This window comes from Bradyrhizobium sp. BR2003 (assembly GCF_009720285.1).
GTDB lineage: Bacteria > Pseudomonadota > Alphaproteobacteria > Rhizobiales > Xanthobacteraceae > Bradyrhizobium > Bradyrhizobium elkanii.
Map to the genome: position 1 here is coordinate 1 of NZ_SMYJ01000019.1, position 56,660 is coordinate 56,660.

General features: G+C 65.0%; 51 protein-coding genes and 1 pseudogene (1 of these 52 running past the window's edge). 23 read left to right on the top strand and 29 right to left on the bottom strand.

From position 1 onward, the window contains the following. The 3 genes from E2I15_RS13170 to E2I15_RS13180 all read right to left on the bottom strand — a co-directional run. A partial coding sequence (locus E2I15_RS13170; RefSeq protein WP_155262364.1) for an ABC transporter permease occupies positions 1–1,927 on the bottom strand: 1,927 nt, incomplete at its 3' end. Positions 1,928–2,024: 97 nt separating this feature from the next. After that, positions 2,025–3,050, bottom strand: a complete 1,026-nt coding sequence (locus E2I15_RS13175) for a sugar ABC transporter substrate-binding protein (RefSeq protein ID WP_038379599.1) — start codon at positions 3,048–3,050, stop codon at positions 2,025–2,027. Positions 3,051–3,120: 70 nt separating this feature from the next. Then, positions 3,121–4,053: an ABC transporter permease gene (locus E2I15_RS13180; protein ID WP_349629380.1), complete on the bottom strand. Its 933-nt coding sequence runs from the start codon at positions 4,051–4,053 to the stop codon at positions 3,121–3,123. 184 nt (positions 4,054–4,237) lie between these two features. Between E2I15_RS13180 and E2I15_RS13185 the strand changes: the two genes are divergently transcribed. After that, positions 4,238–5,230, top strand: coding sequence for a LysR family transcriptional regulator (locus E2I15_RS13185; protein WP_137476328.1), 993 nt, complete (start codon positions 4,238–4,240; stop codon positions 5,228–5,230). 5 nt (positions 5,231–5,235) lie between these two features. On the opposite strand, the gene E2I15_RS13190 is transcribed toward E2I15_RS13185, so the two are convergent. The 3 genes from E2I15_RS13190 to E2I15_RS13200 are packed head-to-tail and all read right to left on the bottom strand — an operon-like array spanning position 5,236 to position 6,497. Further along, a complete protein-coding gene (locus tag E2I15_RS13190) occupies positions 5,236–5,763 on the bottom strand; it encodes a VOC family protein (protein WP_137476329.1) in 528 nt (175 codons plus the stop codon). Positions 5,764–5,779: 16 nt separating this feature from the next. Next, positions 5,780–5,935 (bottom strand): SDR family oxidoreductase, encoded by a 156-nt coding sequence (locus E2I15_RS13195; RefSeq protein ID WP_137476330.1) that lies wholly within the window; start codon positions 5,933–5,935, stop codon positions 5,780–5,782. 4 nt (positions 5,936–5,939) lie between these two features. Continuing rightward, positions 5,940–6,497: a carboxymuconolactone decarboxylase family protein gene (locus tag E2I15_RS13200; protein ID WP_137476331.1), complete on the bottom strand. Its 558-nt coding sequence runs from the start codon at positions 6,495–6,497 to the stop codon at positions 5,940–5,942. Between the two features lie 228 nt (positions 6,498–6,725). Between E2I15_RS13200 and ilvD the strand changes: the two genes are divergently transcribed. Next, a complete protein-coding gene (ilvD, locus tag E2I15_RS13205; protein WP_137476332.1) occupies positions 6,726–8,570 on the top strand; it encodes a dihydroxy-acid dehydratase in 1,845 nt (614 codons plus the stop codon). Positions 8,571–8,583: 13 nt separating this feature from the next. Here the strand turns inward: ilvD and E2I15_RS13210 are convergent, their stop codons facing one another. The 4 genes from E2I15_RS13210 to E2I15_RS13225 form a co-directional block, all read right to left on the bottom strand. Beyond that, on the bottom strand, positions 8,584–8,799 hold the full coding sequence (locus E2I15_RS13210) for a hypothetical protein (protein ID WP_137476333.1): 216 nt from the start codon (positions 8,797–8,799) through the stop codon (positions 8,584–8,586). Between the two features lie 666 nt (positions 8,800–9,465). Beyond that, entirely contained in the window at positions 9,466–10,515 is a 1,050-nt protein-coding gene (locus E2I15_RS13215) for a hydroxyacid dehydrogenase (protein ID WP_137476334.1), read from the bottom strand. A 15-nt stretch (positions 10,516–10,530) separates the two neighbouring features. Beyond that, a complete protein-coding gene (locus E2I15_RS13220) occupies positions 10,531–11,427 on the bottom strand; it encodes an amidohydrolase family protein (protein WP_137476335.1) in 897 nt (298 codons plus the stop codon). Positions 11,428–11,430: 3 nt separating this feature from the next. Next, positions 11,431–12,396 carry a Bug family tripartite tricarboxylate transporter substrate binding protein gene (locus E2I15_RS13225; RefSeq protein ID WP_137476336.1) on the bottom strand — a complete coding sequence of 322 codons (966 nt, stop codon included), beginning with the start codon at positions 12,394–12,396 and terminating at the stop codon, positions 11,431–11,433. A 187-nt stretch (positions 12,397–12,583) separates the two neighbouring features. Between E2I15_RS13225 and E2I15_RS13230 the strand changes: the two genes are divergently transcribed. Continuing rightward, on the top strand, positions 12,584–13,159 hold the full coding sequence (locus E2I15_RS13230) for a thiamine pyrophosphate-binding protein (protein WP_137476337.1): 576 nt from the start codon (positions 12,584–12,586) through the stop codon (positions 13,157–13,159). 8 nt (positions 13,160–13,167) lie between these two features. Then, positions 13,168–13,770, top strand: coding sequence for a thiamine pyrophosphate-dependent enzyme (locus tag E2I15_RS13235; RefSeq protein WP_137476338.1), 603 nt, complete (start codon positions 13,168–13,170; stop codon positions 13,768–13,770). A 139-nt stretch (positions 13,771–13,909) separates the two neighbouring features. Here the strand turns inward: E2I15_RS13235 and E2I15_RS13240 are convergent, their stop codons facing one another. The 4 genes from E2I15_RS13240 to E2I15_RS13255 all read right to left on the bottom strand — a co-directional run bounded on the left by E2I15_RS13240 (position 13,910) and on the right by E2I15_RS13255 (position 17,115). Next, positions 13,910–14,971 carry a ketopantoate reductase family protein gene (locus E2I15_RS13240; RefSeq protein ID WP_137476339.1) on the bottom strand — a complete coding sequence of 354 codons (1,062 nt, stop codon included), beginning with the start codon at positions 14,969–14,971 and terminating at the stop codon, positions 13,910–13,912. A 201-nt stretch (positions 14,972–15,172) separates the two neighbouring features. Then, a complete protein-coding gene (locus E2I15_RS13245) occupies positions 15,173–15,562 on the bottom strand; it encodes a DUF1236 domain-containing protein (protein WP_137476340.1) in 390 nt (129 codons plus the stop codon). 214 nt (positions 15,563–15,776) lie between these two features. Further along, on the bottom strand, positions 15,777–16,556 hold the full coding sequence (locus E2I15_RS13250) for an NYN domain-containing protein (RefSeq protein ID WP_137476341.1): 780 nt from the start codon (positions 16,554–16,556) through the stop codon (positions 15,777–15,779). Positions 16,557–16,707: 151 nt separating this feature from the next. Then, positions 16,708–17,115 (bottom strand): hypothetical protein, encoded by a 408-nt coding sequence (locus tag E2I15_RS13255; RefSeq protein WP_016842371.1) that lies wholly within the window; start codon positions 17,113–17,115, stop codon positions 16,708–16,710. Between the two features lie 364 nt (positions 17,116–17,479). Here E2I15_RS13255 and E2I15_RS13260 point away from each other — a divergent pair, with 364 nt between their 5' ends. Both E2I15_RS13260 and E2I15_RS13265 read left to right on the top strand, forming a co-directional pair. Next, a complete protein-coding gene (locus E2I15_RS13260; protein ID WP_137476342.1) occupies positions 17,480–18,889 on the top strand; it encodes an MFS transporter in 1,410 nt (469 codons plus the stop codon). Between the two features lie 105 nt (positions 18,890–18,994). Beyond that, the gene (locus tag E2I15_RS13265) at positions 18,995–19,753 is read left to right on the top strand and encodes a GntR family transcriptional regulator (protein ID WP_137476343.1); all 759 of its coding nucleotides are present in this window, start codon (positions 18,995–18,997) and stop codon (positions 19,751–19,753) included. Between the two features lie 6 nt (positions 19,754–19,759). Here E2I15_RS13265 and E2I15_RS13270 read toward each other — a convergent pair whose 3' ends face one another. From E2I15_RS13270 to E2I15_RS13295, 6 genes are all read right to left on the bottom strand, one after another. Next, complete coding sequence (locus E2I15_RS13270; RefSeq protein WP_137476344.1) at positions 19,760–20,869, bottom strand: Zn-dependent alcohol dehydrogenase; 1,110 nt, start codon at positions 20,867–20,869, stop codon at positions 19,760–19,762. A gap of 35 nt (positions 20,870–20,904) precedes the next feature. After that, positions 20,905–21,213, bottom strand: coding sequence for a DUF6166 domain-containing protein (locus E2I15_RS13275; protein WP_246667876.1), 309 nt, complete (start codon positions 21,211–21,213; stop codon positions 20,905–20,907). A 40-nt stretch (positions 21,214–21,253) separates the two neighbouring features. Further along, complete coding sequence (locus tag E2I15_RS13280; protein ID WP_024579640.1) at positions 21,254–21,451, bottom strand: hypothetical protein; 198 nt, start codon at positions 21,449–21,451, stop codon at positions 21,254–21,256. Positions 21,452–21,463: 12 nt separating this feature from the next. Next, positions 21,464–21,841, bottom strand: a complete 378-nt coding sequence (locus E2I15_RS13285; protein ID WP_137476346.1) for a hypothetical protein — start codon at positions 21,839–21,841, stop codon at positions 21,464–21,466. After that, on the bottom strand, positions 21,828–22,625 hold the full coding sequence (locus E2I15_RS13290) for a sterol desaturase family protein (protein ID WP_137476347.1): 798 nt from the start codon (positions 22,623–22,625) through the stop codon (positions 21,828–21,830). The genes E2I15_RS13285 and E2I15_RS13290 overlap by 14 nt, the downstream gene beginning before the upstream one ends. Positions 22,626–22,898: 273 nt before the next feature. Next, the gene (locus tag E2I15_RS13295) at positions 22,899–25,028 is read right to left on the bottom strand and encodes an acetate--CoA ligase family protein (RefSeq protein ID WP_137476348.1); all 2,130 of its coding nucleotides are present in this window, start codon (positions 25,026–25,028) and stop codon (positions 22,899–22,901) included. Positions 25,029–25,245: 217 nt separating this feature from the next. Between E2I15_RS13295 and E2I15_RS13300 the strand changes: the two genes are divergently transcribed. The 3 genes from E2I15_RS13300 to frc all read left to right on the top strand — a co-directional run bounded on the left by E2I15_RS13300 (position 25,246) and on the right by frc (position 29,100). Further along, positions 25,246–25,941 carry a GntR family transcriptional regulator gene (locus E2I15_RS13300; RefSeq protein WP_050387017.1) on the top strand — a complete coding sequence of 232 codons (696 nt, stop codon included), beginning with the start codon at positions 25,246–25,248 and terminating at the stop codon, positions 25,939–25,941. Between the two features lie 89 nt (positions 25,942–26,030). Then, entirely contained in the window at positions 26,031–27,764 is a 1,734-nt protein-coding gene (gene oxc, locus E2I15_RS13305) for an oxalyl-CoA decarboxylase (protein WP_137476349.1), read from the top strand. Between the two features lie 58 nt (positions 27,765–27,822). After that, positions 27,823–29,100, top strand: coding sequence for a formyl-CoA transferase (gene frc, locus E2I15_RS13310; RefSeq protein ID WP_137476350.1), 1,278 nt, complete (start codon positions 27,823–27,825; stop codon positions 29,098–29,100). Positions 29,101–29,201: 101 nt separating this feature from the next. Here the strand turns inward: frc and E2I15_RS13315 are convergent, their stop codons facing one another. Then, positions 29,202–29,444, bottom strand: a complete 243-nt coding sequence (locus E2I15_RS13315) for a helix-turn-helix domain-containing protein (RefSeq protein WP_170991383.1) — start codon at positions 29,442–29,444, stop codon at positions 29,202–29,204. An 11-nt stretch (positions 29,445–29,455) separates the two neighbouring features. After that, positions 29,456–29,830 carry a DUF2975 domain-containing protein gene (locus E2I15_RS13320; RefSeq protein ID WP_349629381.1) on the bottom strand — a complete coding sequence of 125 codons (375 nt, stop codon included), beginning with the start codon at positions 29,828–29,830 and terminating at the stop codon, positions 29,456–29,458. A 1-nt stretch (position 29,831) separates the two neighbouring features. Between E2I15_RS13320 and E2I15_RS13325 the strand changes: the two are divergent. From E2I15_RS13325 to E2I15_RS13350, 7 genes and pseudogenes are all read left to right on the top strand, one after another. Next, a pseudogene (locus tag E2I15_RS13325) lies at positions 29,832–30,617 on the top strand (autotransporter outer membrane beta-barrel domain-containing protein); the annotation flags it as partial. A 227-nt stretch (positions 30,618–30,844) separates the two neighbouring features. Continuing rightward, positions 30,845–30,982, top strand: a complete 138-nt coding sequence (locus tag E2I15_RS38725; protein ID WP_016848357.1) for a hypothetical protein — start codon at positions 30,845–30,847, stop codon at positions 30,980–30,982. Positions 30,983–31,240: 258 nt separating this feature from the next. Next, a complete protein-coding gene (oxlT, locus tag E2I15_RS13330; protein WP_137476354.1) occupies positions 31,241–32,533 on the top strand; it encodes an oxalate/formate MFS antiporter in 1,293 nt (430 codons plus the stop codon). A gap of 232 nt (positions 32,534–32,765) precedes the next feature. Next, a complete protein-coding gene (gene oxlT, locus E2I15_RS13335) occupies positions 32,766–34,082 on the top strand; it encodes an oxalate/formate MFS antiporter (protein WP_137476355.1) in 1,317 nt (438 codons plus the stop codon). A 286-nt stretch (positions 34,083–34,368) separates the two neighbouring features. Beyond that, on the top strand, positions 34,369–34,803 hold the full coding sequence (locus E2I15_RS13340) for a CBS domain-containing protein (RefSeq protein ID WP_028331534.1): 435 nt from the start codon (positions 34,369–34,371) through the stop codon (positions 34,801–34,803). 244 nt (positions 34,804–35,047) lie between these two features. Continuing rightward, positions 35,048–36,043, top strand: coding sequence for an NAD(P)H-dependent flavin oxidoreductase (locus E2I15_RS13345; protein WP_137476356.1), 996 nt, complete (start codon positions 35,048–35,050; stop codon positions 36,041–36,043). Between the two features lie 150 nt (positions 36,044–36,193). Beyond that, positions 36,194–37,162 carry a zinc-binding dehydrogenase gene (locus tag E2I15_RS13350; RefSeq protein ID WP_137476357.1) on the top strand — a complete coding sequence of 323 codons (969 nt, stop codon included), beginning with the start codon at positions 36,194–36,196 and terminating at the stop codon, positions 37,160–37,162. Between the two features lie 21 nt (positions 37,163–37,183). Here E2I15_RS13350 and E2I15_RS13355 read toward each other — a convergent pair whose 3' ends face one another. The 3 genes from E2I15_RS13355 to E2I15_RS13365 all read right to left on the bottom strand — a co-directional run bounded on the left by E2I15_RS13355 (position 37,184) and on the right by E2I15_RS13365 (position 39,608). Next, positions 37,184–37,678, bottom strand: coding sequence for an RlpA-like double-psi beta-barrel domain-containing protein (locus E2I15_RS13355; RefSeq protein WP_170991377.1), 495 nt, complete (start codon positions 37,676–37,678; stop codon positions 37,184–37,186). 388 nt (positions 37,679–38,066) lie between these two features. Next, the gene (locus E2I15_RS13360) at positions 38,067–38,924 is read right to left on the bottom strand and encodes a DMT family transporter (protein WP_137476359.1); all 858 of its coding nucleotides are present in this window, start codon (positions 38,922–38,924) and stop codon (positions 38,067–38,069) included. A 69-nt stretch (positions 38,925–38,993) separates the two neighbouring features. After that, positions 38,994–39,608 carry a TetR/AcrR family transcriptional regulator gene (locus tag E2I15_RS13365; protein ID WP_155262365.1) on the bottom strand — a complete coding sequence of 205 codons (615 nt, stop codon included), beginning with the start codon at positions 39,606–39,608 and terminating at the stop codon, positions 38,994–38,996. Positions 39,609–40,114: 506 nt separating this feature from the next. Here E2I15_RS13365 and E2I15_RS13370 point away from each other — a divergent pair. Then, on the top strand, positions 40,115–41,503 hold the full coding sequence (locus E2I15_RS13370) for a cation-efflux pump (protein WP_137476360.1): 1,389 nt from the start codon (positions 40,115–40,117) through the stop codon (positions 41,501–41,503). A 193-nt stretch (positions 41,504–41,696) separates the two neighbouring features. Then, positions 41,697–44,018 (top strand): sensor histidine kinase, encoded by a 2,322-nt coding sequence (locus tag E2I15_RS13375; protein ID WP_137476361.1) that lies wholly within the window; start codon positions 41,697–41,699, stop codon positions 44,016–44,018. 9 nt (positions 44,019–44,027) lie between these two features. Here E2I15_RS13375 and mdoH read toward each other — a convergent pair whose 3' ends face one another. The 3 genes from mdoH to E2I15_RS13390 all read right to left on the bottom strand — a co-directional run bounded on the left by mdoH (position 44,028) and on the right by E2I15_RS13390 (position 48,739). Then, on the bottom strand, positions 44,028–46,148 hold the full coding sequence (mdoH, locus tag E2I15_RS13380; RefSeq protein WP_137476362.1) for a glucans biosynthesis glucosyltransferase MdoH: 2,121 nt from the start codon (positions 46,146–46,148) through the stop codon (positions 44,028–44,030). Beyond that, a complete protein-coding gene (locus tag E2I15_RS13385) occupies positions 46,136–47,602 on the bottom strand; it encodes a glucan biosynthesis protein G (protein ID WP_137476363.1) in 1,467 nt (488 codons plus the stop codon). The genes mdoH and E2I15_RS13385 overlap by 13 nt, the downstream gene beginning before the upstream one ends. 240 nt (positions 47,603–47,842) lie before the next feature. Beyond that, positions 47,843–48,739 carry a LysR family transcriptional regulator gene (locus tag E2I15_RS13390; protein ID WP_137476364.1) on the bottom strand — a complete coding sequence of 299 codons (897 nt, stop codon included), beginning with the start codon at positions 48,737–48,739 and terminating at the stop codon, positions 47,843–47,845. A gap of 256 nt (positions 48,740–48,995) precedes the next feature. Here E2I15_RS13390 and E2I15_RS13395 point away from each other — a divergent pair, with 256 nt between their 5' ends. From E2I15_RS13395 to E2I15_RS13415, 5 genes are read left to right on the top strand one after another with little or no spacing between them, the layout of a single operon-like run. Next, positions 48,996–49,472, top strand: a complete 477-nt coding sequence (locus E2I15_RS13395) for a formate dehydrogenase subunit gamma (RefSeq protein ID WP_137476365.1) — start codon at positions 48,996–48,998, stop codon at positions 49,470–49,472. Further along, positions 49,469–51,037, top strand: coding sequence for a formate dehydrogenase beta subunit (locus tag E2I15_RS13400; RefSeq protein ID WP_137476366.1), 1,569 nt, complete (start codon positions 49,469–49,471; stop codon positions 51,035–51,037). The genes E2I15_RS13395 and E2I15_RS13400 overlap by 4 nt, the downstream gene beginning before the upstream one ends. 13 nt (positions 51,038–51,050) lie before the next feature. Further along, positions 51,051–53,927 carry a formate dehydrogenase subunit alpha gene (fdhF, locus tag E2I15_RS13405; RefSeq protein WP_137476367.1) on the top strand — a complete coding sequence of 959 codons (2,877 nt, stop codon included), beginning with the start codon at positions 51,051–51,053 and terminating at the stop codon, positions 53,925–53,927. Positions 53,928–53,929: 2 nt separating this feature from the next. Then, positions 53,930–54,763, top strand: a complete 834-nt coding sequence (gene fdhD / locus E2I15_RS13410) for a formate dehydrogenase accessory sulfurtransferase FdhD (RefSeq protein ID WP_137476368.1) — start codon at positions 53,930–53,932, stop codon at positions 54,761–54,763. Next, positions 54,750–54,968: a formate dehydrogenase subunit delta gene (locus E2I15_RS13415; protein WP_137476369.1), complete on the top strand. Its 219-nt coding sequence runs from the start codon at positions 54,750–54,752 to the stop codon at positions 54,966–54,968. Before fdhD ends, E2I15_RS13415 begins: the two co-directional genes overlap by 14 nt. A gap of 109 nt (positions 54,969–55,077) precedes the next feature. Here E2I15_RS13415 and E2I15_RS13420 read toward each other — a convergent pair whose 3' ends face one another. Further along, on the bottom strand, positions 55,078–56,660 hold the 3' portion of the coding sequence (locus E2I15_RS13420) for a bifunctional [glutamine synthetase] adenylyltransferase/[glutamine synthetase]-adenylyl-L-tyrosine phosphorylase (RefSeq protein ID WP_137476370.1). Its footprint extends 1,381 nt past the window's final position; 1,583 of the gene's 2,964 nt are visible here — the last part of the coding sequence; its start codon lies off the right edge, out of view; its stop codon occupies positions 55,078–55,080.

Consider the following 56,660-nt stretch of genomic DNA (forward strand, 5'->3'; position numbering starts at 1 on the left):
TCAGCACGCAGCCATGGTTGAGCGCCGGCGCCAGCCACTCGTCGGTCGGCACCTGCTTCACCATGCGCAGGCGGAAGCCTGGCTTTCGCGCCGCAAGGTCGAATGTCGGGGTGCGGATGCCGACCAGCGCCAGCCAGTAGGTGCCGTCGGAGGCGCGGTTGATGTTGTCCGGATTGCCCGGCAGCTCGTCCATCAGCACTTCGGTCTTGCCCTTGTTCGGCCCGTCGATCCAGTGGCGGAACACCTTGCACAGCGAGGTCGACGCGATCAGGATCGATTTGCCGTCATGCGAGACGCAGATCCCGTTCGGGAAATAGAAGTGGTTGATCACCGTGCGCGTGGTCCTGGTCGCCGGGTCGTAGCAGACCACACGGCCGTTCGGCCGGCCCTCGAGGATGTCGAGGGTGTTGGTGGTCATCTCGTAGCGCGTGGTGCAGTCGCTGAAATAGATCTTGCCGTCGGGCGCGATGTCGAGGTCGTCGGCCATGCGCAGGCGGGAATCGTCGTTCAGCTTGTACCAGGTGCGGTTGGTCTCGTCGGTGACCTTGAAGATGCGGCCATCGGGGGCGACGCCGTAGACGCCCATGCCGGCGACCGCGACGATCAGATTCTCGTCGCGATCGAACTGCATGCCGAGCGGCCGGCCGCCGATATGGGCGAACACCTCGCGGGTCTTGAAGTCAGGCCCGGAGAAACGGATCACATTGCCGTCGCGGGTCGAGCCGTAGAGCCGGCCCTGGCGGTCGAGGATGACGTCCTCGGGCCCCTCGACCTGATCGACGCCGATCGCCTGAGCGTTGATCAGCCGGTCGTTCTGCGCGTAGGGCGAGGCCGCGCCGGGCTGCACCGCAGGCGCCGAGGCGAGCGGCACGAAGGCCGGATTGACATAGATCTTCTGGATCGCCTTGCCGCGATTCTTCGACCATTTGACGTCGATGCCGACGGCGGCGAGCAGGATCATGCCGGTCACCGCCGAGGTGACGTAACCCGGGATGCCCATCCGCACGAGGCCGTTGATCAGGAGGAAGATGATCAGCGCGCCGATCATCGCCCGCCACACCGTGCCCTTGCCGCCGGCGAGCGACACGCCGCCGAGCACGACGGCGGTCAACGCCTGGAATTCCCACCCCACGCCGGTGGTGGAATCCGTCGAAGCTTGCCGTGCGGCGTAGAAGATGCCGCTCGCCGCACACAGCGTCCCCGACAGCACATAGGTCATGAACAGCATCACCCGGACGCGGATGCCGGCGTGACGCGCCGCCTTGCGGCTGGCGCCGATCGCGGTGAGATGCCAGCCGTAGCGCGAGCGCGACAGGAAGATGTGGCAGATCAACAGCACCACGAACAGCGTCGCCGCATTGACGGGGATGCCGAGCACGCTGCCGCCGCCGATGAAATCCCAGGCGTCGCTCTCGACCGAGTTGGTGGCGAACACCTGGGCGTAGCTGGTGTTGAGCAGGTTGACCGAGGCGCGCAGGATGATCAGCGTCACCAGCGTGGTCAGGAACGGCCGTGTCTTCAGGAAGCCGATCAAGAAGCCGTTGATGCTGCCGAGCAGCGCGCCGACCAGAAGCGTCGCCGGCACGGCGAGGCCGACCGGCCATTCGCGCACCAAGAGGAAGTACAGCGCCGCGAAATTGCACAGCGCGAAGATCGCGCCGACCGACAGGTCGATGCCGCCGGTGACGAGGCAGAAGCCCATCGCCAGCGCGACGAAACCGAATTCGGCGAACAGCCGCAGCAGCGACACCGAGTTCTGCACCGAGGCGTAGTCGGGAATGGTGAGCGCGAAATAGCCCCACAGCCCGATCATCACGGTGAAGGGCACCACCGGCTCGAACCACTGTTTCAGCAACAGCTCCGACAGCAGGAGCCGGGGTGAGAACCGCCGCACCGATGCGGAAAAGGAATCAACTGCCATCGACATCGCCAAAGCACTCCTGATCCGGTTTCAACGTTTCCGGATTCTGACCCGTGATACAGCCGGCGCGGGAATGCCCCCCGCGCCGGCTGTCCGCGCCTTGTTAATTTTTCTTGGGTAGCGCGAAGCAGTTGGCGCCCGAGGCGTTGGACTTATCGAGCCAGATCGGCCGCGTGTAATAGACGAGATTGCGGCCGCCCGGCTTCTCGCCCGATACCAGCAGGGTTTCGGCCGCGAACATCAGGTCGTGGCCCTGCTCGGTCGCCTTGTAGCTCAGGAACTTGTAGAAATTGCCCGAATTGACCTGGTCGCAATCGAGCTGCGAGCCTTCACCGGAGGCGAACACCTTCACATCGTCGATCTTGCCGGCATTGCGGATCGCCTGCGCCGCGCCCGACTCCATGATGCCCCAGAAGCCGATCGAGGCGCAGAGGTCGGGATGCTGCTGGATCACCGTCGCGGTGACGTTGAGCGCGGTGTTGGCGTCCCAGTTCGCGGCCTGGTTCGAGACCACCTTGATGTTCGGATCCTTGTTCAACACCTCCATGATGCCGCCGACCTGGTCGACGCTGGCGGCCGCGGTCAGTTCGCCCTGCACGATCTGGACCTTGCCCGACTTGCCGGAGCCGGTGCCGCAGGCCTTGACGGCTTCGTTCGCCAGCATCTTGCCGATCTCGCGCCAGTCGGCGCCGACAAAGGCGCCGGACTTGTAGTTCGAGGACATGTTGATCTGGATCACATGCGTGCCCTGGCTTTCGGCGCGCTTCAGATCCTTCATCAGCAGCGTGACGCTCGGGTTCTGCACCACAAGCACGTCGGGCTTCTGATCGACCAGCGCGGTCAAGGCCTGCTGCATCGCCGACGGATTGTTGTTGGGATCGCGCACGACATATTTCATGCCGCGCCATTCGGCCTCCTCCTGCAGCACCCGGCCCCATTCGTCGGACAGCGGCACGCCGAGCGCGATCGGCAGATAGGCGATCGTCTTGCCCTGCAGCGCCTTGTCGTAGACGGCACGCAGCTCGCGCGCGGTCTTGGTGCCTTCCTCCTGCGCCGATGCCGCAAACGGCATCGCGGCCAGCGTCACGCCGGCCAGCAGGATCGTCCAGAATTTTGTCGTCGTCTTCATCGTCTCCCTCCACAAAGCAATTTCTTTTGATTGATTCATTTGGCGCGGCGGCCGGCTCAGTCGCCCTGTTTCAGTCCCCTTGCCGCGCAGTCTCCTCGTCGCGGGGATGCAGCCAGTTGTCGAGCACGATGGCGGCCAGCAGCACCACGCCCTTGATGATGTTCTGCACCTCGCTGTTGACGTCCATGATGGTGAAGGCGTTGAGCAGCGTGCCGATCAGGATGCAGCCGACCACGACGCTGAACACGCTGCCGCGGCCGCCGATCAGGCTGATGCCGCCGATCACGACGACGAGCACGACGTCGAAGATCATGGTGCCCTGGGTGATCGCCATCTGCATGCTGCCCGTGGTGCCGACCCAGACCAGGCCCGCAATCCAGGCGAGCACTGCAACCAGCACGTGCTCGAGCACGATCAGCGGCCGCAGCGCGACGCCGGTCAGCCGCGCGGCCTCCGGATTGTCGCCCTGCGAATAGATGAAGCGGCCGATCGAGGTGCGCGACAGGAACAAATGCATCGCGATTGCACAGGCCGCGAACACCAGGATCGGAACCGGGATGCCGAACAGCCGTCCGGCGCCGAGATACATCAGGCTAGGTGCATCCTTCGGCGCATAGACCACCCAGGCCGGCGCGATCCAGAAGGCGAGGCCATAGATGACGAAGCCGGCAGCCAGCGTCACGAACAGCGCGGGCGCCTCGACGAAAGCGACCATCACGCCGTTGATGACGCCGATCAGCACCGCGATCGCCAGCGCCAGCAGCACCGCCGTGAAAACGGGCATGCCGTTCTGCATGTAGATCAGCGCGATCGCCCAGGAACCCGCCATGATCGCGACCTCGGAGAGGTCGATGCCGCGGCTGATCACGATCAGCCCCATGCCGAGGCCGAGCACGCCGAGGATGGAAATACTCCGCAACAGATTCAGGAGATTGGAGACGGTGGCAAAGCCGTTCAGCGTCAGGCCGAACACGATCAGGAGCGCGATGGTGATCAGGAGCACGATCTGCTCCTGGCTCGGCTTTGCAAACATTGCGCCCAGGCGAGATGATGCCGCAGGGACAGCAACGCCGCGCGATGGCGATTGCACGCTCATCGTTTCCTCCAGGTATTATTTTGCTTGAGACTTTAAGAGTGCCGACTAGTATTCGTCAAATGCATTCGGCGGATACGGATTGATCATTTCCATGCATGTACGCGACGTCGATCTGAACCTGTTCGTCGTGTTCGACGCGATCTATTCCGAGGGCGGCGTCAGCCGCGCCTGCTTCCGCCTCAACCTGACGCAGCCCGCGGTCAGCCATGCGCTGAGCCGGCTGCGCGCGATGTTCAACGATCCGCTGTTCGTGCGCCGCAACCACGTGATGACGCCGACCCCGCTGGCCCGGCAGATCATCACCACGGTGCGCCAGGCGCTCAACGGCCTCGAGACGACGCTGACCCACACCCACCGGTTCGATCCGGCGAAGACGCCGAAGCGGTTCGTGATCGGGCTGCGCAACAATCTGGAAGCACCGATGCTGAGCGCGCTGGTCAACCGGATCAGCATGGTGGCGCCGCTGGTCGAGATCGCCACCGTGCGCAGCGAGCGCAACAATCTCGAGCGCGAGCTTGCCGCCGGCACCCTCGACGTCGCGATCGATACGCTGTTGCCGCTCTCGGCGGAGGTGCGGCGCGAGCAGATCCTGACCGAGCATATCGCGGTGTTCGCGCGGCGCGGCCATCCCGAGCTCGGCACCCGGCTCGACAAGAAGGCTTATTTGCGCATGGAGCATGTCTGCGTGACGTCGCGGCGCAGCGGCCTGTCGTTCGAGGATTTTCAGCTCCAGCGCCTCGGCCTGACCCGCACTGTTCGCCTGACCTGTCAGAATTTCGCAACCGCCTGCCACGTCGTGAGCCGCAGCAACATGCTGCTGACCGCCTCGGAGAGCGCCGCCTCCGTGCTGGAAGACCCCGGGCTGCTGCAGTGCTTCCCCTGCCCGTTCCCGATCAGCCCGCACGTCAATTATCTCTACTGGCACGCCACCGCCGAGGACGACACCACCAATCAATGGCTGCGCGAGCAGCTGCGCGCCGCCGCGGCGCTGCTGGCCGGCAGCCAGTTCGGCCGCAAGAACGGGCGCGCGAAGATGCGCCCCAGCGTGGGATATCCGGCGCCGGCCAGCATCGCCGCCGAATAGCCGCGTCAGCCCACCACGCGGATCGGGTCCGAGCCGTCCCAAGTCGCGGCCACGATCCTGATCTTCTCGAAGAACCGCCCCTTCGATCCCGAGATGTCCGAGATCTCGATCACGGTGCCGGCATGGCCGGCGGTGTCGAAATAGGCGAAGCGTCCCTTGGGGCCGCCGATCTGGCCTTCATGACCGACCGTGAAGCCTGCCGCGATGGCGCGGTCGTAGAGCGACTGGTAGTCCGTGCTCCAGTACGACATGTGCTGCAGGCCTTCGCCGTGGCGCGCCAGAAAATCCAGATACATCGACGGCGCGTTGTTGCGCTGTTGGATCAGCTCGATCTGCAGATCGCCGGAATTGGCCAGCGCGATCGACATCTCGACCGCGGAGTCCACGCCGCGATAGCGGAACCAATCGACCTTGACCGAGGGGATCAGGAAGAATGGCCCGACCCGCAGTGTCTCGGTCCAGAACTTCAGTGCCGCATCGATGTCACGAACGACGTAGCCGTTCTGACAGACCTTGCCGAACAATGCACTCATGCGCCCTCCCCGCCGCTCACAAACCGCTGGGCCCACTGTCGACCGCCAGCGTCCGCGCGGTGACATAGACGCTTTCGTCCGACATGAAGAACACGGCATAGGCCGCGCTCAGCGGACGCACATGGCGCTCCGGCTTCGCGTCTTGCTTGGCCTCTTGCGAAATCTCCGACATCCCGTCAGCTCCGCTTCCTGCCGCCCTCGTAGACGGCCATGCCGGCGGCCGGATCGAGATCGGTCTCGGTCGCCTCCGTCAGCCGCGCCATCATCATGTAGAAGCCAAGCGCGACGATCGCCTCGACGATCTCCTGATCGCTGAAATGCTGGCGCACGCCGGCGAAGACGGCGTCGCCGACGCGCACCTTCTCGACCACCTCGCGGCCGAAGCCGAGCAGCGCACGCTCGGCGGCGTTGAGCGCGGCATCGTCGTAATTGCCGCGCTCGACGGCATCGATCTGGGCCTGCGTCACGCCTACGCCGAGCGCGATCGGCACATGCTGGCGCCATTCATAGGCACCGCCCTCGAGCTGCGCGGCCTGCAGGATCAGGAGCTCGCGGTTGACCGCGGACAGCTTCTGCTTGTGCAGGATCGAATTGGCGAGCCGCATCGCCGGGATCATGTTGGCCTCGGCATGGGCCATCATACGGAAGATGTTGAGCTTGACCGGCATGCGGTCGAACGCGGCGCGGATGTCGCCGCTCGTCGTCTCCGGATCAATCAGGGGCAGCCTTGCCACGCGTTTCTCCCGTCTGTTTGTTTGTTGTTCGTTGTCTTTGGTCCGGCTTCCCGGTCCGTCCACCTAATGCACCCCGCCGACCGAGATCAAGCCGCGCACCCGGCATTGGCCGAATAGCGGGGTTCTGCCATGCGGTTCCGCGCTTGAATCCGTATCCACGGGCAGGCATAAGGAGCGCCAACTCCCTTAAAAAATGGCCTTAGCCCAAGGATTTGAGAAGGATTTACGATGCCCGCCTATCGCTCCCGCACCACCACCCACGGCCGCAACATGGCGGGTGCACGCGGCCTCTGGCGCGCCACCGGCATGAAGAACGAGGATTTCGGCAAGCCGATCATCGCGGTGGTCAATTCCTTCACCCAGTTCGTGCCCGGGCATGTGCATCTGCAGAATCTCGGCCAGCTCGTGGCTCGCGAGATCGAGAAGGCCGGCGGCGTCGCCAAGGAGTTCAACACCATTGCGGTCGATGACGGCATCGCGATGGGTCATGACGGCATGCTGTACAGCCTGCCCTCGCGCGAGCTGATCGCCGACAGCGTCGAATACATGGTCAACGCGCATTGCGCCGACGCGATGGTCTGCATCTCCAACTGCGACAAAATCACGCCCGGCATGCTGATGGCGACGCTGCGGCTCAACATCCCGACCGTGTTCGTCTCGGGCGGACCGATGGAGTCGGGCAAGATCCTGCTCAAGGGCAAGAAGCGCGCGGTCGACCTGATCGACGCGATGGTCGCGGCCGCCGACTCCAACGTGTCGGACGAGGACGTCGCGGTGATCGAGCGCTCGGCCTGCCCGACCTGCGGCTCCTGCTCCGGCATGTTCACCGCGAACTCGATGAACTGCCTGACCGAGGCACTCGGCCTCGCGCTGCCCGGCAACGGCTCGGTGCTGGCGACCCACGCCGACCGCAAGAGCCTGTTCGTCGAGGCCGGCCATCTGATCGTCGACCTCGCCCGCCGCTACTACGAGCAGGACGACGCCAAGGTGCTGCCGCGCAATATCGCGAACTTCAAGTCGTTCGAGAACGCGATGACGCTCGACATCGCGATGGGCGGCTCGACCAACACCGTGCTGCATCTGCTCGCCGCCGCGCGCGAGGGCGAAGTGCCGTTCACGATGACCGACATCGACCGCCTGTCGCGCAAGGTGCCGGTGCTCTGCAAGGTCGCGCCCTCGGTGCAGGACGTCCACATGGAGGACGTGCATCACGCCGGCGGCATCATGGCGATCCTCGGCGAGCTCGACCGCGCCAGGCTGCTCACGACCGACGGGCCGACCGTGCACGCCGCGACGCTGGACGACGCGCTGAACCGCTGGGACGTGGTGCGGACATCAAGCGACAAGGTGCGCAATTTCTACCGTGCCGCGCCGGGCGGCGTGCCGACCCAGGAAGCCTTCAGCCAGGACCGCCGCTTCGACGAGGTCGATCTCGACCGCACCAAGGGCTGCATCCGTGACGCCGCGCATGCCTATTCCAAGGACGGCGGCCTCGCCGTGCTGTTCGGCAACCTTGCCGAGGACGGCTGCATCGTGAAGACCGCCGGCGTCGACGAGAGCATTTTGAAGTTCTCCGGCCCTGCCCGCATCTTCGAAAGCCAGGACGCCGCCGTCGAAGGCATCCTTGGCAACAAGGTGAAGGCCGGCGACGTCGTGCTGATCCGCTATGAGGGTCCGCGCGGCGGCCCGGGCATGCAGGAGATGCTGTACCCGACCAGCTATCTGAAGTCGAAAGGTCTCGGAAAGGCCTGCGCGCTGATCACCGACGGCCGCTTCTCCGGCGGATCGTCCGGCTTGTCGATCGGCCACGTCTCGCCGGAAGCCGCCGAAGGCGGCCTGATCGGCCTCGTCGAGGAAGGCGACGTCATCGAGTTCGATATCCCGAACCGCAAGGTCAACCTCGCGGTCGACGATGTCGAACTGAAGCGTCGCCGCGCGGCGATGGAAGCCAGGGGCAATGCGGCCTGGAAGCCGGCGGCACCGCGCAAGCGCGCCGTCTCGACCGCGCTGAAGGCCTATGCGGCCTTCGCCAGCAGCGCGGCGAAGGGTGCGGTTCGCATCCTGCCGGAGTGATCGGCAACAAGTGCTAGGTCACGTGCGAGTCGGCCGCCTCGATCCGGATGCGGTCGGCGTGCAGTGACCAGTCGCACAACGATTGTTCCTGGCAAAACTTGACCTTGGCCATCTCGGTGGCCTGGCCCTCGCTCGAGGCGTCGATCTCAAGTGCGCCCTGGCAGACCTCGCGCTCGCGGCCATTGCCGCCGAGCACGTCCTTCATGAAATGAACGACAAAGCGTGACATGGAACCCTCCCTGCTGCACCGGCAGAGCCCGGGGGTACCACGCTAGCACTAACACGAATGGGTAGTGAGTTAATTCGCCGAGGTCGCGTGCGACTGTTCGCAGCCGGGAAAACTACGCGCCGGCCTGGGGCAGGCTGGCGGCAGCGATCGCGACGATCTGCGCAAGACGGCGGCCGATCCTGGCGGGCGCGTTGCGGAGCAATGACTGGACCTGTCGCATCGAACATCTTCCTTCCGTGCCCGGAATGGTCGGGCACGAACGGAAAATGGCGATTTCGGGCTAAGCCGTCGATATCTCAGGGAAAATAACAACGGACGCGTTGCGAGGCGGTGCTTTGGCAGTGGGTTTATTGCCTCGATCGAGGCTACGACGAAGGAGATTTTCTCCGGTGTTCTTGCGTGTGCGCAAGAACGCTCGCACGGCTGGCCGTTTGTGTGAGGGACGCACCGGCGAAGAGAGTTCGCTCCGCCTTTGCGGCAAATCTCCCCCCCCCCCCGCAAGGGGCGGTGCCTGCACGATTTCGGAATATTGGAAATATACCCCTGAGTTGCCCGGCGCGTCAAGTTGCCTGCTCGAATGCCGGCAGCCGCCAGCTCCTTTGCATGGGGTTGTTTTCGATATTTTTGGCCGCGCGCAGCCGCAGCCCCGCAGGGGGAGGCCTGCCCCTACCCCGGCATGAACCCGAACGCCTTCTCGAACCGTCGCGCGTAGACCGGCCAGACCTCGGGATTGATGATGCGCGGCGGACGCTTGCCGTCGAGCGCGTCGAGGATCTGCTCGGCCGCGATCCGGCCCATGTTGATGCGCGCCTCGCGGGTGACGCCGGCGGTGTGCGGGCTCGCCAGCACATTGTCGAACTGCAGCAGCGGATGATCCGGCGGCGGCGGCTCCTTCGCCCAGACATCGAGGCCGGCCCCGGCGATGCGTTTGTCGCGCAGCGCCTCTTCGAGCGCCTTCTCGTCGTGGATGAAGCCGCGCGCTGTCGTCACAAAGTAGGCGTGCGGCTGCATCAGCGCGAATTCGCGCGCGCCGATCATGCCCCGGCTCTTGTTGTCCAGCGGACAGGAGATCGAGACGAAATCGGCGCGGCGCAGCAGATCGTCGAGCTCGACCTTCTCGCCGCCCCGCTTCGCCATCTCCTCTGCCGTGAGATAGGGATCGTAAGCGATCACCTTCATGTGCAGGAGGCCCCTGCACAGCTCGGCGATGCGGCGGCCGACATTGCCGAGACCGACGATGCCGACGGTCTTCTCCTTCAGCTCATTGCCGATCAGATCGTTGCGGTTGACATTGGCCTCACGCCGCAGCCTGCGGTCGGACTGGATGATCCGCTTCGACAGCGTCAGCATCATGCCGAGCGCGTGTTCGGCGACCGAATTGGCGTTGCCGCCGGACTGGTTGACGACAAGCACGCCTGCCGCGGTGCAGGCATCGACATCGACGGGATCGAAGCCGGCGCCATTCGACGACACGATCAGAAGATTCGGCGCGCGCTTCAACAGCTCGGCGTGGGCATGGAAGTGCGGCGCCAGCTCATCGCGCGCAGCGCCGATCTGATAGGCATGCGCGTCGGCGAGAACAGGCGCGAACGTCGCCTCCGGCGTCTCGTTCTCCAAACGATCGAGCCGGACGTCCGGCCGCTTCTTCAGGATATCGACGTAGATCTCGTGGGCGAGGTATTTGACGTAGAACACGCGCTTGTTGTTGACGGTCATGTCTTCGAGCAGCTTTCAGTTTGGGAAGCCATAGAGTCGGGCGGGATTGTCGACGAGGATACGGTGCCGGGTCGCCGCATCCGGCGTCCAGTCCTGGAACAGGGTCAGCAGATGGCCGGCGTCGGGCATTTCGCCTTCGACCCGCGGATGCGGCCAGTCGCCACCCCACACCAGCCTTTCAGGATTGGCCGACACCAGTGCCTCGTGGAACGGCCGCGCATCCGGATAATCGGGCGCCCGCTGGCTCAGGCGATGCGCGCCCGACAGTTTGGCCCAGCACCAGCCTTCGTCCACCGCCCGCAGCAGGCTCTGAAAGCCGGCAGTGTGGATGCCGGCGGCAGCGTCGGTGCGGCCCATGTGATCGACCACGACCGGCAGGCCGAGCGCCTTCAGCGTCGGGATCGTGTCGGGCAGATCTTTCACATCGATCCAGAGCTGTAGATGCCAGCCGAGCTCGGCCATCACACCCGCGTGCGTCGCGGCAACGTTCAAGGGAATGCCGCCGCGATAGTGCAGCTGCCCGCCGCGGAAGAAATGGTTGAAGCGCAGGCCGCGGACGCCGAGCACATGCCATTGCCGCAGCGTGCCCGCCGCCATATCGGCATCGGCGACCGCGACGCCGCGCAGCCGCGCGGGCTCGCGCTGCAGCGCATCCAGCATCGCCGAATTGTCGCGGCCATGGGCGCTGCCCTGCACCAGCACGCCGCGGGCGAAACCGAGCGCATCGAGCATGCCGAGATAGCTCGCAAGCGGCGCGTCCGGCGGCGTGTAGCTGCGATCGCCGGCATAGGGAAAGCGGTCGCTTGGGCCAAATACATGCGCATGGGTGTCGCAGGCCTTGGGCGGCAGCTTGTCCCTCGGCGGCGTCACCGGACGCGGCGGCAGGCAGGCGGGAATGTCCGACGCAGCCATGCCCTACTCCGCCTTCATGCCGGCGGCCTTGATGATCGGCCCCCATTTGTCGTAGTCGGCCTTGATCTTGGCCGCGAACTTGTCCGGCGGTGAGGCGATCGGGATCGCACCGAGCCTGCCGAGCCGCTCCTTCACGGCATCGGTGTTCACCGCCGCGACGAAATCATGCGAGATCTTCGCGACGAGGTCGGCCGGCATGTTGCCGGGTCCGAGCAGACCCCACCACACCTCGGTGTCGTAGCCCGGCACGGTTTCCGACATGCTGGGCACGTCAGGCAGGAACGGCGCACGCGAGCCGGTCGTCACCGCGAGCGCGCGAACCGTGCCGGCCTGCAGCTGCCCGACCGATTCCGGTCCGTTGTTGAACGACATCGGAATTTGCCCGCCGAGCAGATCGTTGATCGCGGGTGCACCGCCCTTGTAGGGGATCGCGTCGAGATCGATCTTGGCGAGGCTCTTGAGCAGCTCGCCGGCCAGATGGGTCGAGGTGCCGTTGCCGGCATGGGCGAAGGACAGGCTGCCCGGCTTCGCCTTCGCCGCGGCGATGACGTCGGCGACCGACTTGAACGGTGAATCGGCGCGCACCAGCAGCACGTTCGGCGACGACGCCAGCAGCGAGATCGGCGAAAAATCCTTGAACGTGTCGTAAGGCAGCTTCGGATAAAGGAACGGATTGGTGGCGTGGCCGCTCGCCACCATGATCAGATTGTAACCGTCGGGCGCGGAGGTCGCGATCGCCTGCGAGGCGATCACCCCGCCGGCGCCGGGCCGGTTCTCGACCACGATCGATTGCGTCCAGGTCTTCGACACCGCTTCGGCGAGCGTCCGCGTCAGCACATCGACGCCGCCGCCGGGCGGATATGGAACGAGAATATGAACGGCCTTGGCCGGGAACGGTTGCGCGGACGCAACGCCGGCCACAATCATGGCCGCTGCCGCAATGGCGGTCCGCCAGACCCATCCGGCCATCGACGCCTCCCGTCCCTTGATCGCTACCGTCCCTTTTTCGTTACGCCTGTATCGCACGTTGGTTCAGCGCTGCGATGGCCGAATTCCGCAGATCGCGTTGCGGCCGCGACATGTTGACAATCGCAGGCACCGCGTCAAGTTTCGTGCGGCAAGCGGCCACCAGCGTCGCGCGAGCAGGGAGACCAGGATGGCGGCCGCGGAACAAGCCTCGTCCAAAGATAAAGCCAAGGACAAGTCCCAGGATGCGGCGACCAGCTGGCACGGCATCGTGCTGCAGACGCTGAAGCGGAACGAGATCAAGCTCGTGCCCTATGTGCCCGACCGGGTGCTGACCACGCTGATCAAGGACCTGCACGCCGATCCCTATTTCACGACGTTTCCGACCGCGCGCGAGGAAGAAGCGGTCGGTATCGTCTCCGGTGCCTGGATGGCGGGAACGCGCGGCGCGGTGCTGATGCAAACCTCGGGCTTTGCCACGCTCGCCAACGTGCTGGCCTCGCTCGCGGTGCCCTACCAGATCCCGCTGATCATGTTCGTCTCCGAGCGCGGCACGCTCGGCGAGTTCAATTACGGCCAGGCGCTGGTCTGCCGCACCATGCGCCCGGTGCTGGATTCGCTGGCGATGGAGCATCACACCATCACCCGGCTCGACGAGGTCGAATTCATCGCCGACCGTTCGATCAAGCAGGCCGTCACCACCCAGGCTCCGGTGGCGCTGATCCTCTCGCCGCTGCTGACCGGCGGCAAGACCTTCGACAAGTGAGATCGGCCATGACCCGCACCCACGCGCGCAACACCAAGGTGATGAACCGCTTCGAGCTCACCCAGCGCCTCGTCGCCGGGCTCAAGGACGAAGCCGTGATCGGCGGCATCGGCAACACCAATTTCGACCTCTGGGCCGCCGGCCATCGCCCGCAGAATTTCTACATGCTGGGCAGCATGGGCCTCGCCTTCCCGATCGCGCTCGGCGTCGCACTGGCGCAGCCGAAGCGGCGCGTATTCGCGCTGGAAGGCGACGGCTCACTGCTGATGCAGCTCGGCTGCCTCTCGACCATCGCGACCCTGGCGCCGAAGAATCTCACCATGGTGGTGATGGACAACGGCATCTACCAGATCACAGGTGCGCAGCCGACGCCGGCCGCGGGCCATACCGACCTCGTCGCGATCGCGCTCGCGAGCGGGATAGCGAACAGCTTCTGGGCCGCCGACGAGGACGATTTCGAGCGGCTGATCGAACAGTCGAAACAGGCCCCCGGCCCAACCCTGATCGGTGTCCGCATCGACGACAAGCCCGGCACCGGCACCACCCGCCGCGACCCCGTGCAGATCCGCGAGCGCTTCATGCACGGCATGGGGGTGAGGCAGCTGCTGTAGCTAAGAAGGCCTACGCATCCGTCATTGCGAGGAGCTCGCGACAAAATTGCAGAGCAATTTTGCGCTGCGACGAAGCAATCCATCATTCCACACCTGCGGAGAGATGGATTGCTTCGCTTCGCTCGACGGCTGTGGCCACTCAATTCATCCGCAACTCGGTAATGTGCCGCGGATCCGGCGCGAGCTCGCCGCGTTCGACGCGCTTGACGATGTCGGTCAGCGCGGCGTTGGCATTGCACGCGATACCTAACTTCTCGCCCTCGCGGACCACGAGGCCGTTGAGGAATTCGATCTCGGTTCGGCGGCCCTTCTGCATGTCCTGGCCCATCGAGGGGCGCTGCGCGGACGAAGTGCGCTTGGCGTCCTTGAAGCGCTGCTCGTCGCAGGCGCGCGTTGCGGCCTCGTCGCCCTCGCCGGCGCGGGCGATGGTTTCGGGCGGCAGATGCAGGATCTCCTCCAGCTGATAGCCCCGCGCCTGGCCGACGCGGATCGCCTCGCTGCCGAGCCGGGTCGAGAAGCGGCGCAGCGGCTCGCTTTGCAGCACCTCGCCGCCCGTTAGACCCGTGCAGGCCGAGAGCCCGTTGCCCATCACGTTGGCGACGAGCTTGGACCAGCGCTCGCCCCAGAGATTGGAGGTGACCTTGGCGCTGTCGGAATAACCGACCAGGCGGCAGACTTCTTCGGCCCGCGCGGTGATGCGGCCATGCACCTCGCCGGCGCGAAACACGGTATGCGCTGCGCCGCCCTTGCCGGCGCCGCGGTGGATATGGCCGGGCTCCGGCAAATTGACGGTGATGCTGCTCGCGATGCAGCCGAGCGTCTTGCCCCAGCCGACGATGCCGGCGATGGTCTCCTCGTTCATGCAGTTCTGCAGCGACACGACATAGCCGTCGGCCGCCAGATATTGCCGGATCATCATGGTGGCCCAGGCGGTGTCGTAGGCCTTCATGCAGACGAAGGCGATGTCGACCGGTTTTTCCTTTGCCAGTTGCTGCGCGTCGGTGACATCAAGCGCGCGCACCGGCACCGAGAATTCCGCGACGTCCATCGCGTGCGTGACGCGCAGTCCGTGCTTGCGCATGTGTTCGACATGCGCGGGCCAGGGATCGATGAAGGTGACGTCCTCTCCCGCCTGCACCATATGCGCACCGGCGTAGCCGCCGACAGCTCCCGCGCCGACGATCGCGATCTTCCGACCCATGCTTCCATCCCCTGTTCTTGATTGAGACGAACGCTGGCTGCGTCCATCCGTTGCGGATCAGTCTAGGGGATCGCGGCGTCAGGCCAACCGGTCGTTTCATGAAAAAAGCTGGGCGGTGCCATGCCGGTATTCATGGGCCCAAGAAAATCCCCGCGAGCGATGGGCCCGCGAGGATATTCGTAGTCAGATGTCTCGGCGCGATCAGTCGATGATCTTGACGATCCGGCGGGTGCGCGGCTCCACGATCACGCGGCGATCGTTGACGACCGCGTAGCGATACTCGGTGTGGCGCGGCACCGGACGCAGCACGACCGTATCGGGCAGCGGCTCGCCGACCACGACGCGTTCACGCACCACCACCGACGGCTCGCCCCGCGGGATCGAGGTGATCACCGCATTCGGAATCTCGAGGCCGGCGCCGACCGCGGCACCCACCGTGCCGCCGACGATCTCGCCGACCGGCCCCGCGATTTCGCCGCCGGCCCGCGCGCCGTTCGCGGCGCCCGCCGCAGTCGTGGACTGCGCGAAGGCCGAACCGGACGCGAGCAGCGACGCAGCAGCGACAAGGGACACAGCAAAACGCTTGTTCATGATTCTCCTCCTCCGAATTGATCGATGCCCCCTCAACATCGCAAGCAACGAGAACGTTCCAGTTCCAATGCTGCAACTTGCGCAACTCCAGTTCCGCGCGCAATTCGCTTGATTCCGGCACAAATGAAAATGCTGCTCCGGACAATGTCCGAAGCAGCATTCATCCCAAGTTCAGATTCAGGGATCGTTCAGAGCAGGCCGCGCCTCGCACCGTTCATTCCGGCGGTTTTGGAACGGCTCGACGCCTTGGAGCTCGTCGTCTTGGCGGCGGTGCAGCTGAAGGCTTGATGCGGATTCGCATCGTCCCGCCCTTCGACTCGATCTCGAAAGCGTTGGTCCTGCGCACCAGCTCGCCGAGGGTGCGGAAGCCGTAGGTCCTCTGATCGAAATCCGATGCGAAATTGGCCAGCTGCCGTCCGACCTCGCCAAGCGTCACCCAGCCGTCCTCGCTTGCCATCTGGCCGATCATCTTCTTGAGGATGGGCGTGGCGGCCTCCGGTGGCTGCAGCGGCTGCGCCCGCACGGCGGCATCCTGATTGCTGGGCGCGCCGCCGCGCAGATTCTCGGTATAGACGAACCGGCGGCAGGCCTGCCGAAAACTCTCCGGCGTCTTCTGCTCGCCGAACCCGAACACGTCGATGCCATGCTCACGGATGCGGGCGGCAAGCCGGGTGAAATCGCTGTCCGACGACACCAGGCAAAAGCCGTCGAACCGGCCGCTGTGCAGCAGGTCCATGGCGTCAATGACCAGCGTAATATCGGATGCATTCTTCCCGGTCGTATAGGCGAATTGCTGCTGGGGGATAATGGCGTGCTTCGACAGGATGTCGGCCCAGCCTTTGGACCTCGGATTGGAGAAGTCGCCGTAGATCCGGCGCACGCTGGCCTCGCCGATCTTGGCGATCTCCTCGAACAGCCCATCGGCGATCTTTGCGGATGCATTGTCGGCGTCGATCAGGACGGCCAGACGCGGCGAACGGAGTTCGGAAGGCATGGCTTTTCTCGGCTGGGACACGATGGATCAAGGCTCCACGAGACGGCTCCGGAACCGGCGCGCCGTCGTATCGGAGCACATCGCGCGTCCGAAGCATAGGCTCAGCGCATCGCCGGACTCTCGCGGCGATGGCAGCCTTGAGGTGGCGAGGTCAGATCACCTCGCCGAGGTCGATCGCCCGCCTGGCGAACTCGATGGCCTTCTCGGCGGTGATCGCGTCCGCTGTGGTCGTCGCCTCGTCGCGCACGGACGGCGGCGAAGCGATCCGGATCTTCTTGCCGTTCGAACGGCGGATGGTTGCGCGCCAGCGATCGACATCGCGCCGGTAGGCATCGATCACAAAATCCCGATAGGTGACGCCGCTCATCAGCGGCTGAATCGATGCCGCTTCGACAGTGGGCGGCCGGCTTGCGATGTCGCGCACCATCTCGACAATCGTCTCGACGGCATGCTCACGCGTGACGCCGGTCGCGTCCCTGAGCAGATAGCTCACCGCCGCGCCGATCTGCGCCCTCGCGCGATCGTCGCTCGCAAAATCCAGATCGGCCTGAACTGACATATGGGGAAAACGCCTCCGCCCGACGCAACATCGGATACCTTCAGGCATCCGATACCTTGCAACCACGTGACGTTTAGTCGGCTTCCCATTAAAGCCGGATTATCCGTTAGCCCCCGATTTCTCGGATGCCGTTAACCGGCTCTTGATGCCGCTTCGCAGGATGCCCGAAGCGGCAAGGATGGTCGACCGGATCACGGGAGGACCGCGCCACGCGTCGATGTGTCCGCGGCCCCCTCCGGTGCTGCGGCCCGGGTTCGCGCCGCCAATTCGCCTGTGATCGCCAATTGACATATCACTGCTATCCGTGTGACATTTTATGAAAAGGCCGGCAAGAGCCCATCAATACCCACCTGGGGAGGCAGCAATGACCATTTCCGACGTCACCGCGGCAGCCGGAAGCCGGGCTCCGGCCGTTGCGCGAACCGCGCAGGCGCAACAGATCGCCGACATCGCGGCGCGGCTCGAGCGCCTGCCGCTGACCTCCTATCAGCGCTGGATCTTCGGAATCATCGCGACCGCGTGGTTCTTCGACAGCATGGACCTGGCCGCGCTCACCTTCGTGCTCGGTTCGATCCGCCAGACCTTCGGCCTGTCGACGGCGGAGGCCGGGCTGCTGTCGAGCATGAGCTTTCTCGGCATGTTCGCGGGCGCTGCGTCGGCCGGCCTGCTTGCTGACCGTTTCGGCCGCGCCCGCGTCTTCCAGGTCAGCATGATCTTCTGGGGATTGGGCAGCCTGTGCTGCGGTCTGTCCACCACGGCGACCGCGCTCGGCGCGTCCCGCCTGCTGCTCGGCTTCGGAATGGGCATGGAGTTTCCGGTCGCGCAGTCGATGGTCTCGGAGATCATGCCGGCGCGCAACCGCGGCCGCTACATCGCGTTCCTCGAAGGATTCTGGCCGCTCGGCTTCATCGCGTCGGGCCTGTTGACCTACTTCGTGCTGCAGCTCGCCGACTGGCGCTGGGTCTTCATCCTGCAGGCGATCCCGGCCGTCTTCGTGCTTGTCGTGCGCCGCTACGTTCCGGAATCGCCGCGCTGGCTCGCCTCGCACGGTCATTCGGAGCGGGCCGAAGCCACGGTGCGCGACATCGAATCCAGGGTCCGCGATCGTCTCGGAGGCAAGGACCTGCCGCCGGTACTGCGCCAGGCGGCCGCCCCCGCTTCCGAAACGACCGGTCTGAGGACACTGTTTTCAGGCATCTACGCCAAGCGGACCACGATGTTGTGGACCCTGTGGTTCTTCGCGCTGCTCGGCTTCTACGGCCTGACCACGTGGCTCGGCGCGCTGCTGCAGGCCAAGGGCTTCCCGATCACCAAATCGGTGTTCTACACCATCCTGATCTCGCTCGCGGGCGTCCCCGGCTTCCTGGTCTCGGCGTGGCTCGTCGAATCGTGGGGCCGCAAGGCGACGCTGGTGATGAACCTGCTCTGCGGCGCGATCGCCTGCCATTTCTACGGCTCGGCAGCGGACCAGACCCAGCTCATCATTGCCGGCCTCTGCATGCAGTTCTTCCTGTTCGGCATGTGGTCGGCGCTTTACGCCTATACGCCCGAACTGTACCCGACCCATGTCCGCGCGACCGGAACGGGCTTCGCCTCCGCGGTCGGCCGAATCGGTTCGCTGATCGGCCCCTACATGATCGGCGTGATCCTGCCGGCGGCCGGACAAGGCGGCGTGTTTGCGCTCGGCGCCGGCGCATTCGTGGTGGCGGCGCTTGCGGTGCTGTTGCTCGGCGAGGAGACCCGCGGCCGGACGCTGGAAAGCATTTCGCACTGATGGGCGCACTGCGCGCCGTCCGATTCGGCTTAGGCCGATCGACCGGCCTTGTCATTGCCATCGGGCGTGTGAGATATCTGCTGTAGAGCAGCACTCGCGATCCAGATGGTAAATTTGAACAAGCGATCCAGCACGGTGCGCGCGCGCGCAAAAGGAAGCCGCCGGCCGGCACGGCAATCGTCCGCCGCCGGCGACAAGCCGCGCGGTTCCGCGCCTGCTCCCCTCCCGCAAAGCGACGTCACACTCACCGATCGCGCCTATGCCGAGCTGGAAGAGCTGATCGTGACGCTGCAACTGCCACCGGGCACCGCGCTCTCCGAGCTCGTGCTCGCCAAGCGGCTCGACATCGGCCGAACTCCGATCCGCGAAGCCTTGCAGCGCCTGTCGCGCGACGGCCTCGTCAACATCCTGGCCCGGCGCGGCGTGCTGGTGTCCGAGATCGACCTCAGGGCTCAGCTGCGCCTGCTCGAAGTCCGGCGCGAGCTGGAACGGCTGATGGCGCGCGGCGCCGCCGAGCGCGCCACCGGCGAGCAGCGCGCGCAGTTCACCGAGATCGCCGCCGGCATGCGGCGCGCGGCGGAACAATCCGACGATCTGCTGTTCATGCGGCTGGATCATCAGTTCAACACCCTGATCTCCGCGGCGTCGCGCAATGAGTTCGCCTCCCGCGCGATGGGCTTGATGCACGGCCTGTCGCGCCGGTTCTGGTACCAGCATTACAAGGAAGCGGCCGATCTGCCACTCGCGGCGCGGCTGCATGCCGACGTCGCCGAAGCCATCGCCGAGCGCCGCGTCGACGCCGCGGGCGCGGCCTCCGACAGCCTGATCGACTACATCGAAAGTTTTGCGCGTTCGACCTTGTAGCAGCTCTCAGAGCTCGACGACCGTTCGGATCGAACGTCCGCGCCGCAGCGCCTCGAAGCCGTCATTGATGCCGTCGAGGCTGCAGCGGCCGGTGATCAGTTCGTCGAGCTTGAGCCGGCCGTCGAGATAGGCCTGCGCCAGCAGGGGAAAGTCGCGCCGTGGCCGCGCGCCGCCGTAGCTCGAGCGGCGAAATCGCTTCTCGCCCATCAACGCGCCCCAGCGAAAACTCACGTCCTGCGTGACGTCGATCTTGCCGAGCCAGATCACCTCACCGCCCGGCCGCACCGCCTCGGCGGTCTGCCGAAACGCGTTCGGATGGCCCGCCGCTTCGAGGATGACGTCGGCGCCCCGGCCGCGCGTCGCCTGCTTTGCGAACTGGACAGGGTCCTCGCGCGCCGCGTTGACGACGTGCGTGGCGCCGAGCTGCCGCGCCAGCGCAAGCTTTGCATCATCGAGGTCGACCGCGATAACAGCACCGGCGCCGGCAAGCCGGGCGCCCTGCACCGCTGCCAGCCCGACCGCGCCGCAGCCGGTGACCATCACGGTATCGCCGTGGCCGATGGCGGCGACGTTCAGCGCGGCGCCGACGCCGGTCATGACGCCGCATCCGATCAGGCACGCACGGTCGAACGGGATGTCGTTCGGCACGACGATCGCCTGCTGCGCCGGCAGCACGACATATTCCGAGAACGCGCCGAGGAACATCAGGTGCGCCAGGTTGCGGCCGTCGACGAGCTGCGCCTTCGACGCGCCGTCGAAATGCACGCCTTCCGCGCCCCGCGCGAGATAGGTCTCGCACAGGATCGGTTGCGCACGGTCGCAGTGGAAGCAGTGCCCGCAATGCGGATTCCAGGACAGGATGACGCGATCGCCGACGCTGATGTCGCGGACCGCACTGCCGATTTCCTCGACCACGCCGGCCGCCTCGTGCCCGAGGATCATCGGCAAGGGATAGCGCAACGATCCGTCAATCACCTCCAGATCGGTGTGGCAGAGCCCTGCGGCGCGCACCTTCACCACGACATCGGTCGGCATCGGCTGCGCAAGCGATACGCGCTCGACGGAGAGCGGCATTCCGCTTTGATGCAGCACCGCCGCGCGACAGGTCAGGGTCATCTCAAGAATTCTTTGCCGGGGACATCAGCACGGGCTCAGGCCGTCTGTCCGGACCGCAGCGCCGCAACCGCCTCGTCGAGATCGGCCGAGGAGAGCTCCCATTCATTGTCGAAATTGGCGACGACGCGCCGCATGAAGCTCTCGTACAGCGCTTTCGCGGCGGTGGCATCGTGCAGATGATCATAGAGCAGCGCAAAGGCCAGTTGTGCCGGCTCGGGCCCCTCGTAGCTCCATTCAAAACCGTGTTCGGTGAGACGAAGCTGGTCGTAATGCGGTGACAGCGGCTTGCCGTCGACCAGCACCGAAATGCCGTCGATGGTGCGGTCCCCGGTATAGCTCGCCATCGGATCCTCCCTGTGCTGCAGCATCATGTCAGGAGTTCGGTCAGGATCCTGGCGGACGCATCTTGAGGTCCTTCTTGACGACCTCGGGGAAGATCCACATCGCGACGGTAGCGAACACGCCAAGGAAGGCGACCGCATAGCTCGGTCCCTGCTGTCCCAGATAGACCATGAAGAAGTATCCGCAGGCTGCGGTGGCGAGGCACGCCAGCGACAGCATAAGCTTGATGTGGCTTGGCATCGAGACCTCCCTTCAGGTCAACCACGTGGGAAAGGATGGCGCGGCGACGCGGACCAGCAGCGCAAGCGCTACGATCATGGCGCAACAGGACAGCCGCAATCCCGCGCGCCCGTCGCGCCACCATTCCGGCAGCGCCTGAAACAGCCCGGGCAGAAACAGGAACAGCACGCCGCCGACGACAACGACGGTGGTCCAGCGCAATTCGGCGAGCGCGAACGCCAGCGTGCCGGCGAGCAACATCACCCACACGATGGTCGTCATCGTCACGGGCAGGACGGCGCGCCCGCGCAGCGGATACATGCCGGCCAGCTGCAGGAAGCCGATGCAGCACACGCTCCACAGCAGGCCGAACCAGGCGAGGCCTGCGAGATTGGGTTCAAGTTGCGGCATGCGGCACCGATTGCTGCTTCGCCGCGACCCGCGGCGTCCGCGCCGTCCGGCGCATGTCGGTCTTCACGTGGCGCGTGCTGTAGCCGTTGAAGATGTGGCCAAGCAGGCCGCGATTGAGGTCGGAGGTGCCGAACACATAGTCCATCACCGGAAAGGTCAGGTTCATGTTCCGCTCCATCATGATCGACTGGTTGTGATGGGCGGTATGATGCCGGCGGATGGTGTTGACGAAGGGCATGTTGCGCACGAAGGCGTTTTCCTCGACGTGGCAGCAAAAGTGCATGAATTCGTAGATCAGGTACATCGAGGTCGTCGTGGTGATCAGCAGCCAACCGGTGTTGGCCGAGATCACGAGGCCCGCGACGATCGCCGGCGGGATCGACATCAGGGTAAACACCACGAGCGCATAGGGCGGGAAGAAGGTGACGCGCCAGTCGTGATGATCGGCAAAGCGCATCTCCTCTTCGGTGAAGAACTGATGGTGCATCAGCGTGTGGCGGCTGTAGATCGCGCGCAGCAACGGCACATTCGAGGGCCGGTGCATGACGAAGCGATGCACCGCCCATTCGAAGAAGTTTGCGATCAGGAAGACCACGGGAATGGTGAGGTATTCCCACCACCTCACGTCGTGCACATTGGCCAGATAGACATACAGCGCCGTGAAGCCGATCGTGTAGATCAGCACGACGTGCAGCCAGCCATTGTACCAGCCCACCACGCGCTCGCGGTAGGTCGCGCGATATTTGCGCTGGCGGTCGGTCATCCCTGTTGCAGCCAACTCCATCGCGGGTCCCTCCATCATTCTTTATCTGACATATCAGTAGCACATCAGATACGGAAGGCAAGCCGCCTTCGACGGTCGCGCGTGGTTGCGGAAAAGAACATGGTGCACGGAACCCGCGCAGGAGGATCAAGAAAGCCTGAGCTGGCTTGGCGCGATCAGGCTGATCGCGCCCTTCCCGCTCATCTCGGCGGCACTGCAGATGGGGGGCCCCCAACGAAAAGGCCGCCCCGGACGGTGTCCGGGGCGGCCTGTGGTATTCGACAGATCAGAAGATCAGAGCAGGCCCGCCCCGCGCGCCCACTTGTACTTGGCGCCGAGCACCTCGACCGGGAGTTCGGTCGAATAGGCGTAGGCCGGGATGCCGTTCTGGTAGAGATATTCGGCGGCTTCCTCGACCTCGACGTCGCCGGCGAGCGAGGCGACGATCGGCTTGACGAAGCCCTTGGCCTCCATCTCCTTCTTCACCTCGACCATGTTGCGCGCGAACACCATCGGCGGCGTCACGATGGTGTGCCAGTAGCCGAGGATCAGCGCGTGGATGCGCTCGTCCGACAGGCCGAGCTTCACGGTGTTGACATAGGTGATCGGCGGCTCGCCGCCGGTGATATCCACAGGATTTCCGGCCGCGCCGAACGGCGGGATGAACTTGCGGAACGCCGCATCGAGATCCGGCGGCATCTGCATCAGCGACAGGCCGTTGTCGACAACGGAGTCGGAGAGCAGCACGCCGGAGCCGCCGGCGCCGGTGATGATCAGCACGTTCTCGCCCTTCGGCGTCGGCAGCACCGGCACGCCACGGGCGAATTCGAGCAGCTGCCGCAGGCTGCGGGCGCGGATCACGCCGGACTGCTTGAACACGTCCTCGTAGATCTTGTCGTTGCCGGCGAGCGCGCCGGTGTGCGACGAGGCCGCCTTCGCACCCGCCGACGTGCGGCCGGCCTTGAGCACGACCACCGGCTTCTTCTTGGAGACGCGCTTGGCGGCCTCCGCGAAGGCGCGGCCGTCCTTGAGGTCCTCGCAGTGCTGCGCGATCAGGTTGGTGTTGGGATCCTGCTCGAAGAAGGCAAGCAGATCGTCCTCGTCGATGTCGGACTTGTTGCCGAGGCCGACGATCGCCGACACGCCCATCTTGGCCGAGCGCGAGAAGCCGATGATCGCCATGCCGATGCCGCCCGACTGCGACGACAGCGCGGCGTGGCCCTTGACGTCATAGGCGGTGCAGAACGTGGCGCAGAGATTGGCCGGCGTATAATAGAAGCCGTAGATGTTCGGCCCCATCAGGCGGATATTGTACTTCTTGCCGACCTCGACGATCTCGGCCTGCAGCTCCGGCGCGCCGGCTTCGGCAAAGCCCGAGGGGATCAGCACCGCGCCTGGGATTTTCTTCTCGCCGCATTCGGCGAGCGCGCCGGCGACGAACTTCGCCGGGATCGCGAACACCGCCGTGTCGATCACGCCAGGCACGTCCTTGACGCTCTTGTAGGCCTTGTAGCCGAGGATTTCGTCGGCCTTGGGGTGAATCGGATAGATCTCGCCCTTGTAGCCGCCGTTGATGAGGTTCTTCATCACGGAGTTGCCGATCTTGCCGTCCTCGGCGGAGGCGCCGATCACCGCAACGCCCTTCGGCTGCATGATGCGGTTCATCGCGGCGACGATCTCTTCGGTCGGACGCGGCGCCGGGCGCGGCTTGTAGTTGAAGTCGACAACAATGCGGACGTCGGCGGCGATCGCGTTCTTGCTGGTGGCGAACACCGGGTTGAGGTCGAGCTCGACGATCTCGGGGAAGTCGCTGACCAGCTGCGACACCTTGACGATCACGTCGGCGAGCGCCTCGCGATTGACAGGATCGCCGCCGCGCACACCCTTCAGCATCTCATGCGCCTGGATGCCGTCGAGCATCGACAGCGCGTCGTCCTTGGTCGCGGGCGCGAGGCGGAAGGTGATGTCCTTGAGGATTTCGACCAGCACACCGCCGAGACCGAAGGCGACCAGCTTGCCGAACGAGCCGTCGGTGATCGAGCCGACGATCACCTCGGTACCGCCGCCCAGCATCTGCTGGACCTGGATGCCCTCGATCTTGGCGTCGGCCTTGTACTTCCTGGCGTTGGCGAGAATCGTCTCGTAGCTCTTCTCGGCCTCGGCAGCGCTCTTGACGCCGACCACCACGCCGCCGGCCTCGGTCTTGTGGAGGATATCGGGCGAGACGATCTTCATCACGACCGGGAAGCCCATGTCGGAGGCGATGCGGGCGGCCTCGGCCGCCGACTTGGCGACGCCCTCTTTCGGCACCGGAATGCCGTAGGCGTCGCACACCACCTTGCCTTCGGGCGCGGTGAGGCTCGTGCGCTTGTCGGCCTTGACCGCATCGAGAATTTTGCGGACCGCATCCTTCGAATTTGACATTGGCTTCCTCCTAGGACAGATTTCGTGGCATTTGGTATGCCAAAAACGCAATTGTCAAGGTCGGTCGAGGTCCAAAAAGATCGAAAAATATAGGCAGCTTGACATTCTGGTATTTGGCATGCCAAAAATCTAAGGTAATTTCTTCTGCTAAGAAGACGTCTCCAAGAGGAGGAGACGAGTCGTGCCAGAACCGAAACAGACCAAGGCGTCGCCCACCATGGCTGACACAGATATCGCCATCGTCCGGATCGCGCCGGAGACGAGCTTCAAGAACAAGGCCTATGAAGCCTTGAAGGAAGCGATCCTGAAGATGGACATCTACGCGACGCCGGAGCCGGTGATGCTCGACGAGCGCGCATTGTCCGAGCGCCTCGGCGTCAGCCGCACGCCGATCCGCGAAGCGATCGCGATGCTCGAGCAGGACGGATTCGTGAAGACCGTGCCGCGCCGCGGCATCGTCGTGGTCCGCCGCACCAAGGCGGAGATCGTCGACATGATCCGCGCCTGGGCGGCGCTGGAGAGCATGGCGGCGCGCCTGATCACGACCACCGCGCGCAAGAAGGACATCTCGGCGCTGCGCGACTTCTTCAAGGACTTCAGCGACGATCGCCTGCCGCAGGATCACGTCGAGGAATATTCCAAGGCCAACATCGCCTTCCACCAGGCGCTGATCTCGCTGTCGGAATCGCCTGTGCTGGTCGACCTCACCAACGACCTGCTGCTGCATGTGCGCGGCTATCGCCAGCTCACGATCGGCCGCAAGGACCGCACCGCGACCTCGCTGCCCGAGCATCTCGGGATCATCGAGGCGCTGGAAGCGCGCGACACCGAGCTCGCCGAAAAGCGCGCGCGCGATCACACGCTTGGACTTGCCGCCTATGTCGAGGCGCACGGCCAAGAGTTATTCACGTAGAGAGCCGCTCACGTAAGTTTGAGAATCCACACCCGCTTCAGACGACAATCAGATCGTCCGAACAAAGAACGATCAGGGAGACGATGCCGATGCTGAATACCGCTACGAAGTCCGAGGCACCGGGCACCGAGCAAGAATTGACCGATGGCTTCCACCTCGTCATCGACGCGCTCAAGCTCAACGGCATCGACACCGTCTATGGTGTGCCGGGAATCCCGATCACGGATCTGGGCCGCATGGCCCAGGCGGCGGGCATTCGCGTGCTCTCGTTCCGCCACGAACAGAATGCCGGCTATGCGGCCTCGATCGCCGGCTTCCTGACCAAGCGTCCCGGCGTCTGCCTCACGGTGTCGGCGCCCGGCTTCCTCAACGGCCTCACTGCCCTGGCCCACGCCACCACCAACTGCTTCCCGATGATCCTGATCTCGGGCTCGTCCGAGCGCGAGATCGTCGACCTGCAGCAGGGCGACTATGAGGAAATGGACCAGCTCGCGATCGCCAAGCCGCTGTGCAAGGCGGCGTTCCGCGTACTGCACGCCCAGGACATCGGCATCGGCCTTGCGCGCGCGATCCGCGCCGCAGTGTCGGGCCGTCCGGGCGGCGTCTATCTCGATCTGCCCGCAAAGCTGTTCGGCCAGGTCATGGACGCGGCAGCCGGCGAGAAGTCGCTGGTCAAGGTGATCGACGCGGCGCCCGAGCAGATCCCCTCCCCGTCATCCGTCAAGCGCGCGCTCGACGTGCTGAAGAGCGCAAAGCGTCCGCTGATCATCCTCGGCAAGGGCGCGGCCTATGCGCAGGCCGACGAGGCGATCAAGAATTTCGTCGAGAAGAGCGGCGTGCCGTTCCTGCCGATGAGCATGGCCAAGGGCCTGCTGCCCGACCTGCATCCGCAATGCGCGGGCGCGGCGCGCTCGACCGTGCTGAAGGAAGCCGACGTCGTCATGCTGATCGGCGCCCGCCTCAACTGGCTGCTCTCGCACGGCAAGGGCAAGACCTGGGGTGAAGCTCCGAAGAAGTTCATCCAGGTCGACATCGAGCCGAAGGAAATGGATTCCAACGTCGAGATCGTCGCCCCCGTGGTCGGCGATATCGGTTCCTGCGTGTCCGCATTCCTCGACGCGATGGGCGCGAACTGGTCGGCCGCCCCGAGCGATTGGCTCGCCACCGTCGCCAAGAAGCGCGACGACAACGTCGCCAAGATGGCGCCGAAGCTGATGAGCAACGCTTCGCCGATGGATTACCACGGCACGCTCGGCGCGCTGCGCGCCATCATCGCGGAACGTCCGGACACCATCTTCGTCAACGAAGGCGCCAACACGCTCGACCTCGCCCGCGGCGTCGTCGACATGCACAAGCCGCGCAAGCGGCTCGACGTCGGCACCTGGGGCGTGATGGGCATCGGCATGGGCTATTCGATCGCCGCTGCGGTCGAGACCGGCCTGCCCGTGCTCGCGGTCGAAGGCGACAGCGCGTTCGGATTCTCCGGCATGGAGGTCGAGACCATCTGCCGCTACAAGCTGCCGATCTGCGTCGTGATCTTCAACAATGACGGCATCTATCGCGGCACCGACGTCAACAGCGCCGGCGACGATCCGGCGACCACTGTGTTCGTCAAGGGCTCGCGCTACGACAAGATGATGGAAGCCTTCGGCGGCGTCGGCGTCAACGCCACCTCGCCGGACGAGTTGAAGCGCGCGGTCAATGCAGCGCTGGATTCCGGCAAGCCGACGCTGATCAACGCGGTGATCGATCCGGCGGCGGGCTCGGAGAGCGGCCGCATCGGCAACCTCAATCCGCAGAGCGTTCTGCAGAAGAAGAAGTAACCCCTAACCCCATCACTCCCTGCGGGTGCAGGGGCAGACAGAGTACGGAGCAAATATTATGACCAAGGCGCTGAAGGGCGTTCGCATTCTCGATTTCACTCACGTCCAGTCGGGTCCGACCTGCACGCAATTGCTGGCCTGGTTCGGCGCCGACGTGATCAAGGTCGAGCGTCCCGGCGTCGGCGACATCACGCGCGGCCAGCTGCAGGACATCCCGAACGTCGACAGCCTGTATTTCACCATGCTGAACCACAACAAGCGCTCGATCACGCTCGACACCAAGAACCCGAAGGGCAAGGAAGTGTTGACCGCGCTGATCAAGCAGTGCGACGTGCTGGTCGAGAATTTCGGCCCCGGCGTGCTCGATCGCATGGGCTTCCCCTGGGAGAAGATCCAGGCCATCAACCCGAAGATGATCGTCGCCTCGATCAAGGGCTTCGGCCCGGGCCCGTATGAAGACTGCAAGGTCTACGAGAACGTCGCGCAGTGCACCGGCGGCGCCGCCTCGACCACCGGCTTCCGCGACGGCCTGCCGCTGGTCACCGGCGCGCAGATCGGCGACAGCGGCACTGGTCTGCATCTCGCGCTCGGCATCGTCACCGCGCTCTACCAGCGCACCCACTCCGGCAAGGGCCAGCGCGTCACCGCCGCGATGCAGGACGGCGTGCTCAACCTCGCCCGCGTCAAGCTGCGCGACCAGCAGCGCCTCGCCCACGGTCCGCTGAAGGAATACAGCCAGTTCGGCGAAGGCATTCCGTTCGGCGATGCCGTGCCGCGCGCCGGCAACGATTCCGGCGGCGGCCAGCCCGGCCGCATCCTGAAGTGCAAGGGCTGGGAGACCGACCCGAACGCCTACATCTACTTCATCACCCAGGCCCCGGTCTGGGAGAAGATCTGCGACGTGATCGGCGAGCCGAGCTGGAAGACCGATCCGAACTACGCCAAGCCGCCGGCCCGCCTGCCGCGCCTCAACGAGATCTTCGCCCGCATCGAGCAGTGGACGATGACCAAGACCAAGTTCGAGGCGATGGAGATCCTCAACAAGGACGACATCCCCTGCGGTCCGATCCTGTCGATGAAGGAGATCGCGGAAGACCAGTCGCTGCGCGCGACCGGCACCGTGGTCGAGGTCGATCACCCGACCCGCGGCAAGTACATCTCGGTCGGCAATCCGATCAAGCTGTCGGATTCCCCGAGCGACGTGCAGCGCTCGCCGCTGCTCGGCGAGCACACCGACGAGATCCTGCGCGAGGTGCTCGGCTTTTCCGATCACCAGGTCGCCGAGATCCATGACTCCGGCGCCCTCGACCCACCGCGCAAGCAGGCGGCGGAGTAAGGGTAGCACTCAAGCAGAGACACAAATGGCCGCGGGCAACCGCGGCCATTTTGTTTTGGGAAGACATTGCAGTCCCGCGCCGCTGTTGACCACACGCCGGATCAACCACCCTCACTGTTCTCGCCGTCACCGCCCTCGTCGCCCGGCACATATTCCAGAATATCCCCCGGCCGGCAGTCCAGCTCGCGGCAGATTGCCGACAGTGTCGAGAAGCGCATCGCCTTGGCCTTGCCGGTTTTCAGGATCGACAGGTTCTGGATCGAGATGCCGATCGCGTCCGCGAGGTCTCCGAGGCGGCGCTTGCGCTTTGCGAGCATGACATCGAGGTTCACCACGATGGGCACAGGCATCACCCTCAGATCGTCAGATCGTTTTCGGACTGCAACAGGATGGCCTGCTCGATCACGAATTTCAGCGCCATCAGGAATACGCCGCCTGCGACGGTGCCGACGTCGACGCCGTAGCTCGGCAGGAAGAACTTGATGTCGCCGAGCTGATACAGCGCATAGGTCACCGCGATGGTCGTGATCGTATCCACAAACGGCCAGACCACCAGGAAGATCCCCATCCACCAGACACCCTGCAGCGTTTCGGACACGAAGATCCGCCCGTTGGCGAATCGGTTCACCATGCGATGTAGGATGCCGATCAGCACGGCGTAAAACGATACCCCAAGCGCGAACAGCAAAGCGCCGCCGCTCGCGCGTCCTGCGCCGAGCGCGGGCACCACATTCTGGGCACAGGGCGTGGGCGCTTGGGGCCGGTTGAACGGCGACGGCAATGCCGCGGGAATGACGCGCGACCTCGCCGGCTTCTTCAGCGGCGTCGATCACAGTTTCGCGCCGAACTGGATCGCCGGCATCGCCGGCGGCTACACCAGTTCGTCGGTTCATGTCGGCGATCGCGCGAGCTCGGCCGATATCGAGACTGCACATCTCGCCGGCTATGTCGGCGCGAGCTACGGCGCGGTCAATCTGCGCGGCGGCGCCTCGGCAAGCTTCAGCACGCTCGACACCAGCCGTTCGATCGTGTTCCCGGGCTTCTTCGACACGGCGCGCGCCCGCTATGACGCAACCACCGCGCAGGTGTTCGGCGAGATCGGCTATGGGCTATCGCTCGGCCGCGCCGCGCTCGAGCCGTTCGCCGGCCTTGCCTGGGCCCACCTCGACAACGACAGTTTTGCCGAGACCGGCGGCAGCGGCGCCGCCGCGCTGCGCGGCGCGGGCAGCAATCAGGATGTCGGCTACTCCTCGCTCGGCGCCCGCATCGCCACCAGCTTCGCCCTCACCAACGGCATGCAGCTGACGCCGCGCGCCTCGCTTGCCTGGCAGTACGCGTTCGGCGATGTGACCCCAATGGCGGCGCTTGCGTTCCAGAGCCTGGGAACCGGATTTATCGTGGCCGGCGTACCGCTGGCGCGGAACGCGGCGCTGGTTGAAGGCGGGCTCGACCTGCGGGTCACGCCGCAGGCCAGCATCGGCATCGCCTATGTTGGCCAGCTTGCCGACCGGGTCTAGGACCACTCGGTAAAGGCCAGTTTTAGCTGGAAATTCTGACCCGGCGGCGCCGCCGGACTTCTCCCCATCCACGCCAATCCGGAGTGCCAATCAGCCGACTTTGCTGCATTGCACAGTCATGCATGCTGCCATGCAAACAAGTCCGTTGTATCTGGCATCTGGTATACATAACTTGGCTGCAGATGATGAGCCGGCCCATTGCTGGCCTCCAATGAAAGGGGACACCAATGTCCAAAACCACCGCACTGACGCTCGCGCCCTCCTCCACCCTGTTCGGCCGCTTGCTGGCCTCGATCGACCGCCTGCTGATGAAGAGCGCGGAGATCTCGAATCGCAACGGCGACCTGCCGCGCTTCGGCCTCTAAGCCAAGGGATTTCCGGCGCTCTCCGGCGGATGCAGCTTTGGTCGCGAGATGCGACCTGACATTGAACCTTCGACCAATGGCCCCGATTTTCGGGGCCATTTCCTTGCGCGCTGAACTAGTCTCCCGGGGTGCCCGGGCTGAGTCCTGTGCGGCATAAGCGCGCGCCGCCCCTGCGACAGCTTGAACCTTGGCATATCGGATACCAAGATGGCCGTCGCGCGCTCATAAGCAACGACAAGGGGCGCACTGGGAGGATCTATGTCGGACATGGTTCAGGCAACTGCGGCCCCTGCGGCCGCGCGTGTCAGCGACACCTATCGCTGGACGCAACTCGCGATCGGCGTCGCCGCGATGGTGATGATCGCAAATTATCAATACGGGTGGACGTTCTTCGTCCCCGACATCCAGAAGAAATTCGGATGGGATCGCGCATCGATCCAATGGGCCTTCACGCTGTTCGTGCTGTTCGAGACCTGGCTGGTGCCGGTCGAAGGCTGGTTCGTCGACAAATACGGTCCGCGCATCGTCGTGCTGGTCGGCGGCATCCTCTGCGCGCTCGGCTGGGCGATCAACGCGCAGGCGACGACACTGAACGGCTACTATCTCGGCATGATCATCGCCGGCATCGGCGCCGGCGGCGTCTACGGCACCTGCGTCGGCAATGCGCTGAAATGGTTTCCGGACAAGCGCGGACTTGCAGCGGGCATCACCGCTGCCGGCTTCGGCGCGGGCTCGGCGCTCACGGTCGCGCCGATCCAGGCGATGATCAAGGACTCCGGCTTCCAGACCACCTTCCTGTATTTCGGTCTCGGCCAGGGCATCATCATCGTGCTGCTCGCCTTCTTCCTGCTGGCGCCGAAGGCCGGACAGGTGCCGGCCGTCGTGGCGAATGCCAATATCATCCAGACCCGACGCAACTATCAGCCGACCGAAGTACTGCGGCAGCCGATTTTCTGGCTGATGTACTTCATGTTCGTGATCGTCGGCGCGGGTGGCCTGATGGTGACGGCGAACCTGAAGCCGATCGCGGTCGACTGGAAGGTCGACAACGTGCCGGTCACGCTGATGGCGGTGACGATGACGGCCGTGACCTTCGCGGCGACCATCGACCGCGTCCTCAACGGCCTGACGCGTCCGTTCTTCGGCTGGATCTCCGACATGATCGGCCGCGAGAACACGATGTTCATCGCCTTCGGCATGGAAGGCATCGGCATCTGGATGCTCTACCTCTGGGGACACGATCCGGTTTGGTTCGTGCTGCTCTCGGGCTTCGTGTTCTTTGCCTGGGGCGAGATCTACTCGCTGTTCCCCTCGACCTGCACCGATACGTTCGGCGCCAAGTTCGCCACCACGAATGCGGGCCTGCTCTACACCGCGAAGGGCACCGCGGCGCTGCTGGTGCCGATCGCCAACTACATGCAGCAATCATCGGGTAACTGGGACAAGGTGTTCATCATCGCGGCGGGCGCCAACATCCTCGCCTCGCTGCTCGCGATCGCCCTGCTCAAGCCCTGGCGAAAAATCGTGGTCGCGAAATCGGCTACGGCTTAAGCAACCGCCCTCCACCATCGCTTGCGAAGCGCCCGGTCAAAAGCCGGGCGCTTTTCGTTTTTTGGCGTTGGGAAGAGGCCGTCCGCAGCGGCGGGCAGATTTGCTGCATTGCAGCAGAATGAAGGGCTTGCTTTCTGGAATATAGTATACCAACTTCCGCCGAGCGCTTGCGACGATACGCCACAACAATTGCGACACTCGGTCACAAGACCAGCGCGCTCGGGAGGACTTGATGGTTTCCAGCAATACTGCCGTCACACAAGCTCAACCTTCGTCCAGCGGCTTCCGCTGGCTGCAGCTCGTCATGGGCATCGTCTGCATGGCGATGATCGCGAACCTGCAATATGGCTGGACGCTGTTCGTCGATCCGATCGACGGCGCGCACCACTGGGGCCGCGCGGCGATCCAGTTCGCCTTCACGATCTTCGTGGTGACCGAGACCTGGCTGGTGCCGGTCGAGGCCTGGTTCGTCGACAAATACGGCCCGCGGCTCGTCATCATGTTCGGCGGCATCATGATCGCGCTCGCCTGGGTGTTGAACTCCTATGCCTCTTCGCTCGCCTTGCTCTACACCGCCGCGGTGTTCGGCGGCATCGGCGCCGGCGCGGTGTACGGCACCTGCGTCGGCAACGCGCTGAAGTGGTTTCCCGATCGCCGCGGCCTCGCCGCCGGCGCAACCGCGGCCGGCTTCGGCGCCGGCGCCGCGCTCACGGTGGTGCCGATTGCAAAGATGATCGCCGCGAGCGGCTATCAGACTGCGTTCTTCGATTTCGGCATCGGACAGGGATTGATCGTCTTCCTGCTCGCCTTCTTCATCCAGCCGCCCGCGGTCTCGATCCCGCCGAAGAAGAAGCAGCTCAATCTGCCGCAGACAAAGGTCGACTTCACGCCGCCGCAGGTGCTGCGCAGCCCGATCTTCTGGGTAATGTATCTGGTGTTCGTGATGGTCGCCGCCGGCGGCCTGATGGCGGCGGCGCAGATCGCGCCGATCGCGCACGACTACAAGATCGCGAACACGCCGGTCACGCTCGCCGGCTTCCAGATGGCCGCGCTGACCTTCGCGATCTCGCTCGACCGCATCTTCGACGGTTTCGGACGGCCGTTCTTCGGTTGGGTCTCCGACAATATCGGCCGCGAGCACACCATGTTCATCGCGTTCGGCACCGGCGCGCTGATGCTGCTCACGCTATCCACCTGGGGTCACAACCCGGTGGTGTTCGTGCTGGCGACCGCGGTCTATTTCGGCGTGTTCGGCGAGATCTACTCGCTGTTTCCGGCGACCTGCGGCGACACCTTCGGCTCGAAGTTCGCGACCACCAACAACGGCATGCTCTACACCGCGAAGGGCACCGCAGCGCTCTTGGTGCCTGCCGCCAGCATCGTTGCCGCCAACTATGGCTGGCAGGCGGTGTTCGTGATCGCGGTCGCCCTCAACGCCACCGCGGCGCTGATGGCGCTGTTCGTGATCAAGCCGATGCGCCGCGCCTTCATCAACGGCAACGAGGCTGCCGCCGCGGAAGAGACCGCAACGAGCGCCAAAACGGCTTAACAGGACGGCTTGGCTAAAGACCACCCGATCAGGACCGCTTGGTCCCGACATTTCCCCGGACTGATGGAGGCGCATTTCGGTGCGCCTCTTTTCTTTTGCCAAGACAGGGATGCCAGATACCAGAACCCCTAGCGCGGCAGATCGCCCTCGCCGCTCACAATCGTCGGAAACGTCAGCGAACCTGCCTATTTAAGCCGTTTCCTGATGGTAGATTTCTGTGACAGCCACGTTGACAATTGGCATTTTGTATACCAGGCTCCTGTCAACGATAACCAAGGAGGTTGCCATGCAAGTCGGAGATATCCTGCGCAAGAAGACCCCCCGCGTCGCCACGGTGCGCATGAACGAGACCGTCGCGATTGCCGCGCAACTGATGCGCGCCAGCAATATCAGCGCGCTCGTGGTCAAGGATGTCGTTCGCACCGAGGGCAACACCGCCGTCGGCATGTTCACCGAGCGCGACGTGGTGCGCGCGATCGCCGAGCATGGCGCGGCCGGCGCGAGCATGAAGGTGTCGCAATTCGTCTCGGTGCAACAGCTGGTCTCGTGCACATCGAGCGACACGCTCGAGCACATCCGTCATCTCATGACCAAGCACCACATTCGCCATGTGCCCGTCATCGACAACTACAGCCTGATCGGCGTCGTCAGCATGCGCGACATCGCCGCCGCGTTCGACGAGGAGACCGCCGCGTCGAAGAAGGACGCTGTGCCGGCGTAACGCGCACCTTCTTAGCCTTGCTCTCAGCCAGGCGCTGCCTGTTCGTGGCAGCGCTTGAGCAGATGACGAAAGATTTCCGTCCCGCCCTCGCCTGACCGCCGCGGCCCGTCATTTCCGCATGGGCGCGCCGCAGGTCGCCGGTAGACAATTGACGGACAGGACTGCATCCTTCCCTCGACATCCCATAACAACACCGTGCGCCACCGTCCGCGTCACGGAAAATTCCGATGGAAACGAGGGCAGAATGATCAAGACACGTTTCACCGAGATGTTCGGCGTCGACCACCCGATCGTGCAGGGCGGCATGCAATGGGTCGGGCGCGCCGAGCTGGTTGCGGCCGTCGCCAATGCCGGCGCGCTCGGCATGATCACCGCGCTGACGCAGCCGACGCCGGACGATCTGCGCAAGGAAATCGCGCGCTGCCGCGAGCTGACCGACAAGCCGTTCGGCGTCAACCTGACCATCCTGCCCGCGATCAAGCCGCCGCCCTACGCCGAATACCGCCAGGCCATCATCGAGAGCGGCATCAAGATCGTCGAGACCGCCGGCAACAAGCCGCAGGAACATGTCGACGAATTCAAGAAGCACGGCATCAAGGTGCTGCACAAATGCACCAGCGTGCGCCACGCGCTGTCCGCCGAGCGGATGGGCGCCGACGCGATCTCGATCGACGGCTTTGAATGCGCCGGCCATCCCGGCGAGGACGACACCCCCGGCCTGATCCTGATCCCCGCCGCCGCCGACAAGGTGAAGATCCCGATGATCGCTTCGGGCGGCTTCGGCGACGCGCGCGGCCTGGTCGCCGCGCTGGCGCTCGGCGCCGAAGGCATCAACATGGGCACGCGCTTCATGTGCACCAAGGAGAGCCCGATTCACCAGCTCGTGAAGGAGCGCATCGTCGCCAATGACGAGCGCGAGACCGAGCTGATCTTCCGCACCATGCGCAACACCTCGCGCGTTGCCAAGAACGCGATCTCGACCAAGGTCGTGCAGATGGAGAAGGAAGGCGCCAAGTTCGAGGACGTGCGCGAGCTGGTCGCCGGCGCCCGCGGCAAGATGGTCTACGCGTCAGGCGATGCCGACGAAGGCATCTGGTCGGCCGGCCAGGTGCAGGGCCTGATCCACGACATTCCGTCCTGCGCCGAGCTGGTGTCGCGCATCGTCCACGACGCGGAAGCGATCATCCGCGAGCGGCTGGAAGCGATGATGTCCGGTGCCAAGCGCCAGGCCGCCGAATAGGCGTTTTGATCGCGCGCGCTCTATCTCCTCATCCTGAGGAGCTTGCGAAGCAAGCGTCTCGAAGGATGAGGCCACAGTCGGGCCTCATGGTTCGAGACGCGCGAACACGCGCTCCTCACCATGAGGATTCAGACCAAAGGGAAGCCCCTCATGAAAGCCTATGTCTACGGAGCCAACGGCCCTGAAATCACCGACGTTGCGAAGCCCGTGCCGAAGGGCACCCAGGTGCTGGTCAAGGTTCATGCCTGCGGGCTGAACCGCGCCGATCTCGGCATGACCAAGGGCCATGTCCACGGCGCGGCCGGCGGTGTCGGCACCGTGCTCGGCATGGAATGGGCCGGCGAGGTCGCCGAACTCGGCCCCGATGCCAAAGGCGTCAAGGTCGGCGACAAGATCATGGGCTCCGGCGGCGCGGCCTTCGCCGAATACACGCTGGCCGATCACGGCCGGCTGTTCCGCGCGCCTTCGAACATGAACTTCGACGAGGCCGCAACCCTGCCCGTCGCGCTCGCCACCATGCACAACGCCGTGGTCACCAATGGCGCGCTGCAGCCGGGACAGACGGTGCTGATCCAGGGCGCAAGCTCCGGCGTCGGGCTGATGGCGATGCAGATCGCCAAGCTGAAGGGCGCCAAGCTCGTCGTAGGCTCATCGACCGACGCGATGCGGCGCGGCCGGCTGAAGGAGTTCGGCGCCGATCTCGCGGTGGACTCGAAGGATCCCGGCTGGGTCGATCAGGTGCTGCAGGCGACATCAGGCGAAGGCGTCGACCTGATCGTCGACCAGGTTTCCGGACCGGTCGCGAACCAGAACCTCAAGGCGACCAAGGTCAAGGGCCGCATCGTCAATGTCGGCCGGCTCGGCGGCACCCATGGCGACTTCAACTTCGACCTGCATGCGGCGCGCCGCATCCAGTATATCGGCGTCACCTTCCGCACCCGCTCGATCGAGGAGATCCGCGCGATCTTCGACGAGGTGCGCAAGGACATCTGGGCCGCGGTCGAGGCACGCAAGCTGCAGCTGCCGATCGACCAGGTCTACAAATTCGCCGACATCGGCAAGGCGTTCGAACACATGGAAGCCAACAAGCACCTCGGCAAGATCGTGGTGACGCTGTAGCAACTGCAAGCGAAGGGCGGATCAGCCAACGGGTCCGGGAATCCAATAGTCCCCCGCAAGCGGGCTGACCTTGACGCCACCAATAACTCCGAGCTCCAGGCTTGGATCGAAGTAGCGCATCGTCCGCTCGTTGAGGTCGATGATGCGGCCGGGCCGCAATGGCCCCACGTCATTTATCTTCACGATGACCTTCTTGCCGACGGCCTCGACGAGGGCATATTTCGGCCTCGCGCCAAAGTGGACCCCACCGAACTTCCGACGCAAACTCGTCTTGATGGCAGCCGCCCAGACCGAGTGATCATAGCGCTCGCCGGAGGCTGTGCTCGGGCCGCCCTCCTCCTTGCCGGGCTTGAACGGATTGTACATGGATGCCGCGCCAACGATTGCATCCCCACATGCGGCATTGACGACGGCGCTTGAATGAACCGCAGCGATTTCACTTCGAGCAGCGGTACCAGACATGGCGAGCGCAACCAGGGCGCCGCAAATTGCGGCGCTCGAGCCGAACAGCATCATAACTCCTTGATTGATTTTCTTCGATCTTCCGGTTCCCGATGCCGCAAAACATGGTCAAGCGAACGCGGAGGCGTTAACGCGTGCCAATTCTTTGCGGATTCGTGCCAGTTCCGGCGACGGAACCATTGTGAGAACCGGGGCGGCCCTCACACCGTGTTTTCAGTTTCCCGCTCGACTAAAACAGAGATTGCGTCAGCAAAATGACTGATCGGCGCTGTCTTTCGACAGCGCGTGAAGGGTGTATCGGCGTCACCTTCCCTACCCGATCGATCGAGGATCCGCGCGCGATCTTCGGCAGGGTCGCAAGCTGCATCTGCCGATCGACCAGGTCTACAAATTCGCCGATATCGGCAACGCGTTCGAACACAATCGGACAAGCGAGTGGTTGCTACACTTTCGCACCCGGTCTGACCTGCGTGATGGCGACGCCGGAGATCGCAAGCAGTCCGCCGACAATCAGCTTCGGCGTCACGCTGTCGCCAAGGAACATCACGCTGAAGATCAAGGCGAACACCGGAAGCAGCAGACCGAAGGGGGCAACACGCCCCATCGAGCAACGCGCGATCAGCCAGAACCAGAGGCCGAACCCGACAATGCCGCCGATGAAGATGGTGTAGGCCAGCGCCAGCCAACCACGTTGATCCGCCGTGACAAGGCTCGCCGCTTGTCCATATTCAAGCAGCAGCGACATCAACATCACCTGCGGCACCGTGAGCAGCGATGACCACCCCATCAGCATCAGAGGATCGAATGGGCCGTAGCGTTTCGTCAGGACGGTGGACACCGCGAATGCGAAGGCTGCCCCGACCACAAGCAGCAGCGGCAGCACGTTTGCCGACAGGCCCGGCCCCGCCGCCAGCACCACCACGCCGACGAACGCCAGTACCACGCCGGCGGATGTGACGAGCGACGGCCGCTCCGCGAGCAGCGGCCAGGCGAGCAGCACGGTGAACGGCGGCGCGAGTTGATAGGCGACGGCCGACATGCTTCCCGAGCCGAGCCCGAGGCCGACATAGAACAGCCCGAAGTTCAGTCCGCCGAGGAAAACCGAAATAGCCGCGACAGGGCCGAGCTGTTGGCGCGTCGGCCTTCTGACGAACGGTACAAGCAGCAGCGCGATGGCCAGGAAGCGCAGTCCGAGGAAGAAGAGCGGCGGAAACTCGGTGACGCCGACCTTGATGACCACGAACTGATAGCCCCAGAGCAAGGGAACGGCCACCGCGCAGACGATCTGGATGGCAGACATGGCATCTTCCTTTCAAGACCGATCGGTCCATATATCGGCACGCCGAATGCGGAGGCGTCCACGGGTTCCTTACCTGAGGAAGCGATCGAGCAGCGCGTCAGCGGTGGCTTGCGACGTGGTGCGCGCCGGAGCCGTTTTGGCGACCACGCGCAGTCCCCACAGGAAACAGATGAGAATTCGGGCGGCACTCGAAGGCTCGACGCCAGCGGCCAGCTTGCCCGCAGTCTCCGCACGGGAAAATGCGTCCGCCACCCTGGCTTCCATGGTTTTGAAGAAGCTCGCGAAGCGACGGCCAACCTCGGCATCCTGGCCAGCCAGTTCCATCGCCGTCGCCACCAACAGGCAGCCGCGCCGGCCATTGGCGCCGCACGTGCGCTCAACGTAACCGGCAAGGTAGGCCCGCAGGCCATCGACCGGATCCCTGCCGGGATCGAGTTCGGCATCCATCCGCGTCACGGCATCGGCGATGTAGCGATCGAGCGCGCGCAGGAACAGCGAGTGCTTGTCGCCGAAAGCGGCGTAAAGGCTGCCGCGCGAGAGTTTTGTCGCACGCAGCAGGTCCGGGAGTGCCGTGGCGTGATAGCCGCGCGACCAGAACACATTCATGGCGCGTTCGACCGCGGCCTCCGTGTCGAAGCTTCGCGGGCGCCCGCGGGACAACTGCACTGGGGTTTGGCGGCTCATTGCCCATATATAGACCGATTGGTCTTTATATCGCAAGTGCCGGCTTTGGGTCGTTTGGCCCGTATACCGTAGGATGGTAGAGCAGCTGCATCCTCGCTCACAGCTGTCATCGCCCGCGGAAATGCGGGCGATCCAGTAAGCCGCGGCTTCTCGGGTCGACAACGACTGCCTCTGGAATGCTGGATCGCTCGGTCAAGCCGGGCGACGACACCGCAGATAGGTACGCATTGATGGCGGTGTATCGCGCGAGGACCGTCCCTCATCGTCGTCCTGGCCTTCGCCTGGCGGAAGCCAGGACCATTACCCTGAATGCGAGTCATGACGCGATGCAATTGCACCAGCTCACTTCAACAAGACAACCCTGTGGTGATGGATCCTGGCTTCCGCCAGGCTTCCGCCAGGACGACACCGTGATTTTCGCGCAACAACTGCTCTTGCAACTGAGTTGCGATTGCGCGTGAAGAACGACACTTGATGTTCACGGACTCCCTGCTACACCGCCGCCCATGAGTTCTTCAAAGACCAGCGCCCCTTCCGCCAAGACATCGGTCGCCGCGATCTCGATCCTCGCCAGCGGCAGCATGGCAGTGGCGAAGTTCGTCGTCGGCATCGCGATCGGATCGCTGGCGCTGATCTCCGAGGCGCTGCACTCGTCGATCGACTTGGTCGCCACCATCATCACATGGGCGGTGGTGCAGGTGTCGGATCAACCGGCCGACGCCGAGCATCATTACGGCCACGGCAAGTTCGAGAGCGTCTCGGCGCTCGGCATCATCGCCTTGCTCTATGTGCTGGCCGGCGGCATCCTGGTGCAGGCCTACAGCCATCTGCGCGAGGGAACGCCGCCGCCGTCGATCTCGGCCATTCCCTTTGTCGTTCTGGTCATCGATATCGGCGTCAATCTGTGGCGAGCCCGCGCGCTGCAGCGCGCCGCGCGCGACACCAAGAGCCAGGCGCTGGCCGCCGACGCGCTGCATTTCGCTTCCGACGTGATGGGCTCGACCGCCGTCATCGTCGGCCTGGTGCTGGCCGGCTTCGGCGTCTGGTGGGGCGACGCCGCGGCGGCGATCGCGGTCGCGGTGATGATCGCCCTGCTCGGCCTGCGCATGGCGCGCGAGACGGTCGAGACCCTGCTCGACCGCGCGCCGGAAGGCGCGCTGGAGAAGGCCACCGCCGCCATCAAGGCCGTCCCCGGGGTGGTCGACGTCGACCGCCTGCGGGTCCGCATGGTCGGCGCGACGCATTTCATCGATGCCATCGCCAAGGTGCCGCGCACCTACCCGATCGACCGCGTCGAGGACATCAAGCGCAGGGCGCAGGCGGCGGTGACCAAGATGTTCGGCGACGCCGACCTCACCTTCACCGCGGTGCCGGTGGCGCGCGACAATGAGACCGTGCGCGAGCGCATCATGGTGATCGCGCGCAATTCCGGCCTCGCCATCCATCACGTCACGGTGCACGATATCGGCGGCAAGCTGATCGTCGGCATCGACCTCGAGGTCGACGGCGACATGGCGCTCGACGCGGCGCACGACATCGCCCACAATCTCGAGCGCGCGATCCGCGAGGACTTTGGCGAGGACGTCGAGGTCGACACCCATATCGAGCCGCTCGAGCCGGAACTGCCGTGGGGAACCGACGCCGCGCCAGACCGCGTCGAAGCCATCAAGGCCGCGCTGACCGGCTTTGCCGACGGCGGCGCGATCCATGACATCCACAATGTGCGGGTCCGCAACACCGACGCCGGCGAGATCGTCAACTTCCATTGCCGCGCTCGGCCTTCGCTGAGTGTGATCAAGGTGCATGAAAGCGTCGACGAGATCGAACGCAAACTGCGCCGTGCGTTCCCCTCCGTGAAGCGTGTGATCAGTCACGCAGAGCCGACGCGCGCGTAATTCTACGGTGCCGTTCCTGTTTCGGACTCACTTTGCGCCGACCGATTCTGTTTTGGGCAAGAATTATTTCGCATTAACGAATCGTTGACTCTCGACAGTCCCGGAAATCTGGATTCAAATGATCATGATTCGGATGCATCGTGGGGAGCATCCGAACCGGGTAAAAAATCAGCTTAGAGCGGGGGTCTAAGGCATGGCGCGCGCGCATGCAGCGAACGCGTGCGTCCAATCCGATTCGATCAAGGGATTGGCGCAGTCGATCGCGAAACCGGCCTATCACAGGCTCTTGACGGCCGAGCCTGCACTGCGCCGCGCTGTCCCTACTCTCATCATCGCCTTCCTCATCACGATCTGCCTCGGCGCCTTCGTCCAGGTGATCGACCAGAACCGGCAGAAGCGCGGCGCGATGAAGCGCGACCTTGCCGCGCTCTCCGACATCCTCGCCGAGCGTCTCGATCGCCTGACCTCGGTGCGGCGCGACCGGCTCGCCAACATCGAGCGGATGCAGGAACTGCTGCCGGACCTGATCCCGTCCTGGGGCATCGCCTATGGCCGCCACGTCATCATCACCAGCGCCGATCACCGCGTGCTGGCGCGCGTGCCGGTCGATGGCGCCGGCGAGAACGATCGCATCCTCGACATCGTCTCCACCGCGCAGCTGCTCGTCGCGCCCGGCCAGCAGGGCACGGTCAGCGACATGACGCTGCCCGGCGGCACCGGCGCGCTGGCGATCTCGCAGCTCGTCAAGTCGCTGCCCGGCCAGGTCGTCGTGATCCAGGAGATGAACGAGCCGATCTGGGGATCGGACGCGGCGCTCTCGGTGACGCTGTCGGCGACCACGAGCTTCGTGGTGCTGATCCTCGGCTTCGCGTTCCACTGGCAATCGACCCGCGCCCGCGAGGGCGACCTGATCAACGACGCCGTGCGCGGCCGGATCGACACCGCGCTCAACCGCGGCCGCTGCGGATTGTGGGACTGGGACCTGTCGCGCGGCAGGATCTTCTGGTCGCAGTCGATGTTCACCCTGCTCGGCCTCGACACCCGTAACGACCTCCTCACCTTCGGCGAGGTCAACGCGCTGGTGAATTCCGACGACATCAACCTGTTCGACATTGCCGACCAGCTGATCTCGGGCAAGATCGATCACATCGACCAGAGCTTCCGCATGCGTCACGTCGGCGGCCACTGGATCTGGCTGCGGGTGCGCTGCGAGCTCAGTCACGCCGCCGCCGACGGCGGCCTGCATCTGATCGGCATCGCGGTCGACATCACCGAGCAGAAGAGCCTCGCCGAGAAGTCGGTGGAAGCCGATCTCAGGCTGCGCGACGCGATCGAGACCATTCCGGAGGCCTTCGTGCTCTGGGATGCCGACGACCGCCTCGTGCTCTGCAACTCGCACTTCCAGCGGCTGCACAAGCTGCCCGATTCCGCCGTCAGCCCCGGCACCTCCTATGAGACCGTGATCGAGGTCGGTAGCATGCCCGAGGTGCGCACCCGCCTGCACGAGAGCGGCGTGCCGGCGCCCGGCGCCCGCACCTTCGAGGCCCAGCTCGACGACGGCAGCTGGCTGCACATCAGCGAGCGCCGCACCAAGGACGGCGGCTATGTCTCCGTCGGCACCGACATCACCCGCATCAAGGCGCACGAGCAGAAGCTGGTCGACAACGATCTGCGCCTGCGCGCCACCGTGATCGACCTGCAGCGCTCGCAAGCCGAGCTGGAACGGCAGGCCGTCGAGCTCGCCGACCTCGCCGAAAAATATTCGCAGGAGAAGACCCGCGCGGAGGACGCCAACGCCGCGAAGTCGAAGTTCCTCGCCAATATGAGCCATGAGCTGCGCACGCCGCTCAACGCCATCATCGGCTTCTCCGAGATCATGGGCAGCGGCCTGTTCGGCACGCTCGGCTCGGACAAGTACGCGGAGTACTGCCACGACATCCTGACGTCGGGGAAATACCTGCTCGAGGTCATCAACGACATTCTCGACATGTCGAAGATCGAGGCCGGCCGCATGAAGTTCGACATGGAGCCGCTCGACCTCTCCGGCATCCTCGCGGAGTCGCTGCGGGTGGTTTCCGGCCGTGCCGAACACAAGGGTCTGTCGCTGGAATCGGATATCGAAAGCACGATCTCGGTCGTCGCCGACCGCCGCTCGGTCAAGCAGATCATCGTCAACCTGCTCTCCAACGCGGTGAAGTTCACGCCCGACCACGGCCGTGTGCTGGTGCGCGGCCAGATGCTGGACGACTCGATCGTGCTCCTGATCGCCGACAGCGGCATCGGCATCGCGCCGGAATCGCTGCGCCGGCTCGGCAAGCCGTTCGAACAGGTCGAGAGCCAGCTCACCAAGAGCTACCAGGGCTCCGGTCTCGGACTTGCGATCGCGCGCTCGCTCACCAATCTGCACGGCGGCTCGATGCGGCTGCGCTCCAGGCTCGGCGTCGGCACCGTCGTGCGCGTCACGCTGCCCCGCGATCCGCGCACCCTGCAGACGAAGCTGCCGGAAGCGGCCTGACGCCCCACACTACTTCGCAAGCACCCCTTCCAGCAGCGCGGAATCACCGAGCACGGCCAGCGTCTCGCGCGGCGTGAGATGGCGGACCGCCTGGTCGAAGCTGTCGCTTGCCTCGATCCGCGCACGCGCCACCGCGAGGTGAAGATCGATCTCGCCCGGACCGCCGCGCCGCGCCGGCGGCAGCGACGAGAGATGGCGATGCAGCAGCGCGGGATCCTGCCGCAGCGTCGCGAGCGCAGGGGCCGACGCGTGTGCCGGCGACGATGCGAGCTCATTGGCGCGGACCAGCACGCGCGGCGGCTTAGCTTCCTCCGGCGTCACGAACAGCGCGTGCATCGCCGGCCTGGCGGTCCAGGCGCCGATCGGGATCGCAAACAACAGGCCAATGATCACCGGCGACATCCACAGCAGCAGCGGCAGCGACACCGCCCAGGCGCTTATCGCCATCGCGACACCGCAGGCGGTGGGAACGCCATACTTCCGATAGAGCTCGCGCCGTTCGACCGCGCCGTCGTCGCGCCGCTGTGTCTGCCAGCCGGCATCCCGACCGAGCAGGATCTCGACGACGGCGATCGACTGGAACACCATCATGACCGGCGCGATCATCGCCGAGATCAGCACCTCGGCGATCACGCCCGTCAACGCCCGGAAGCCGCCGCCGAATTGCCGGCGCACGTCCGACCGTGTCAGCAACAGGAGGAAGCCGAGCAGCTTCGGCACGATCAGCAGCGCGATGGTGAGGCCGAACACCCAGGCCGCGAGCACCGGGTCCTGCGCCGGCCAGTTAGGGAACAGCGAAAAACCCTTCGGAAAATATTCGGGACGAATGAAGCGCGCCTGCAACGAGATCAGGATTCCGAGCAGCAGGAACGACAGCCAGAGCGGCGCGGTGATGTAGGAGCCGATCCCGGTCATGAAATGCAGCCGCGAGATCCAGTGCAGCCGGCGCGTCCTCAGCACGGCGAGATGCTGCAGATTGCCCTGGCACCAGCGGCGGTCGCGCGCGGCAAAATCCAATAGCGACGGCGGCACCTCCTCAAAACTGCCGCCGAGCATCGGCGCCATGTAGATGCCCCAGCCGGCGCGCCGCATCAGCGCCGCCTCGACAAAGTCGTGGCTCAGGATATGTCCGCCGAACGGCTTGCGTCCGGAGAGTTCGGGCAGGCCCGCCTGCTGTGCAAATGCCTCGATCCTGATGATGGCATTGTGCCCCCAATAATTGCCCTCGGAGCCGTGCCACCACGCAACGCCGGCGGCGACCATCGGTCCGTAGAGCCGTCCGGCGAACTGCTGCAGGCGGCTGAACAGGCTGCGCGCGTTGACGATGACCGGCAGCGTCTGCAGCAGCGCCGCCTGCGGATTGCTCTCCATGGCGTGCACCATCCGCACCATGGTGTCGCCCGACATCAGGCTGTCGGCGTCGAGCACGATCATGAACCGATAGGCGCCACCGAACCGGGTGATCCACTCGCCGACATTGCCGGACTTGCGCGCCGTATTGTCGGCGCGATGCCGGTAGAACAGCCGCTGCGCGCCGCAGGCCTCGCACAGTTCGAGGAACGCCCGTTCCTCGGCGATCCAGATATCGGGATCGCGGGTATCGCTGAGCACGAACCAGTCGAAGCTGTCCCCCTGCCCGGTCGCCTCGACGGACTCGTAGATAGCGTGCAGGCGCGCCATCAATTGATGCGGATTCTCGTTGTAGGTCGGGAGCAGCACCGCGGTCCGGCTCGCGAGCTGCGGCAAGGGACCATCGTCGCGGATCGGCAGGGCGTTGCCGTTGCGCCGAAGCAGAGCGAAGAAGCCGGCGAGCGCCGAAGCGAACGAAAACGCGATCCAGGCGAGCAGCGCGACGAACAGCACCAGCACCATGCCTTCCATGATCGTCACGCCGCCGACCTGGACCACCATGTACATCTCGTAGGCGCCGGCACCGGTCAGCGCCGCCGTCAGCACCAGGATGAGCGCGCGGCGTACCAACATGCCCGCGCCGACCGACACCGGCTTGCTCACCGCATGCGGCGGTCGGCCGAGATCGGCCGCCGACATCGCAAGCGGGCTCTCCTGCGGCAGGAAGCCGTCGGTCGCCGTGGCGACGTCGGACTGAGGCGACGTGACTATGGCGCCCATCGATAGACCCAGATCTCGGAGAGCGGCTTGTCATCTTGCGCCAGATGCGCACGCAGCTCGATCGGGTCCTTCTTGACGGCGCATTGGAAGCTGAGCCGCCATCCGCCGGTATTCGGATTCGGCTGCGTGACGACATTCGTGATCTCGGACTTCTCGGCCGTCACGACGCCCTTGACGCTATTGGCATCGATCCCCTTCAGATTGTCCCCGAACAGGTCGAGCACGAACAGCTTGCTGTTCTCGCCATGCGCGCCGATGCCGCTGCGCGTGAAGCGCGCGAGCGAATGCGGCTTCGGCGCGTCCGGCCCCCAATGCAGGCGATAGGTGAAATTGGTCTCGCTCTTGGCCTTGGGCGGCGCCTTCGGCCGCCAGAAGGCGGCGATGTTGTCGTGGATCTCTTCCTTGGTCGGGATCTCGAACAGGATGACCGCGCCCTCGCCCCAGTCGCCGATCGGCTCGACCCACAGGCTCGGACGCTTCTCGAAGCGCGATTCGATGTCCTGATAGGCGAAGAAATTCTTCTCGCGCTGCATCAGCCCGAAGCCATGTGGATTGACGTCCTGGAACGTGCTGATCTGGAGGTCGCGCGGATTGCTCAGCGGGCGCCACAGGCTCTCGCCCTTGCCGTTGTAGATCGCAAGCCCGTCGGAATCGTGCACGGACGGCCTGAAGTCGTCGACCTCGTTGCGATCGTTGGGCCCGAAGAAGAACATGCTCGTCATCGGCGCAAGGCCGGCATGCCCGAGATCGGCGCGCGGATAGAGCGATGCCTCGACATCGAACACCGTGGTGCCTCCGGGCCTGATCGTGAACCGATAGCTCGCCGCGCAGCTCTTGCTGTCGAGCAGGGCGTGAATGACCAGCGAGGTCGCGTTGGGCACCGGGCGCTCGAGCCAGAACGCCTTGAAGAACGGAAACTCCTCGCCCTTGGCCTCGCCGGTATCGATCGACAGGCCGCGCGCCGACAGGCCGTAGGTCTCGTCCTTGGCGACGGCGCGGAAATAGCTCGCGCCGAGGAAGACGCAGACCTCGTCGTAATAGTCCGGCTTGTTGATCGGCGCGTGGATCCGAAATCCGGCAAAGCCGAGGTCGGTCTCGGCGAAGTCAGGCACGGTCTCGCCGAACGAGAACATGTCCTTGCTGTATTTGACTTCGCTGACCTTGCCGTCGGCGACCTCGAAGATACTGACCTTGTTCTTGTAGAAGAAGCCGCGGTGGAAGAACTGCGCCTCGAACGGCAGCTTCGCACCGCGCCACAGTGCGCGCTCGGACGTGAAGCGGATCGAGCGGTACTGGTCGTAGTTCAGGTCCGTGAGGCCGTTCGGTAACTTCTCGTCCGGCGCCTCGAACGACTTGCTGGCGAGATTGCGCGCAAGCTCCCTGACCATGCCTGGGTTGAAGGGTGCGTCCGTCGCGCTCGCTGCGGCGGCGGCTTGGCGCTGTGGCAAGAACATGAGTGTCGGCCACACGGCCGATCCGTGGAGTAACTGGCGACGATTCAAAGCAGCTCCTGCTCGCTGACCGGGACGCCGCAATGCAACCGCCGAGCCGGCGCTGAGTTCCATGTTTGCTGCGAGGAAACGAAGATTGTCCGCCGGCTGAACACCCGGACTTGCTTCAATGCAAGCACACAACGCGTGGTCGCTTGCTGCTGTGCCGGAACCGTGACGAAGGGCCGCGAGAGATGCCGGGAGCTACGCGCTCTCGAGCGTCGGCGCGACCTCGCGTGCGACCTGCACCAAGGCTGCGATCAACGGCGTCATCGGATCGCGCTGCGGGATCACGAGGCCAATGCTGTAGTCCACGACCGGATCGACGATCGGAATGCTGCGCACGGCATCGGCAAGGCCGAGCGTCTCGGCGAGCTTGGCCGGCATCACACTGGCCCAGCGGCCGGTCTTCACATGGGTGTAGAGCACGAGCAGCGAATTCGACGTCAGCGTCGGCGTCGCCTCCGCGCCGACCGAGGTCAGCGCGCGATCGATGATGCGGCGGTTCTGCATGTCGGGCGTGAGCAGACAGAGCGGCACGGTGCCGACTTCCTTCCACGTCACCTGGTTGCGGTCGCCGAACATCGCATCCGGCGCCGTCAGCAAGCGATAGCTCTCATTGTAGAGCGGGATGGTGCGGACCTTGCCGATCGGCTCGTTCTCGATATAGGTCAGCCCGGCATCGACCTCGAGATTCTCGAGCAGGCCGAGTACGTCGGCCGACGTGCAGGACTGAATCCGGAACCGCACATCGGGATGGCGCGCCCGGAACGGCGTGGTCAGCGAGGCCACCATGCCGAGTGCGGTCGGGATCGCCGCGATCCGGATCTCGCCCGACAGCTTGTCCTTGAGGCTGTTGATCTCCTGCTTCATCGCGCGCGCATCGCCGACGATGCGCCGCGCCCAGTCCAGCGTCCGCTCCCCTTCCGGCGTGAAGCCCTGGAAGCGGGATCCGCGCTGCACCAGCATGACGCCGAGGATCTCCTCGAGCTGCTTGAGACTGGTCGACATCGTCGGCTGGGTGACGCCGCAGGCCTCCGCGGCCCGGCCGAAATGCCGCTCCTTGGCCAGCGCCAGCAGAAGTTCCAGCTTGTCGATCAAGGTTCAAATCCCTTCGGAAAACGGCGCCCCAAGTGGCAGCCCAACACGTCCATAGGTAGCACGATCGAGGTGCGATCCCGAAATCCAAAGCGCCGCGGAAGTGCGTGATTCCAGAACATTATTACGATTCGGGATCGTCCCATTCGGCGACGCTATTAATCGCGTTTCGCAATCGCCGCATGAGACAGCTTTATTGATGTTTCGAAGGATTCCAACTCTCATGTGCGAAGCAAAAAACAGATCGTGAGAAGCGCTGATGACGGTGGGATACGAACCTTGGGACAAGGCGCGCGGCGCTGAAATCATCGCCGAGCATGCCGGGCTTGAAGGCGCCACGCTGGTGATCCTGCACGCGCTGCAGGAGGCCTTCGGCTACGTGCCCGAGCCCGCGATCCCGATGGTGGCGGAGGCGCTCAATTTGTCGCGCGCCGAGGTGCATGGCGTGTTCACCTTCTACCATGATTTCCGGAAGCAACCTGCCGGACGCCACGTCCTCAAGCTGTGCCGCGCCGAGGCCTGCCAGGCCGCCGGCGGCGACCGGCTTGCGGCGCGCGCGGAAGCCAGGCTCGGCGTTGCCCTCGGCAATACCACGGCGGATGACCGCGTGACGCTGGAGCCGATCTACTGCCTCGGGCTGTGCGCCACCGCGCCGTCGGCAATGCTGGACGGCCGGGTGGTCGGCCGGCTCGATGAAGCGCGGATCGACGCGCTGGTCGCGGAGGCACAGCGATGACGATGCGAATCTTCATCGCCCGCGATGCCGGCGCGGTCGCCGTCGGCGCCGACGATGTCGCCCTCGCCTTCGAGCAGGCCGCAGCAGGGCGCGGCACGCCGCTCGAGATCGTCAGGACCGGTTCGCGCGGCCTCTATTGGCTGGAGCCGATGGTCGAACTGGCGACCGCACAAGGCCGTGTCGCGTTCGGCCCGGTGACGCCGGCGGACGTTCCGTCTCTATTCGATGCGATGGCCGGCAATGGCCAGCATGCGCTGCGGCTTGGTGTCACGGACGAGATTCCCTGGCTGAAGCGCCAGGCCCGGCTGACCTTCGCCCGCTGCGGCGTGATCGATCCGCGCTCGGTCGACGACTACCGCGCCCATGGCGGCTACAAGGGCCTGGAGCGGGCGCTGACGCTGACCTCCGACCAGATCCTCGCCGACGTCACCACCTCAGGCCTGCGCGGCCGCGGCGGCGCCGGCTTTCCCACCGGCATCAAGTGGAAGACCGTGGCGCAGGCCGGCGCCGACCGCAAATACATCGTCTGCAACGCCGACGAAGGCGACAGCGGCACCTTCGCCGATCGCATGATCATGGAAGGCGACCCCTTCGTCGTGATCGAGGGTATGACGATCGCAGGTATCACGGTAGGCGCCACCAAGGGCTACATCTACATCCGCTCGGAATATCCGCACGCGGTCGAAGCGATGAACGCGGCGATCGTGGCGGCCCGCCGCGCCGGCGTGCTCGGCAAGCGTATCGGCGGCTCCGCCCATGAGTTCGATCTCGAGGTGCGGGTCGGCGCCGGTGCCTATGTCTGCGGCGAAGAGACCTCGCTGCTGGAAAGCCTCGAGGGCCGCCGCGGCATCGTGCGGGCCAAGCCGCCGCTGCCTGCGCATAAGGGCCTGTTCGGCCGCCCGAGCGTGATCAACAACGTGCTGTCGTTCGCGGCGATCCCCTTCATCCTCGACAACGGCGCCAAGGCCTACGCCGATTTCGGCATGGGCCGCTCGCGGGGCACGATGCCGATCCAGCTCGCCGGCAACATCAAATATGGTGGGCTGTTCGAGACCGCCTTCGGCGTCACCCTCGGCGAACTCGTCGACGAGATCGGCGGCGGCACCTTCAGCGGACGCGAGGTGCGCGCGGTGCAGGTCGGCGGCCCGCTCGGGGCGTACTTCCCCCGCGCGCTGTTCGACACACCGTTCGACTATGAGGCGTTCGCCGCGCGCGACGGCCTGATCGGCCATGGCGGGATCGTGGTGTTCGACGACAGCGTCGACATGGCGAAGCAGGCCCGCTTTGCGATGGAATTCTGCGCGGTCGAATCCTGCGGCAAGTGCACGCCGTGCCGGATCGGCTCGACCCGCGGCGTCGAGACCATCAACAAGATCATCAATGGCGAGCGCGTGGCGGAAAACCTCGCGGTTGTCGAAGACCTCTGCAACACCATGAAATTCGGCTCGCTGTGCGCACTCGGCGGCTTCACGCCCTACCCCGTGATGAGCGCATTGAAACACTTCCGGGAAGATTTCGGCGGAGATTTGGGTCCCGCACCGGCCCACCTGCAGGCCGCGGAATAGCAAGGAAATTACGATGTCGCTGATCCAGGAAACCGATTTCGGCACGCCCAAATCCAAATCCGAGACGATGGTCACGCTGACCATCGACGGCAATCAGATCACAGTGCCCGAGGGCACCTCGATCATGCGCGCGGCGATGGAAGCCGGCACCCAGATTCCAAAGCTCTGCGCGACCGACATGGTCGACGCCTTCGGCTCCTGCCGGCTCTGCCTCGTCGAGATCGAGGGCCGCGCCGGCACGCCGGCCTCCTGCACGACGCCGGTCATGCCCGGCCTCGTCGTGCATACCCAGAGCGAGCGGCTGAAGAAGCTGCGCAAGGGCGTGATGGAGCTCTACATCTCCGACCACCCGCTGGACTGCCTGACCTGCGCCGCGAACGGCGACTGCGAATTGCAGGACATGGCGGGCGCGGTCGGCCTGCGCGACGTGCGTTACGGTTATGAAGGTGAGAACCACGTCTTCGCCAAATCGCACGGCTGCGAAAACGACAACTGGATGCCGAAGGACGAGTCGAATCCGTACTTCACCTACGACCCCTCGAAGTGCATCGTCTGCTCGCGCTGCGTCCGCGCCTGCGAGGAGGTACAAGGCACCTTCGCGCTGACGATCTCCGGACGCGGCTTCGACAGCCGCGTCTCGCCCGGCATGAACGAAAGCTTCCTCGGCTCGGAATGCGTGTCCTGCGGCGCCTGCGTGCAGGCCTGCCCGACCGCGACGCTGACCGAGAAATCCGTGATCGAGATCGGCCAGCCCGAACACTCGGTCGTCACTACCTGCGCCTATTGCGGCGTCGGCTGCTCCTTCAAGGCGGAGATGCGCGGCGAGGAAGTGGTTCGCATGGTGCCGTGGAAGGACGGCAAGGCCAACCGCGGCCATTCCTGCGTCAAGGGCCGCTTCGCCTGGGGTTACACCACCCACAAGGAGCGCATCCTGAAGCCGATGATCCGCGAGCGGATCGAGGATCCCTGGCAGGAAGTGTCGTGGGACGAAGCCTTGAATTTCGCCGCCGCGAAATTCAAGGGCATCCAGCAGAAATACGGCCGCGACGCGGTCGGCGGCATCACCTCGTCACGCTGCACCAATGAAGAAACCTATCTGGTGCAGAAGCTGATCCGCGCCGGCTTCGGCAACAACAATGTCGACACCTGCGCCCGCGTCTGCCATTCGCCGACCGGCTACGGCCTGTCGCAAACCTTTGGAACTTCAGCGGGCACGCAGGATTTCGATTCGGTGGAGGACACCGACGTCGTGCTGATCATCGGCGCCAATCCGGCCTCGGCTCATCCGGTGTTCGCCTCGCGGCTGAAGAAGCGGCTGCGCCAGGGCGCCAGGCTGATCGTGATCGATCCGCGCCGCACCGAGATGGTGGAATCGCCGCATGTGAAGGCGCTGCATCTGCCCTTAATGCCCGGCACCAACGTCGCCGTGCTCACTGCGCTTGCCCATGTCATCGTCACCGAAGGGCTCGTCGACGAGGCTTTCGTGCGCGAGCGCTGCGACTGGAGCGAGTTTCAGGACTGGGCGGCTTTCGTCGCCGATCCCAAGCACAGCCCGGAAGCCACCGCGATCATGACCGGCGTCGATCCGAGGGATCTGCGCGAGGCGGCGCGGGTCTACGCCACCGGCGGCAACGGCGCGATCTATTACGGGCTCGGCGTCACCGAGCACAGCCAGGGCTCGACCACGGTGATCGCGATCGCCAACCTCGCGATGGCGACCGGCAATATCGGCCGGCCCGGCGTCGGCGTGAACCCGCTGCGCGGCCAGAACAACGTGCAGGGCTCCTGCGACATGGGCTCGTTCCCGCACGAGCTGCCCGGCTACCGCCACATCGCCGGCGATGCGGTGCGCGAGCAGTTCGAGGCGATGTGGAACGTCAAGCTCAACAACGAGCCGGGTCTGCGCATCCCGAACATGTTCGACGCCGCCATCGAAGGCAGCTTCATGGGGCTCTACGTGCAGGGCGAGGACATCCTGCAGTCCGATCCGAACACCAAACATGTGGTGGCGGCGCTGTCGGCGATGGAATGCGTGATCGTCCACGATCTCTTCCTGAACGAGACTGCGAACTACGCCCACGTCTTCCTGCCCGGCTCGACCTTCCTGGAGAAAGACGGTACCTTCACCAACGCCGAACGCCGCATCCAGCGCGTCCGCAAGGTGATGACACCGCTCAACGGCTATGCCGACTGGGAAGTGACGATCATGCTCGGCAAGGCGATGGGCTTCGAGATGAACTACGCCCATCCATCCGAGATCATGGACGAGATTGCCGCGCTGACGCCGACCTTCGCGGGCGTCTCCTATGCCCGGCTCGACGAGCTCGGCTCGGTGCAGTGGCCCTGCAACGAAAAGGCGCCGGAAGGCACCCCGGTGATGCATATCGGCGGCTTCGTGCGCGGCAAGGGCAAGTTCATCCTCACCGAATATATCGCGACCGACGAACGCACCGGCCCGCGCTACCCGCTGCTGCTCACCACCGGCCGCATCCTCAGCCAGTACAATGTCGGCGCGCAGACCCGCCGCACCGAGAACGTGGTGTGGCACGCCGAGGACCGGCTGGAGATCCATCCGCATGACGCCGAGCAGCGCGGCGTCCGCGACGGCGACTGGGTGCGGCTGGCGAGCCGCGCCGGCGAGACCACGCTGCGTGCCGAGATCACCGACCGCGTGGCGCCGGGCGTGGTCTACACCACGTTCCACCACCCTGACACCCAGGCCAACGTCATCACGACCGACTTCTCGGACTGGGCCACCAACTGTCCCGAGTACAAGGTCACCGCCGTGCAGATCTCGCCGTCGAACGGTCCGTCCGACTGGCAGAAGGCCTATGACGAGCAGGCACGCCACTCCCGCCGCATCGCGCCGGTGGTGGAGGCCGCGGAGTAACGATGCGCGAGCCCGTCCACCAATCGAGGCGGAAAGTCTGGCGCGACGGCGTCTTCAGCGACGGCGCGCGCCTGATCCCGGAAGAGACGCCGCTCGCGCTGACCTATAATGGCGGCACCTACGCCGTGATGATGGGCTCGCCCGAGGACCTCGGCGACTTCGCCGTCGGCTTCAGCCTGAGCGAAGGCATCGTGCAAGCGGCCGACGAGATCGAGACCCTCGACATCGTCGAGCTCGATGACGGCATCGAGCTTCGGATGTGGCTCAGGCCTGACAGGGCCGAGCGGATCGCCGAGCGGCGGCGCAACATCGCCGGCCCGACCGGCTGCGGCCTGTGCGGGCTCGATTCCATCAGCGAGGCGGTCCGGCCGACCGCGGTGGTGCAAGCGGGCCGCGCCTTCTCGCCGCGCGAGATCATGGCCGCGGTGGCGGCGGTCGCGCCGCTGCAGGAGATCAACCACCAGACCCGCGCCGTGCACGCCGCGGCGTTCTGGACGGCCGCACGCGACATCGTGGCGCTGCGCGAGGATGTCGGCCGCCACAATGCGCTCGACAAGCTCGCCGGCGCGCTGGCCCGCGACAAGGTGGTCGCGAGCGAAGGCATGGTGCTGCTGACCAGCCGCGTTTCGGTCGAAATGGTGCAGAAGACCGCCGCGATCGGCGCGCCGCTGATCGCCGCAGTGTCGGCGCCGACCGCGCTTGCGGTGCGGATGGCGGATGCCGCCGGCATCACGCTCGCCGCGATCGCCCGCGCCGATGGATTTGAAATCTTTACGCATCCGGAACGCGTCACAGGCGCGGTGCCCGGCAAGGAGTCCGCCTATGTCGTCGCCTGACAAACTGGTCTATATGGCGAACCAGATCGGAAAGTTCTTCCACAGCCAGGGCCACGACCGCGCCGTGCAGGGCATTTCCGAGCACATCTGGAAGTTCTGGGATCCGCGGATGCGCAAGCAGATCTTCGCCCATCTCGACGCCGGCGGCACCGGCCTCGATCCCGACGTCCGCGATGCCTTGCAGAAGCTGAAGCAGCAGGCGTAGGCAGCCGCGCCCTGCGCTATCACCGTCACCCTCCTGCTCTATCACCCGTCGCTCCCGCGCAAAGGCTTCGCCTTTGCGCGGGGATGACGGGTCGAGCATCGCAGTCGGATCAGCCCCCGCCCACGATCGTGTTGAAGACGCGGCGCACCTCGCTCTGGGTCTCGCGCAGGCGCGCTTCCAGTGCGGAGAAATCCGGCGTGTCCCCGGCCCGTGCCATCACGCGCAGCAGGTCTTCGCCCGCGGTCTCCGGATTGAACTTGCCGGTGACGCAGAGCCGCAGGATCTGCGTCAGGTCATGATAGAGCCGCGCCGCCGAGCGCAGGATCTCGGCCTCGGACTGGCCGAGCAGGCCGAGCTTGGCGGCATTGTCGAGCACCTGCAGCGTGGAGACGCTGAGAATTTCCGGCTTCACCGCGGCATGCGCGAGCTGGAGATATTGCGCGATGAAATCGATGTCGACGAGCCCGCCGGCGGCGAGCTTGAGATCCCAGACGTCGTCCTCGCCCTTCTCCAGCGCGATCGCGCGCCGCATATCGGCAACGTCGGCCGCGGTCGACGCCGCATCGCGCGGCCGGGTCAGCACGCTGCGGATGATCGCCTCGATCTTCTCGCGGAACTCAGGCGACGACGAGATCACGCGGGCGCGGGTCAGCGCCATGTGCTCCCAGGTCCACGCCTCGCGCTCCTGGTAGTCGGCAAATGAATCGATCCGCGAGGCGACCGGACCGGCGCGCCCCGACGGACGCAGCCGCATGTCGACCTCGTAGAGCACGCCGTAATTGGTCCGGGTCGTGAAGGCGCTGATCAGGCGCTGGGTGAATCGGGCAAAATACTGCGCGCCGTGTAGCGAGCGTTCTCCGTCGGAATCCGGTGCCTCGCTGTCGAAATCGTACAGCAGGATCAGATCGAGGTCGGAGGACGCCGTCATCTCGCGGCTGCCGAGCCGGCCCATCGCGACGATCGCGGTCTCCTGCCCCTTGATCCGGCCATATTGCGCGGCGAACTGGTCGGTGACGAGGCCGTGCACGGTGTGCACGATGCCCTCGGCCACATCGGCAAAGGCGGTGCTGGCGTGCTGCGCCGACACCGTTCCGGACAGGATCCGCGTGCCGATCAGGAACAGACTCTCCTGGCCGAACAATCGCAGACGATCGAGAAAATCCTCGTAGGACGACGCATCCTGCAGCGTGGCGGCGAGCCGCGCCGACAATTCCTTCTTGTCCGGCATCGCGCCGAAGAAGCGCGGATCGACCAGGCCGTCCATGATCTGCGGCTGCCGCGCCAGCATGTCGCCGAGCCGCGGTGCCGCGCCGAGGATCAGCGCCACCAGCGCGACGAAATCGCGGTTCTGGCTGAGCAGCGAGATCAGCCGCCCGCCCCGCTGCAGCGCGCCGAGGAAACGGTCGAACGCCGCCACCGAATCATCAGGCTCCTCGGCATGCGCGAGGCCGTCGATCAGGCCGGGAATGAACTCCAGGAACGCGGCACGCGTCGCCTCGACGCGCAGCGCGCGATAATCGCCCTCGATCCACTGCTGCACGGTGCCGGCAACCGCGATCGGCTTCTTGAAGCCGAGATTGGCGAGATGCTCGATCAGGCGGGCATCCTCGGGCCCGGCGCCGTAGTCGATATCCGGCAGCTTCGCGGTGCCGGTCGGATCGTCGCCCTCGAACAGCTTGCCATAGTGGTTCT

What these genes read in the sequence shown, in the direction of transcription:
- E2I15_RS13175 (WP_038379599.1), bottom strand. Translation starts at nt 3,050, where the DNA reads ATGAAGACGACGACAAAATTCTGGACGATCCTGCTGGCCGGCGTGACG.
- E2I15_RS13185 (WP_137476328.1), top strand. Translation starts at nt 4,238, where the DNA reads ATGCATGTACGCGACGTCGATCTGAACCTGTTCGTCGTGTTCGACGCG.
- E2I15_RS13190 (WP_137476329.1), bottom strand. Translation starts at nt 5,763, where the DNA reads ATGAGTGCATTGTTCGGCAAGGTCTGTCAGAACGGCTACGTCGTTCGT.
- E2I15_RS13195 (WP_137476330.1), bottom strand. Translation starts at nt 5,935, where the DNA reads ATGTCGGAGATTTCGCAAGAGGCCAAGCAAGACGCGAAGCCGGAGCGC.
- ilvD (WP_137476332.1), top strand. Translation starts at nt 6,726, where the DNA reads ATGCCCGCCTATCGCTCCCGCACCACCACCCACGGCCGCAACATGGCG.
- E2I15_RS13210 (WP_137476333.1), bottom strand. Translation starts at nt 8,799, where the DNA reads ATGTCACGCTTTGTCGTTCATTTCATGAAGGACGTGCTCGGCGGCAAT.
- E2I15_RS13215 (WP_137476334.1), bottom strand. Translation starts at nt 10,515, where the DNA reads ATGACCGTCAACAACAAGCGCGTGTTCTACGTCAAATACCTCGCCCAC.
- E2I15_RS13220 (WP_137476335.1), bottom strand. Translation starts at nt 11,427, where the DNA reads ATGGCTGCGTCGGACATTCCCGCCTGCCTGCCGCCGCGTCCGGTGACG.
- E2I15_RS13225 (WP_137476336.1), bottom strand. Translation starts at nt 12,396, where the DNA reads ATGGCCGGATGGGTCTGGCGGACCGCCATTGCGGCAGCGGCCATGATT.
- E2I15_RS13230 (WP_137476337.1), top strand. Translation starts at nt 12,584, where the DNA reads ATGGCGGCCGCGGAACAAGCCTCGTCCAAAGATAAAGCCAAGGACAAG.
- E2I15_RS13235 (WP_137476338.1), top strand. Translation starts at nt 13,168, where the DNA reads ATGACCCGCACCCACGCGCGCAACACCAAGGTGATGAACCGCTTCGAG.
- E2I15_RS13240 (WP_137476339.1), bottom strand. Translation starts at nt 14,971, where the DNA reads ATGGGTCGGAAGATCGCGATCGTCGGCGCGGGAGCTGTCGGCGGCTAC.
- E2I15_RS13245 (WP_137476340.1), bottom strand. Translation starts at nt 15,562, where the DNA reads ATGAACAAGCGTTTTGCTGTGTCCCTTGTCGCTGCTGCGTCGCTGCTC.
- E2I15_RS13250 (WP_137476341.1), bottom strand. Translation starts at nt 16,556, where the DNA reads ATGCCTTCCGAACTCCGTTCGCCGCGTCTGGCCGTCCTGATCGACGCC.
- E2I15_RS13255 (WP_016842371.1), bottom strand. Translation starts at nt 17,115, where the DNA reads ATGTCAGTTCAGGCCGATCTGGATTTTGCGAGCGACGATCGCGCGAGG.
- E2I15_RS13260 (WP_137476342.1), top strand. Translation starts at nt 17,480, where the DNA reads ATGACCATTTCCGACGTCACCGCGGCAGCCGGAAGCCGGGCTCCGGCC.
- E2I15_RS13265 (WP_137476343.1), top strand. Translation starts at nt 18,995, where the DNA reads ATGGTAAATTTGAACAAGCGATCCAGCACGGTGCGCGCGCGCGCAAAA.
- E2I15_RS13270 (WP_137476344.1), bottom strand. Translation starts at nt 20,869, where the DNA reads ATGACCCTGACCTGTCGCGCGGCGGTGCTGCATCAAAGCGGAATGCCG.
- E2I15_RS13275 (WP_246667876.1), bottom strand. Translation starts at nt 21,213, where the DNA reads ATGGCGAGCTATACCGGGGACCGCACCATCGACGGCATTTCGGTGCTG.
- E2I15_RS13280 (WP_024579640.1), bottom strand. Translation starts at nt 21,451, where the DNA reads ATGCCAAGCCACATCAAGCTTATGCTGTCGCTGGCGTGCCTCGCCACC.
- E2I15_RS13285 (WP_137476346.1), bottom strand. Translation starts at nt 21,841, where the DNA reads ATGCCGCAACTTGAACCCAATCTCGCAGGCCTCGCCTGGTTCGGCCTG.
- E2I15_RS13290 (WP_137476347.1), bottom strand. Translation starts at nt 22,625, where the DNA reads ATGGAGTTGGCTGCAACAGGGATGACCGACCGCCAGCGCAAATATCGC.
- E2I15_RS13295 (WP_137476348.1), bottom strand. Translation starts at nt 25,028, where the DNA reads ATGTCAAATTCGAAGGATGCGGTCCGCAAAATTCTCGATGCGGTCAAG.
- E2I15_RS13300 (WP_050387017.1), top strand. Translation starts at nt 25,246, where the DNA reads ATGGCTGACACAGATATCGCCATCGTCCGGATCGCGCCGGAGACGAGC.
- oxc (WP_137476349.1), top strand. Translation starts at nt 26,031, where the DNA reads ATGCTGAATACCGCTACGAAGTCCGAGGCACCGGGCACCGAGCAAGAA.
- frc (WP_137476350.1), top strand. Translation starts at nt 27,823, where the DNA reads ATGACCAAGGCGCTGAAGGGCGTTCGCATTCTCGATTTCACTCACGTC.
- E2I15_RS38725 (WP_016848357.1), top strand. Translation starts at nt 30,845, where the DNA reads ATGTCCAAAACCACCGCACTGACGCTCGCGCCCTCCTCCACCCTGTTC.
- oxlT (WP_137476354.1), top strand. Translation starts at nt 31,241, where the DNA reads ATGTCGGACATGGTTCAGGCAACTGCGGCCCCTGCGGCCGCGCGTGTC.
- oxlT (WP_137476355.1), top strand. Translation starts at nt 32,766, where the DNA reads ATGGTTTCCAGCAATACTGCCGTCACACAAGCTCAACCTTCGTCCAGC.
- E2I15_RS13340 (WP_028331534.1), top strand. Translation starts at nt 34,369, where the DNA reads ATGCAAGTCGGAGATATCCTGCGCAAGAAGACCCCCCGCGTCGCCACG.
- E2I15_RS13345 (WP_137476356.1), top strand. Translation starts at nt 35,048, where the DNA reads ATGATCAAGACACGTTTCACCGAGATGTTCGGCGTCGACCACCCGATC.
- E2I15_RS13350 (WP_137476357.1), top strand. Translation starts at nt 36,194, where the DNA reads ATGAAAGCCTATGTCTACGGAGCCAACGGCCCTGAAATCACCGACGTT.
- E2I15_RS13355 (WP_170991377.1), bottom strand. Translation starts at nt 37,678, where the DNA reads ATGATGCTGTTCGGCTCGAGCGCCGCAATTTGCGGCGCCCTGGTTGCG.
- E2I15_RS13360 (WP_137476359.1), bottom strand. Translation starts at nt 38,924, where the DNA reads ATGTCTGCCATCCAGATCGTCTGCGCGGTGGCCGTTCCCTTGCTCTGG.
- E2I15_RS13365 (WP_155262365.1), bottom strand. Translation starts at nt 39,608, where the DNA reads ATGAGCCGCCAAACCCCAGTGCAGTTGTCCCGCGGGCGCCCGCGAAGC.
- E2I15_RS13370 (WP_137476360.1), top strand. Translation starts at nt 40,115, where the DNA reads ATGAGTTCTTCAAAGACCAGCGCCCCTTCCGCCAAGACATCGGTCGCC.
- E2I15_RS13375 (WP_137476361.1), top strand. Translation starts at nt 41,697, where the DNA reads ATGGCGCGCGCGCATGCAGCGAACGCGTGCGTCCAATCCGATTCGATC.
- mdoH (WP_137476362.1), bottom strand. Translation starts at nt 46,148, where the DNA reads ATGGGCGCCATAGTCACGTCGCCTCAGTCCGACGTCGCCACGGCGACC.
- E2I15_RS13385 (WP_137476363.1), bottom strand. Translation starts at nt 47,602, where the DNA reads ATGTTCTTGCCACAGCGCCAAGCCGCCGCCGCAGCGAGCGCGACGGAC.
- E2I15_RS13395 (WP_137476365.1), top strand. Translation starts at nt 48,996, where the DNA reads ATGACGGTGGGATACGAACCTTGGGACAAGGCGCGCGGCGCTGAAATC.
- E2I15_RS13400 (WP_137476366.1), top strand. Translation starts at nt 49,469, where the DNA reads ATGACGATGCGAATCTTCATCGCCCGCGATGCCGGCGCGGTCGCCGTC.
- fdhF (WP_137476367.1), top strand. Translation starts at nt 51,051, where the DNA reads ATGTCGCTGATCCAGGAAACCGATTTCGGCACGCCCAAATCCAAATCC.
- fdhD (WP_137476368.1), top strand. Translation starts at nt 53,930, where the DNA reads ATGCGCGAGCCCGTCCACCAATCGAGGCGGAAAGTCTGGCGCGACGGC.
- E2I15_RS13415 (WP_137476369.1), top strand. Translation starts at nt 54,750, where the DNA reads ATGTCGTCGCCTGACAAACTGGTCTATATGGCGAACCAGATCGGAAAG.